Below are 55,294 nucleotides of genomic sequence, written 5' to 3' on the forward strand. Positions count from 1 at the left end.
TCTCCTGGATGTTGGAGACGATCTTGTCGTGCAGGATCGAGCGGCCGCGCGGCGAGGGGACGACCACCACGACCGGCAGCCCCTCCTCGATCAGCGCGATCGGCCCGTGCTTGAGCTCGCCCGCCGCGAAGCCCTCGGCGTGCATGTACGCCAGCTCCTTGAGCTTGAGCGCACCCTCCAGCGCGACCGGGAAGCCGACGTGCCGGCCCAGGAACAGCACCGACCGGGCGTCCGCCAGGGAGCGGGCCAGCTCGCGCACCGGCTCCATGGTCTCCAGCACCTGCTCCACCTGCTTCGGCGCGTCGCCGAGCTCGCGGATGATGGTGAAGATCTCGTCGCCCCACTTGGTGCCGCGCACCTGGCCGAGGTAGAGCGCGACCAGGTAGCAGGCCACCAGCTGGGTCAGGAACGCCTTGGTGGAGGCGACGGCGACCTCGGGCCCGGCGTGCGTGTACAGCACCGCGTCCGACTCGCGCGGGATGGTGGAGCCGTTGGTGTTGCAGATCGCCAGCACCTTGGCGCCCTGCTCGCGCGCGTGCCGCAGCGCCATCAGGGTGTCCATGGTCTCGCCGGACTGCGAGATCGCGATGACCAGCGTGCCCGGGCCCATGATCGGGTCGCGGTAGCGGAACTCGGAGGCGACCTCGACCTCGCAGGGGATGCGGGTCCAGTGCTCGATCGCGTACTTGGCGATCATGCCGGCGTGGAACGCGGTGCCACAGGCGACGATGACGACCTTGTCGACCGAGCGCAGGTCGGCGTCGGAGATCCGCAGCTCGTCCAGGGTGAGCCGGCCGTCGGTGCCGATCCGGCCGAGCAGGGTGTCGGCGACGGCCTTCGGCTGCTCGGCGATCTCCTTGAGCATGAAGTAGTCGTAGCCGCCCTTCTCGGCGGCCGAGGCGTCCCAGTCCACGTGGTACTCGCGGACGTCGGCCGGGGTGCCGTCGAAGTTGGTCACCGTGACGCCCTCGCGGCGCAGCTCGACGACCTGGTCCTGGCCGAGCTCGATCGCCTCGCGGGTGTGCGCGATGAACGCGGCGACGTCGGAGGCGAGGAAGTTCTCGCCCTCGCCGCGCCCGACCACCAGCGGCGAGTTGCGGCGGGCACCGACCACCACGTCCGGCGCGTCGGCGTGCACGGCGACGAGGGTGAAGGCGCCGTCCAGACGGCGGCAGACCACCCGCATGGCCTCCGCCAGGTCGCCCTCGTACACCTCGCCCAGCAGGTGCGCGACGACCTCGGTGTCGGTCTCGGAGCGCAGCGTGTGGCCCCGCTCGGCCAGCTCCGCCCGCAGCTGGGCGAAGTTCTCGATGATGCCGTTGTGCACCACGGCGACCCGGGCGGCGTCGTCCAGGTGGGGGTGGGCATTGGCGTCCGTCGGGCCGCCGTGGGTGGCCCAGCGGGTGTGGCCGATGCCGGTGGTGCCGCCGGGAAGAGGGGTCTCGGCGAGCGACTTCTCCAGGTTGGCGAGCTTGCCGGCCCGCTTGTCGGTGGCCAGGCTCCACTGCCCGTCGGAGCCCTTCACCTGCACCGCGACACCGGCCGAGTCGTAGCCCCGGTACTCCAGTCGCTGCAGGCCTGCGATTACTACATCAAGAGCGGGCTGAGCGCCCACGTATCCAACGATTCCGCACATGCGTGCCAGCATAAGGGCGGCCAGGATGCCCTTTTCGCACGCTTCACCCCGTGCGCGTGACCGACACCACAGCCACCGTGAACGCCGCTACGGCCCACAATGGAGCATGTGCTGACCGAACTCTGTACGCGGGGCGCCGCCACGCCCGGCCCGTCCCCGTCCCCCTACGTGGACCTCAGCCGGGCCGAGTGGAGCGCGCTGCGCGAGCGTACGCCGCTGCCGCTGACCGCCGAGGAGGTGGAACGGCTGCGCGGTCTGGGCACCGCCCTCGACCTGGACGAGGTCCGCGACGTCTATCTGCCGTTGTCCCGGCTGCTGAACCTCTACATCCACGCCACGCACGAGCTGCGCGGCGCGGTGGGCACCTTCCTGGACACCCCGGACACCGAGCGCACCCGGACCCCGTTCATCATCGGCGTGGCCGGTTCGGTCGCCGTCGGCAAGTCCACCACCGCCCGTCTGCTCCAGGCGCTGCTGGCCCGCTGGCCCGAGCACCCCCGGGTCGAGCTGGTCACCACCGACGGCTTCCTGCTGCCCAACGCCGAGCTGCGCCGACGCGGTCTGATGGCGCGCAAGGGGTTCCCCGAGTCGTACGACCGGCGCGCGCTGATGCGCTTCGTGGCGGACGTGAAGGCCGGCAAGGAGCAGGTGACCGCCCCGGTCTACTCGCACCTGGTGTACGACATCGTGCAGGGCGAGCGGCTCACCGTGGAGCGCCCGGACATCCTGATCGTCGAGGGCCTGAACGTCCTCCAGCCGGCCCTGCCCGGCACCGACGGCCGCACCAGGCTCGCGGTGGCCGACTACTTCGACTTCTCGATCTACGTCGACGCCCGCACCGACGACATCGAGAGCTGGTACCTCTCCCGCTTCAAGAAGCTGCGGGACACCGCCTTCCAGGACCCGAACTCCTACTTCCGCCGCTTCACCGAGGTGCCGGAGGAGGAGGCGATGGAGTACGGCCGGCAGGTCTGGCGCACCATCAACAAGCCCAACCTGCTGGAGAACGTGCTGCCCACCCGCGGCCGCGCCACCCTGATCCTGCAGAAGGGCGCGGACCACAAGGTCCGCCGCGCCCTGCTGCGCAAGCTCTGACCGCAGCCCCAGCCCCGCCTCCGCAATCCGCAATCCGGAGCCCCGCGGCGTGACGGTCCGAAGGATCGACGGCCCGACAGCCTCGGCCCCGGGCAAGCCGGAAAGGCCCCCGCCGTACGAACCGGCGGGGGCCTTCGTCACGAACGGGCCGTCAGCCCAGGTGCGTCCGGACCGCCTCGGCCAGCCGCTCGGCGACGGCCTTGGCCTGCACCTGGTCGGCGGCCTCGACCATCACCCGGACCAGCGGCTCGGTGCCGGACGGGCGCAGCAGCACCCGGCCGGTGGTGCCCAGCTCGGCCTCCGCCTCGGCGACCGCGGCCGCCAGCTCCTCGCTGGTCTTCACCCGGCTCTTGTCGACGCCCTTGACGTTGATCAGCAGCTGCGGCAGCCGGGTCATCACGGTGGCCAGGTCGGCCAGCGGCTGCTTGGTCGCGGCCAGCCGGGCACCCAGCATCAGGCCGGTGAGGGTGCCGTCGCCGGTGGTGGCGTGGTCGAGCAGGATGACGTGGCCGGACTGCTCGCCGCCCAGCGCGAAGCCGTGCTCCTTCATGGCCTCCAGCACGTAGCGGTCGCCGACGGCGGTCTGCACCAGCTCGATGCCCTCGCGCTCCATCGCCAGCTTGAAGCCCAGGTTGGACATCACGGTGGCGACGGCGGTGTTGCGCCGCAGCGTGCCGGCCTCCTTCATGGCGACGGCCAGGATCGCGATGATCTGGTCGCCGTCGACCTCGTTGCCGTCCGCGTCGGCCGCCAGGCAGCGGTCGGCGTCGCCGTCGAGCGCGATGCCGAGGTCGGCCCGGTACTCCTTCATGGTGGCGCGCAGCCGGTCCAGGTGGGTGGAGCCGACGCCGTCGTTGATGTTGAGGCCCGTGGGCTCCGCCCCCAGGGTGTGGACGACCTCGGCGCCGGCCCGGGCGAAGGCCTCGGGGGCGACGTAGGCGGCCGCGCCGTGGGCGCCGTCGATGACGACCCGGACGCCGTCCAGGCGGTTCGGCAGCACGCCGATCAGGTGGGCGACGTACTTGTCGAAGCCCTCGGTGTACTCACGGACCCGGCCGACGGCGGCGCCGGTCGGGCGCTTCCACTCGTCACTGCCGACGGAGTACGTCCGGTAGTGGGTCTCGATGGCGTCCTCGATGCGGTCGTCCAGCTTGTGGCCGCCGCGGGCGAGGAACTTGATGCCGTTGTCCGGCATGGCGTTGTGGCTCGCGGAGAGCATCACGCCGAAGTCGGCGCCGAGCGCGCCGGTGAGGTACGCCACCGCCGGGGTGGGCAGCACGCCGACCCGCAGTACGTCGACGCCCGCGCTGGCCAGGCCGGCGATGACCGCGGCCTCCAGGAACTCGCCCGAGGCGCGCGGGTCGCGGCCGACCACCGCGACCGGCCGGTGGCCGTCGAAGGCCCCCGCCTCGCCGAGTACATGCGCCGCCGCGACCGACAGCCCGAGCGCCAGCTCGGCCGTCAGCCCCTCGTTGGCGACACCGCGTACGCCGTCCGTACCGAAGAGTCGTCCCACAGTCCCGTCCTCCATCGCCGCTGCCGGCAGTGATCCGGCAGTAAATCCGATCGAACCCCGGCCTCCGCACCGTGGCAGGGGAGCACGACGCCCCGGAGTACACGGGGTACTCCGGGGCGTGAGAGCGCAACCAGGGGTGTGCACCACCAGGGCGGCACACACCCCTCGGGCGCGACTAGCGCTTGCTGTACTGCGGCGCCTTGCGGGCCTTCTTGAGACCGGCCTTCTTGCGCTCGACGGCACGCGCGTCACGCATCAGGAAACCGGCCTTCTTGAGGGCGGCGCGGTTGTTGTCCACGTCGGCCTCGTTCAGGGCACGGGCGACGCCGAGGCGCAGCGCGTAGGCCTGGCCGGAGGTGCCGCCACCCGAGATGCGGGCGACGACGTCGTAACGACCGTCGAGCTCCAGCAGCTTGAAGGGCTCGTTCACGGTCTGCTGGTGCACCTTGTTGGGGAAGTAGTTCTCCAGGGTGCGACCGTTGATCTTCCAGACGCCGGTGCCGGGAACGATGCGCACGCGGGCGATCGCCTCCTTGCGACGGCCAAGGCCGGCGCCGGGGACGGCCTCGCCGAAGCGACCGGCCAGCGACTCGGAGGTGTAGCTCTCCTCGGAGGTGTACTCGCCCTCGACGACGGTCTCGTCGAAGTCGACCTCAAGGGTTTCAGTGGTCTCGGCCACGGTGTTCCTCAGCTCTTTTCAGTGTTGGGGGGCTAGGTGGCCGGAGTTACTGCGCGACCTGGGTGATCTCGAACGGCACCGGCTGCTGGGCAGCGTGCGGGTGCTGGTCGCCCGAGTAGACCTTCAGCTTCGAGAGCATCTGGCGGCCCAGGGAGTTCTTGGGGACCATGCCCTTGATGGCCTTCTCGACGGCCTTCTCCGGGTTGTTCGCCAGGAGGTCGTCGTAACGGACCGAGCGGAGACCGCCCGGGAAACCGCTGTGGCGGTACGCCAGCTTCTGGGTCTTCTTGTTACCCGACAGGTGCACCTTGTCCGCGTTGATGATGATGACGAAGTCACCGGTGTCAACGTGCGGCGCGTAGATCGCCTTGTGCTTACCCCGGAGGAGGTTGGCGGCCTGGGAGGCCAGGCGGCCGAGCACGACGTCGGTCGCGTCGATGACGTGCCACTGACGCTGGACGTCGCCGGGCTTGGGGCTGTACGTACGCACGGTCGTAGCCTCTGCTTTTCAGTGAGTGAGTCCTGACAGGAGCACCTGGTCGAGCGCATCAGCCTGGCCGCCTTGGACGCAATTCAAGGGGGGCCGCTGGGTGGTCGACCTGGTATCTCCGGCGTACCGACCTCTCACGTGAGATAGAGCGAGCCAATACGCACAACAAGCACCCAGCCTACCGGCCCGCCCCGGGTGGGTCAAAAACGGTCAGCGATCGCGCTCGACCCGGGTGACGTCCCACACCGGCTCGGAGGACTCGTAGACCCGGCCGTCGGCGCCGAACACCAGGAATCGGTCGAAGGTCCTGGCGAACCAGCGGTCGTGCGTGACGCAGAGCACCGTGCCGTCGAAGGCCTCCAGCCCGGCCTGCAGCGCCTCGGCGCTCTCCAGGTCCAGGTTGTCGGTCGGCTCGTCGAGCAGGAGGGCCGTCACACCGGAGAGTTCGAGCTTGAGGATCATCAGCCGGGCCTGCTGCCCGCCGGACAGCGACTCGAACTTCTGCTCCTCCTGCCGGTCCAGCTCGTAACGGCGCAGCGCGCCCATGGCGGCGCCGCGGCTGAGGGCGTGCTCCTCCTCGACGATCGAGCGGACCGTCCGGCCGAACAGCTCGGGGTGGGCGTGGGTCTGCCGGAAGTGGCCCGGCACGACCCGGGCGCCGGTCTTCCACGTACCGGTGTGCGCGACCGTCTCGTCCCCGGCGAGCAGCCGCAGGAAGTGCGACTTGCCGGAGCCGTTGGAGCCCAGCACGCCGACCCGCTCGCCGTAGAAGACCTCCAGGTCGAACGGCTTCATCAGCCCGGTGAGCTCCAGCTGCTCCATGGTGAAGGAGCGCACGCCGGTGCGCCCGCCCTTGAGCCGCATGGTGATGCTCTGCTCGCGCGGGGGCTCCTCCGGGCGGCCGGCCTCCTCGAACTTCTTCAGCCGCGTCTGCGCGGCGGCGTAGCGGGTGGCGAGCGCGTGGCTGACGGAGGCCGCCTGGCGCAGCGTGACGACCAGCTTCTTGAGCTTGGCGTGCTCCTCGTCCCAGCGCCGGCCCAGCTCCTCGAACCGCGCGAAGCGGTCCTTCCGGGCCTCGTGGAAGGAGTCGAACCCGCCGCCGTGCACCCAGACGCTGCTGCCGGCCGCGCCGGACTCGACGCTGATGATCTTCTCGGCGGTGTGCGAGAGCAGCTCGCGGTCGTGCGAGATGTACAGCACGGTCTTCGAGGTGGCCTTGATGGCCTCCTCCAGCCAGCGCTTGCCCGGCACGTCCAGGTAGTTGTCCGGCTCGTCCAGCAGCAGCACCTCTTCGGGGCCGCGCAGCAGCGCCTCCAGGACCAGGCGCTTCTGCTCCCCGCCGGAGAGGGTGTTCAGGCCGCGCCACTGGGCCTTGTCGAAGGGCATGCCGAGGGCCGCCATGGTGCAGACGTCCCAGTCGGTCTCGTAGTCGTAGCCGCCGACGTCGGCCCAGTCGGAGAGCGCCTGGGCGTAGGCCATCTGCGTCTTCTCGTCGTCCTGGGCGATCATCGCCAGCTCGGCGGCGTCGACCGCGCGGGCCGCGAGCGCGATCCGCTCGGGGGCGACGGAGACCAGCAGGTCACGGACGGAGGCGTCCGCGGGCAGCGCGCCCGGCGTCTGCGACTGGTCCTCGCGGCCGGTGGTGCCGACGAACTGGCGCATCACGCCGAGTCCGCCGCTGATCGTCACCGTGCCGCCGTGCGGCTGGATGTCGCCCGCGATCATGCGCAGCAGCGTGGTCTTGCCGGCGCCGTTGGCGCCCACCAGGGCGACCGCGGCGCCCTCGCCGACCCGGAAGGACGCGTCGTCGAACAGCACCCGCCCGTCCGGCAGGTAGTACTCCAGGTGCGAAATCTCGACGTGTCCCATGAGGGAGATTGTCCCAAGTCGCGGCCGTGGGCCAAAACGGATTACGGCTGCCCCGGCAGCGTGCGGATCCGGCGGGCCAGCCGGCTGCGCTCGGCGAGCTGGTCGTCGGCCGGGTATCCGACCTCCTCCAGCGTCAGCCCGTACGGCCGGATCACGTTGACGGCGGAGTTGCGCACCCCGCCGGCCAGCACCTCGCCGGGGAACTCCACCGGCCGGTGGCCGTCGCCGACCAGCAGCATCGCGCCGACCAGCGCCCGCACCATGTTGTGGCAGAAGGCGTCGGCCCGGACGGTGGCGACCGCCAGCGAGCCCTCCTGCGAGGCGTAGGCGTCCACCGGGACGCGGTCCCAGTGGAGCTCCAGCAGGGTGCGGATGGTGGTCGCGCCCTCGCGCTTCTTGCAGTACGCGGCGAAGTCGTGCTCGCCCAGCAGCAGCTCGGCCGCGGCGTTCATCCTGCCGACGTCCAGCGGCCGGTCGTGCCAGAGCACGTGCCCGCGCAGCAGCGGGTCCACCCCGCCGGGGTGGTCGGCGACCCGGTAGGCGTACCGGCGCCAGATGGCGGAGAAGCGGGCGTCGAAGCCGGCCGGGGCCTCGCCGAGCCGGTAGATCCGGACGTCCCCGGGCAGCCGCCCTGCCAGCCGCCGCAGCAGCTTCTCCCGGTGTTCGGCCCACAGCCCGGCCGGCAGGTCGACGTGCGCGACCTGGCCGCGGGCGTGCACTCCGGCGTCGGTGCGGCCGGCGACGGTCAGCGGGTACAGCTCGGTGCTGCGGGTGACGATCTGCAGCGCGGTCTCGATCTCCTCCTGCACCGTCCGCCGGCCGCCGCGCTGGCGGGCCCAGCCGGAGAACTCGGCGCCTTGGTAGGCGAGGTCGAGCCGGATCCGGACGTACCCGTCCGCCGGACCGTCCTTCACCGGCGGCCGCTCGGCGCAATCGTTGACCACTGCTTCTCTCCCCGGACTGCTTCTTCTACCCAAAGACGAGGAACGGGCCCGCTCCCCCACGGATGGGAGAACGGGCCCGCAACACCTGGAGGTGTCAGGCCTGCTCGGCGGCCTCGGCCTCGTCGGCCTTGGTCTCGACGGCAGCGGCGGCCTCGTCGGCCTCCTTGACGGCGCGCTTGGTGGCGCCCTCGGCCTCGCCGACGGCGGTCTGCGCGACGGTCAGCGCCTCGACCAGCTCGATCACGGCCATCGGGGCGTTGTCGCCACGACGGGGACCGATCTTGGTGATACGGGTGTAACCACCCGGGCGGTTCTCGTAGCGCGGCGCGATCTCGGTGAAGAGGGTGTGCAGCACGGCGATGTCGGTGATCGTCTTGCGAACCAGGCGACGGTTGTGGATGTCGCCCTTCTTCGCCTTGGTGATCAGCTTCTCCGCCAGCGGGCGCATCCGACGGGCCTTGGCCTCGGTCGTGGTGATGCGGCCGTACTGGAAGAGCTCCCGGCACAGACCGGCGAGCAGCAGCGGCTCGTGGTGCGGGCCGCCGCCGAGGCGGGCACCCTTGGTGGGACGCGGCATGGATTACTCCTTGAATCTCCGACTACGGCCGTATCAGGTACCGCAGCGGGCGTACGGGCACTGTTGCCCGTACGACTTTCGCGACGACGGGGGCGGCTCCGTGGAACCGCCCCCGCGGCCAAATCTCTTAGTACTGCTCGGTCTCCGCGTAACCCGCGTCGTCCAGGTCGTCGGCGCCGAAGGCGTCGGCGGCGGCGGTCGGGTCGAACCCGGGCGGGCTGTCCTTGAGGGCCAGGCCCATGCCGGCCAGCTTCGCCTTGACCTCGTCGATCGACTTCGCACCGAAGTTGCGGATGTCGAGCAGGTCGGCCTCGGAGCGGGCGACGAGCTCACCCACGGTGTGGATGCCCTCGCGCTTGAGGCAGTTGTACGACCGAACGGTGAGCTCCAGCTCCTCGATCGGCAGCGCCAGGTCGGCGGCCAGGGCGGCGTCCGTCGGGGACGGGCCCATGTCGATGCCCTCGGCGTCGATGTTCAGCTCGCGGGCGAGACCGAACAGCTCCACCAGGGTCTTGCCGGCCGAGGCCATGGCGTCACGCGGGCGCATGGCGGGCTTGGTCTCGACGTCGACGATCAGCTTGTCGAAGTCGGTCCGCTGCTCGACACGGGTGGCCTCGACCTTGTAGGTGACCTTCAGCACGGGGCTGTAGATCGAGTCGACCGGGATGCGGCCGATCTCCTGGCCGGAAGCCTTGTTCTGGACGGCGGAGACGTAGCCGCGACCGCGCTCGACGGTCAGCTCCATCTCCAGCTTGCCCTTGCCGTTCAGCGTGGCGAGGACCAGCTCGGGGTTGTGCACCTCGACACCGGCCGGCGGGGCGATGTCGGCGGCGGTGACCACACCCGGGCCCTGCTTGCGCAGGTACATCACGACCGGCTCGTCGTGCTCCGAGGAGACGACCAGCTGCTTGATGTTGAGGATGAGGTCGGTCACGTCCTCCTTGACGCCCGGCACGGTGGTGAACTCGTGCAGGACACCGTCGATGCGGATGCTGGTGACAGCAGCGCCGGGGATCGACGAGAGGAGGGTGCGGCGCAGGGAGTTGCCGAGGGTGTAGCCGAAGCCCGGCTCCAGCGGCTCGATCACGAACCGCGAGCGGAATTCGTCGACGACCTCTTCGGTCAGCGAGGGACGCTGAGCGATCAGCATGTTTTCAGATCCTCCAGTTGTCTTCGGCACCCACTATTTGATGCCGAACAGAACCAGCGTACGGGCTCCCGTCCAAAACGGGAGCCCGTACGAGGTTTAAAGCAGTACCCGCGTGCCCGAAGGCGCTGCGTCAGACGCGGCGGCGCTTCGGCGGACGGCAGCCGTTGTGCGGGGTGGGGGTGACGTCCTGGATCGAGCCGACCTCCAGGCCGGTGGCCTGGAGCGAACGGATCGCGGTCTCGCGGCCGGAGCCCGGACCCTTCACGAAGACGTCAACCTTGCGCATGCCGTGCTCCTGCGCGCGACGGGCAGCGGCCTCGGCGGCCATCTGCGCGGCGAACGGGGTGGACTTGCGCGAGCCCTTGAAGCCGACGTGGCCGGCAGAGGCCCAGGAGATCACGTTGCCCGCGGGGTCGGTGATCGAAACGATGGTGTTGTTGAACGTGCTCTTGATGTGCGCGTGGCCGTGAGCGACGTTCTTCTTTTCCTTGCGGCGGATCTTCTTCGCGCCGGCAGCCTGACGACCCTTGGGGGGCATAAGTCTGTTCTCCTACTGAGGTGGTCGGTCCGCTGACCCGCGGGCCGGAGGGATGTCCGGTTACGGGACGGACTACTTCTTGCCCGGCTTCTTCTTGCCGGCAATCGCGCGACGCGGGCCCTTGCGGGTACGCGCGTTGGTGTGGGTGCGCTGACCGCGGACCGGCAGGCCACGGCGGTGACGCAGACCCTCGTAGCAGCCGATCTCGACCTTGCGGCGGATGTCGGCGGCCACCTCACGGCGGAGGTCACCCTCGACCGTGTAGTTGGCGTCGATGTACTGGCCCAGCTTGACGAGGTCTTCCTCGGAGATGTCGCGAACGCGGACATCCGGGTTGACACCGGTCTCGGCCAGGGTCTGCTGGGCGCGGGTACGGCCGATGCCGTACACGTACGTAAGGGCGATCTCGATCCGCTTCTCACGGGGGAGATCAACGCCGGCGAGGCGTGCCATTCAAGGCTCCTGTGGTTCTTCAGAGGTCTTGCGTGCTACCTACTCCGACACCTCACGGTGAGGGAGCCCCGGCCTCTGACCGGGGGCGGCAGTCCGCCCTGCGAAGGGCGGATCGGGTAGCCCGCTTATGACGTTTTCGCGTCGCGCGAAGTACTACGAGAAATGCTGGGGGAGAGCAATCAGCCCTGGCGCTGCTTGTGGCGCAGGTTGTCGCAGATCACCATGACCCGGCCGTGACGGCGGATCACCTTGCACTTGTCGCAGATCTTCTTGACGCTCGGCTTGACCTTCATGTCTCAGGTTCTCCGGGTCTAGATCTGACGTTGTTACTTGTAGCGGTAGACGATCCGGCCGCGCGTGAGGTCGTAGGGGCTGAGCTCCACGACGACCCGGTCGTCCGGCAGGATGCGGATGTAGTGCATGCGCATCTTGCCGCTGATGTGCGCGAGGACCTTGTGACCGTTCTGCAGCTCGACCTTGAACATCGCGTTCGGAAGAGACTCGATCACGGTGCCCTCGATCTCAATGGCGCCTTGCTTCTTAGCCATGAACTGCGAGATCCACCTTCCGGGACCGGCTACCGTATGCGGCACGCTCGTGCGAACCTGGGTTCACCCCGACCCGCTAGGGAAGAGGGCGTGCTGAAGCACGCTACGAGTGAGCCGACGGTCCATCCTACGCCAGCCCGTGGGATGCGCCAAAACCGGGGCCGGGTCGTCGGCGCACGACGTCAGCGCGGGGCGACGACCATCAGCGGCTCGACGTGCGCGGTGCAGGCGGAGCAGCGGCGGGCGGCCTCGGGGATCTCGGTCAGGCACTCGGGGCAGGGGCGCTTCGGGGTCTTCGGCTTCTTCGGCATGTACCGGGCGGTGGCCTTGGTGACCGGCAGCACGACGCAGAAGTACAGCACCGCGGCGGTCATGAAGAACGCGATCAGCACGTTGAGGAACTGGCCGTACGGGAACGTGACGCCGGCCACCACGGCCTTGTAGGAGCTGAAGTCGCCGGCCGCGCCGACCACCACGCCCACCAGCGGGGTGAGGAACGCCGACACGAAGCCGGTCACCACCCCGGTGAAGGCGGCACCGATGACGACACCGACCGCCATGTCGACCACGTTGCCGCGCATCATGAAGTCGCGGAATCCCTTGAGCACTGCTCTCTCCTGCCGTTCGAAGCCGCTGAAGCCACTGCCAGCCGATAAAAATAGGACGAAAGCCCTGGAGGTCCAAACCTCCAGGGCTCTGATCCTTTGTCAGACGCGGCAGTCGACCGCCTCGGCCACTACGCCAACGGGTCCGGAGCTGCGGTGATGCCCAGCTTCGCCAGCTCGGCCCGGCCGCCGTCGAAGGCGGTCAGCACCAGCGGACCCTGCTCCGTCACGGCCACCGAGTGCTCCCAGTGCGAGGCCCAGGTGCCGTCGTTGGTCACGACGGTCCACTCGTCCTCCAGCACGGTGGTGTGCGGGGTGCCGAGCGAGACCATGGGCTCGATCGCCAGCACGGTGCCGGGGACCAGCTTGGGGCCCTTGCCGCGGCCGCGCTCGACGTAGTTCAGCACGTGCGGCTCCATGTGCATCGCGGTGCCGATGCCGTGGCCGCCGTAGCCCTCGGTGATGCCCCACTTGCCCTTGGGGGGAAGCGGCTGGCGGCGGATGAAGCCCTCGATCGCCTTGGAGACGTCGACCAGGCGGTTGCCCTTCTTCATCTGGGCGATGCCGGCCCACATCGAGCCCTCGGTCACCCTGCTCAGCATCTCCACCTCGGGCCGGACCTCGCCGACCGCCACGGTGATCGCCGCGTCGCCGTGCCAGCCGTCCAGGATGGCGCCGCAGTCGATCGAGATGACGTCGCCCTCCTGCAGCACCCGGTCGCCGGGGATGCCGTGGACGACCTCGTTGTTCACCGAGGCGCAGATCACCCCGGGGAACCAGAGCCCGCCGTGGTGGGCGCGGAAGTTCGAGGTGGCGCCGTGGTCGGTGATGACCTTGTCGGCGACGTCGTTGAGCTCCTGGGTGGTCACCCCCGGAGCGACCGCCTCGCGGCAGGCCTTGAGCGCCTCGGCGACGACCAGCCCGGCCGCTCGCATCTTCGCGATCTGCTCGGGGGTCTTGATCTCCACCATCTGGTCACGCCTTCCTTGGGTTCCCGCCCGGTCCTTGCCGGGCGGCCGTGCACTCGTTCCACCGTACGACGCCGTACGGCCGCGCTGCCCCGGGGAAGGGGAGCGCGGCCGTACGTACGTGTCCGGAAACTCAGCTGTCCTGCTTCAGCGCCCCGATCGCGCGCTGGGTGACCTCGTCCACCTTGCCGAGGGCCGGGATCGTCGCCACCAGGCCCTGCTGGGCGTAGTAGTCGATGATCGGCTCGGTCTCCGTGTGGTAGACCTCCAGGCGCGTGCGCACCTTCTCCTCGGTGTCGTCCGAGCGCTGGTACAGCTCGCCGCCGCACTCGTCGCAGACGCCCGCGGTCTTCGGCGGGTTGTAGTCCACGTGGAACACGTGGCCGCCGTCGTTGCGGCAGAGCCGACGGCCGGCGATGCGCCGGACGACCTCGTCCTCGGGGACCTCGAGGTCCAGCACGCCGTCCAGCGCGATGCCCTGCTCCGCGAGGAACTCGTCCAGCGCCTTGGCCTGGCCGAGGTTGCGGGGGAAGCCGTCGAGCAGGAAGCCCTTGGCGGCGTCGGGCTGGAGCATGCGGTCCTTGGCCATCCCGATGGTGACCTCATCCGGCACCAGGCGACCCGCGTCCATGTAGCTCTTGGCCTCGAGCCCCAGCGGGGTGCCCTGACCGATGTTGGCGCGGAACAGGTCGCCGGTGGAGATGTGGGGGATGGACAGGGTCTTGGCGAGCAGGTGCGCCTGAGTACCCTTCCCGGCCCCGGGAGGCCCGACGAGGACGATACGCATCAGCGGAGGAACCCTTCGTAATTGCGCTGCTGGAGCTGGCTCTCGATCTGCTTCACAGTTTCGAGTCCGACGCCGACGACGATGAGAACACTGGTGCCGCCGAACGGGAAGTTGGTCTGCTGTCCGAAGGCGACCAGGGCGATCATCGGGATCAACGCGATCAGGCCCAGGTAGAGCGAACCCGGCCACGTGATGCGGGTGAGCACGTAGTTCAGGTACTCGGCCGTCGGTCGGCCGGCCCGGATGCCCGGGATGAACCCACCATACTTCTTCATATTGTCGGCAACTTCTTCGGGGTTGAAGGAGATCGCGACGTAGAAGAAGGCGAAGAAGACGATCAGCAGGAAGTAGGTCGCCATGTAGATCGGGTGGTCACCCTTGACGAAGTTCGTCCTGATCCAGACCGCCCAGCTCGCCTGGCTGTTGGTCAGCTGGACCACCAGCGCGGGGATGTACAGCAGGGACGAGGCGAAGATGACCGGGATGACACCGGCCTGGTTCACCTTGAGCGGGATGTAGGTCGAGGTGCCGCCGAAGGCCCGCCGCCCGATCATCCGCTTCGCGTACTGGACGGGGATCCGGCGCTGGGCCTGCTCCACGAAGATGACCAGCATCACAACGATGACGCCGACCGCGACCACGGAGAGGAACTCGACCCAGCCGCCGCCGATGGTGCCGGACGTCTTGATCGCCCACATCGAGGACGGGAACTGCGCCGCGATCGAGGTGAAGATCAGCAGCGACATGCCGTTGCCGATGCCGCGGTCGGTGATCAGCTCGCCGAGCCACATGATGAACGTGGTGCCGGCGGTCATCGTGAGGACCATGACGGCGATCCGGAACACCCCGGTGTCCGGCACGACCTGGTTGCCCACGGGGCAGTTCGAGAACAGCGCGCCGCTGGAGGCCGTCGCCACGATGCCGGTGCCCTGGAGCACGGCGAGCGCGATGGTCAGGTACCGGGTGTACTGGGTGATCTTCGCGGTGCCGGCCTGCCCCTCCTTCTTCAGCGCCTCGAGCCGCGGGATCACGACGGTGAGGAGCTGGAGGATGATGCTGGCGGTGATGTACGGCATGATGCCGAGCGCGAAGATCGTCAGCTGGAGGAGCGCGCCACCGCTGAACAGGTTGACGAGCCCGAACAGACCGCTGTTCTTGGACGCCTTCACACAGGCGTTGACGGCCTGGAAGTCCACCCCGGGTACCGGGATGTGCGAACCCAGCCGGAACAGCACCATGATGCCCAGCGTGAACAGCAGCTTCTTGCGCAGGTCGGGCGTCTGGAACGCCCGCGCGAACGCACTGAGCACGGTGCCTCCTGCGCCTCCCGCGCGTCGTCGGCGGGAGGGTCGGTCCTGAATGGGGAGTTTTCGGTTCGGGCCCCCGTACAGACGGCACAGGCGAGCCTACGCGCAGCCTACAAGGGAACTCCACGGACTCTAACAGTGCGCGGCCACTCGAAAGAAGCGCGTACGGCCCCTCCCCCACTCACGGGGTACGGGATGCCCGGGTTTGCCACACAAAAGAACGAGGCCCGCACCTACCGGGGAGCGGGCCGGGCGGCGGCGGGAAAAGCACGAGCCCCGCACCTCCCGGAGGAGGTGCGGGGCTCGTGGGAAGTCAGCGGGCTCAGACGAGCTCGGTGACGGTACCGCCGGCGGCGGTGATCTTCTCGGCGGCGGAGCCGGAGACGGCGTCCACCGTCACCTGCAGGGCAACCGAGATCTCGCCGGTGCCGAGCACCTTGACGAGGGAGTTCTTGCGAACCGCGCCCTTGGCGACCAGGCCCTCGACGGTGACCTCGCCACCCTGCGGGTAGAGCTCGGCCAGCTTGTCGAGGTTGACAACCTGGAACGTGATCTTGAACGGGTTCTTGAAGCCCTTCAGCTTCGGCAGGCGCATGTGGAGCGGCATCTGGCCACCCTCGAAGCGCTGCGGAACCTGGTAGCGGGCCTTGGTGCCCTTGGTACCACGACCGGCGGTCTTACCCTTGGAGCCTTCACCACGACCGACACGGGTCTTGGCGGTCTTGGCACCCGGGGCGGGACGCAGGTTGTGCACCTTGATCGGCGAGTCAGCCATCTCAGTCCACCTCCTCGACCGTGACGAGGTGACGCACGGTCTGGGCCATCCCGCGGATCTCGGGACGGTCCTCCTTGACGACCACATCGTGCATGCGCTTCAGACCCAGCGAGCGCAGCGTCTCGCGGTGGTTCTGCTTGCTGCCGATGTAGGACTTGGTCTGCGTGATCTTCAGGCGAGCCATCAGGCGCTCACCCCTGCAGCACGAGCCCGCAGCAGAGCGGCGGGAGCCACGTCCTCCAGCGGCAGGCCACGACGGGCGGCGATCTCCTCGGGGCGCACGAGGCCCTTCAGAGCGGCCACGGTGGCGTGCACGATGTTGATCGCGTTGTCGGAGCCGAGCGACTTCGACAGGATGTCGTGGATACCGGCGCACTCCAGCACGGCACGCACCGGGCCACCGGCGATAACACCGGTACCGGGGGCAGCCGGCTTCAGGAGCACGACGCCGGCAGCCTTCTCGCCCTGGATCGGGTGCGGGATGGTGCCCTGGATACGGGGGACCTTGAAGAAGTTCTTCTTGGCCTCCTCAACACCCTTGGCGATGGCGGCCGGAACCTCCTTCGCCTTCCCGTAACCGACACCCACGGTGCCGTCACCGTCGCCCACCACGACCAGCGCGGTGAAGCTGAAACGACGACCACCCTTGACAACCTTGGCGACACGGTTGATCGCAACGACACGCTCGACGTAAGCGGTCTTCTCGACGGCGGGGGCGTTACCCCGGTCGTCACGCTTACGGTCGCGCCGCTCGCCACCGCCGGTGCCGCCGCCGGCGCCGCTACCGCGGCGCTGGGGTCCAGCCATTGGAATTACCTCTCTCGATTACGTCCGTCGACTGAGCCGACGAGCGGCTTAGAAGTCGAGCCCGGCCTCACGGGCAGCATCGGCCAGAGCGGCGATGCGGCCTGCGTACCGGTTGCCCGCGCGGTCGAAGACGACCGACTCGATGCCGGCGGCCTTGGCGCGCTCGGCGACCAGGCTCCCGACCTTCTTGGCCAGCTCGGTCTTGTCGCCCTCGACGCCCTTGATGGACACGTCGAGAGTGGACGCCGACGCCAGGGTGTGACCCTTGGCGTCGTCGATGACCTGGGCGACCATGTGACGGTTCGAGCGCGTCACGACGAGGCGCGGACGCACCTCGGTGCCGACGACGCGCTTGCGAACGCGGATCGCGCGGCGCTTGCGAGCGGCGCTCTTGTAGGCGTTGCCCTTGCCGATCTTGACAGAGACGCTCATCGCTTACTTACCACTCTTTCCGACCTTGCGGCGGATGACCTCGCCCGCGTACTTGACGCCCTTGGCCTTGTACGGGTCGGGCTTGCGCAGCTTGCGGATCTTTGCGGCGACCTCGCCGACCTTCTGCTTGTCGATACCGTCCACGTGGAACTTGGTGGCCGACTCGACGACGAAGGTGATGCCCTCAGGGGCCTCGACCAGGATCGGGTGGCTGTAGCCCAGCTGGAACTCCATGTTGGAGCCCTTCGCCAGAACTCGGTAGCCGACGCCGCTGATCTCCAGCGACTTGCGGTAGCCCGCGGTCACGCCGGTGATCATGTTCGCCACCAGCGTGCGGGAAAGGCCGTGCAGGGCCTTCGACAGACGCTCGTCGTTGGGGCGGGTGACGAGCAGCGTGCCGTCCTCGCCCTTGCCGATCTCGATCGGCGCGGCGACGTGGTGGGTGAGGGAGCCCTTCGGGCCCTTCACCGAGACCGCCTGGCCATCGATGGTGACGTCCACGCCGGCGGGAACCGGGATGGGCAGCCGTCCAATGCGCGACATTGCTGTACCTCCGTTTCCCGAATTACCAGACGTAGGCGAGAACTTCTCCGCCTACGCCCTTCTTGGCAGCCTGCTTGTCGGTGAGGAGACCGGAGGACGTGGAGATGATCGCCACGCCCAGGCCGCCGAGAACCTTCGGCAGGTTAGTGGACTTTGCGTAGACCCGCAGGCCCGGCTTGCTGATCCGCTTGATGCCAGCGATCGAGCGCTCACGGTTGGGGCCGAACTTGAGCTCGATGGTCAGCTTCTTGCCGACCTCGCCCTCAACGGGCTCCTCAACCTTGTAGGAGGAGATGTACCCCTCCTGCTGCAGGATCTGGGCGACGTGCGCCTTGATCTTGCTGGCCGGCATCGCCACGGTGTCGTGGTACGCCGAGTTCGCGTTACGCAGACGCGTGAGCATGTCTGCGATGGGGTCGGTCATGGTCATGATGGCCTCAGGCCTCTCTCGCCGTGGTTTCTCCGCGCCAGGTCCCCCTGCCGCACTCCGAGGAGTGCGGCAGGGGCACAGACGCAGGGGACCTGCGGCGTCGTAAGACTGGGTGCGAGCCCTCCGAAGAGGGTCGACGGCAGCTATGGAGCTCCCGCGACAGGGGGCCCGACCTCACTACCTTACGGGATTCCGTACGTAGCCCCAAAAAGGGGCGCTGTGGGATCGGGCACACCTGCTTCGCTATGGCGTTACCGCGAGGTCCTGACTACCAGGAGCTCTTGGTCACGCCCGGCAGCTCGCCGCGGTGGGCCATCTCACGGAGGCACACACGGCAGAGGCCGAACTTGCGGTACACCGAGTGCGGACGGCCGCAGCGCTGGCACCGGGTGTAGGCCCGGACGCCGAACTTCGGCTTCCGCTCGGCCTTCGCGATGAGGGACTTCTTCGCCATTGGCTCACGCCTCCTTGAACGGGAAGCCCAGAGCACGCAGGAGCGCCCGGCCCTCGTCGTCGGTCTGAGCGGTGGTCACGACGGTGATGTCCATACCGCGCTGACGGTCGACCTTGTCCTGGTCGATCTCGTGGAACATAACCTGCTCGGTCAGACCGAAGGTGTAGTTGCCACGGCCGTCGAACTGCTTGGGGGAGAGACCACGGAAGTCACGGATACGCGGCAGGGCCAGCGTCACCAGACGGTCCAGGAACTCCCACATGCGGTCACCACGGAGGGTGACGTGGGTGCCGATCGGCTGGCCCTCGCGCAGCTTGAACTGCGCGATGGACTTGCGAGCCTTGGTCACGGCCGGCTTCTGACCGGTGATCGCGGTCAGGTCGCGGATCGCGCCCTCGATCAGCTTGCTGTCACGGGCGGCCTCGCCGACACCCATGTTGACGACGACCTTGACCAGGCCGGGCGTCAGCATGACGTTCTCGTACGAGAACTGCTCCTGCAGCTGACCCTTGATCTCGGAGTTGTAACGCTCCTTGAGGCGGGGGGTCACCTTCTCAACAGACGTCTCAGACATCAGATGTCCTCACCGGTTCGCTTGGCAACGCGGATCTTGTTGCCCTCGTCATCGAAGCGGTAGCCAACGCGGGTGACGACCTTCTTGCCGTCCTTCTCCACGACCAGCTGGACGTTGGAGACGTGCACCGGGGCCTCGACGGTGACAATGCCACCCTGAGTGCCCGGGCCCGGCTTGGTGTGCTTCTTGACCCGGTTCACACCCTCGACCAGGACCTTGTTCTCGGCGGGCATGGCCTGGATGACCTTGCCCTGCTTGCCGCGGTCCTTGCCGGTGATGACCTGGACCAGGTCACCCTTCTTGATCTTCATGCTGTTCGCCATGGGTTAGAGCACCTCCGGCGCAAGCGAGATGATCTTCATGAACTTCTTGTCGCGCAGCTCGCGGCCCACCGGGCCGAAGATGCGGGTACCGCGGGGGTCACCGTCGGTGTTCTTGAGAACGACAGCGGCGTTCTCGTCGAACCGGATGTACGAACCGTCGGGACGACGGCGCGACTTCACGGTACGGACGACGACGCACTTGACGACGTCACCCTTCTTCACCGAACCGCCGGGGATCGCGTCCTTGACGGTGGCGACGATGACGTCCCCGATACCGGCGTAGCGGCGACCGGAGCCACCGAGAACGCGGATGCAAAGGATTTCCTTCGCGCCCGTGTTGTCGGCGACACGCAGTCGCGACTCCTGCTGGATCACAGCTTTCTCCTGATCGTCAACGAGAGCTGACGGGCCGGCCGCTGCTCACACCAGCGCCCGCAAGGGGCCTGGTGCACATACGGCCGTACCGCATCAACTTCGTTACTTGGCCTTCTCGAGGATCTCGACGACGCGCCAGCGCTTCGTCGCGGACAGCGGGCGGGTCTCCGCGAGGAGGACCCGGTCGCCGATGCCGCAGGCGTTCGCCTCGTCGTGCGCCTTCAGCTTGTTCGTACGGCGGATGACCTTGCCGTACAGCGCGTGCTTGACGCGGTCCTCGACGGCGACGACGACGGTCTTGTCCATCTTGTCGCTGACGACGAGGCCCTCACGGGTCTTGCGGAAACCGCGCGTCTCGTTGGTGTTCTCAGTCATCAGGCGTTCTCCACCGTCTCGATGCCCAGCTCGCGCTCGCGCATCAGGGTGTAGATCCGCGCGATGTCCTTACGGACGAGCTTGAGCCGTCCGTGGTTGTCGAGCTGCCCGGTCGCCGCCTGGAAGCGGAGGTTGAACAGCTCCTCCTTGGCCTCACGGAGCTTGGCAACGAGACCCTCGTTGTCCAGCTCGCGGAGGTCAGCAGCCTTGGTGCCGGCCGACATCAGCTCTCACCTGCCTCGCGCCGGATGATCCGGCACTTCATCGGGAGCTTGTGAGCTGCGCGGGTCAGCGCCTCACGAGCCACCTTCTCGTTGGGGTACGACAGCTCGAACATGACCCGACCCGGGTGCACGTTCGCGATCCACCACTCGGGCGAACCCTTACCGGAACCCATGCGGGTCTCGGCCGGCTTCTTGGTGAGCGGACGGTCCGGGTAGATGTTGATCCAGACCTTGCCGCCACGCTTGATGTGACGGGTGACGGCGATACGAGCGGACTCGATCTGCCGGTTCGTCACGTAGGCCGGGGTGACGGCCTGGATGCCGTACTCGCCGAAGGCGAGCTCGGTGCCACCCTTGGAGGCGCCACGGCGCTTCGGGTGGTGCTGCTTGCGGTGCTTGACCCGACGGGGGATCAGCATTGGGTCAGGCCTCCGTTCCGGTGTTCTCGGCAGCCGGCGTGTCGACCGTCGCCGGGGCCCCCTGAGACGCGGGGGCCTCGGTGGCGGGACGACGGCCACGGCCACCACGCTCGCCACCACGGCGCTCGCCACCGCGGGCGGGACGACCACCCTCGGGACGGGCCGGACGGTTGCCCGAGCGGGCAGCGGCGTTCTCAGCGCGGACCTCGGCGATGTTCTTGACGTCGCCCTTGTAGATCCAGACCTTCACGCCGATGCGGCCGAAGGTCGTCTTGGCCTCGAAGAAGCCGTAGTCGACGTTCGCGCGCAGGGTGTGCAGCGGCACACGGCCCTCGCGGTAGAACTCCGAACGGCTCATCTCGGCGCCGCCGAGACGACCGGAGCACTGGACCTTGATGCCCTTGGCGCCGGACTTCATGGTGCCCTGCATCGACTTGCGCATGGCGCGGCGGAAGGAGACGCGGGAGGACAGCTGCTCCGCGACGCCCTGAGCCACGAGCTGGGCGTCCAGCTCGGGGTTCTTGACCTCGAGGATGTTCAGCTGGACCTGCTTGCCGGTCAGCTTCTCGAGGTCGCCGCGGATGCGGTCGGCCTCGGTGCCACGGCGGCCGATGACGATGCCGGGGCGAGCGGTGTGGATGTCAACGCGGACGCGGTCGCGGGTGCGCTCGATCTCGACCTTGGAGATGCCGGCGCGCTCCATGCCCTTCGTCATCATGCGACGAATGGCGACGTCTTCCTTGACGTAGTCCTTGTACAGCTTGTCGGCGTACCAGCGGGACTTGAAGTCCGTGCTGATGCCGAGGCGGAACCCGTGCGGGTTAACCTTCTGGCCCATTACCGGGTCCCTTCCTTGCTGCTGACGACCACGGTGATGTGGCTGGTCCGCTTGCGGATCCGGTAGGCACGGCCCTGGGCGCGCGGACGGAACCGCTTCAGGGTCGGGCCCTCGTCAACGTACGCCTCGCTGATGACGAGGTCGTCCACGTTGGAGTGGTTGTAGTTGTGCGCGGCGTTGGCAATGGCGCTGTCGAGCACCTTGCCGACCGGCACGGTCGCGGCCTGCGGAGCGAAACGCAGGACCGCCTGGGCCTCCGTGGCGTTCAGGCCACGGATGAGGTCCACCACGCGGCGGGCCTTCATGGGCGTGACGCGGATGTACCGCGCCTGGGCCCTGGCTTCCATGGTTGTCCCCTTGCTGGTGTCAGTCATTGAGTCGGTAATCTCGCCGGCGACTAGCGACGCTTCGACTTGCGGTCGTCCTTGACGTGACCGCGGAAGGTACGCGTCGGCGCGAACTCGCCGAGCTTGTGGCCGACCATCGACTCGGTGACGAACACCGGGACGTGCTTACGGCCATCGTGCACCGCGATCGTGTGGCCGAGCATGGCCGGGAAGATCACGGAGCGACGGGACCAGGTCTTGATGACGTTCTGGGTACCCGCCTCGTTCTGCGCGTCCACCTTCTTGAGAAGGTGGCCGTCAATGAAGGGGCCCTTCTTGAGACTGCGCGGCATCTGACCTGCTCCTAGCGCTTCTTGTTGGTCTTGCGGCGGCGCACGATGAGGGCGTTCGAAGCCTTCTTCGGGCTACGAGTGCGACCCTCCTTCTGGCCCCACGGCGAGACCGGGTGGCGACCACCGGAGGTCTTACCCTCACCACCACCGTGCGGGTGGTCGATCGGGTTCATGGCCACACCACGCACGGTCGGGCGGACGCCCTTCCAGCGCATACGGCCGGCCTTGCCCCAGTTGATGTTCGACTGCTCGGCGTTGCCGACCTCGCCGACGGTCGCGCGGCAGCGCGCGTCGACCAGGCGGATCTCACCGGAGGGCATGCGCAGGTGCGCCATCTTGCCCTCACGCGCCAGCAGCTGAATGCCGGCACCGGCGGAGCGGGCCATCTTGGCACCGCCACCGGGACGCAGCTCCACCGCGTGGATGGTCGTACCGACCGGGATGTTGCGAAGCGGCAGGTTGTTACCGGGCTTGATGTCGGCGCCAGCGCCGTTCTCGATCCGGTCACCCTGCGCGATGCCGCGCGGCGCGATGATGTAGCGCTTCTCGCCGTCCGCGTAGTGCAGGAGCGCGATGCGCGCGGTGCGGTTCGGGTCGTACTCGATGTGCGCGACCTTGGCCGGCACGCCGTCCTTGTCGTGACGACGGAAGTCGATCACGCGGTAGGCGCGCTTGTGTCCGCCACCCTGGTGGCGAACGGTGATCCGACCGGCGTTGTTACGGCCGCCCTTGCTGTGCAGGGGGCGAACCAGCGACTTCTCCGGCGTGGACCGCGTGATCTCTACGAAGTCGGCCACGCTGGAGCCACGACGGCCCGGCGTAGTCGGCTTGTACTTGCGGATGCCCATTTGGCTCTCTCGTCCTCGTCCTTATCGACGATCACGATCTCCGTTAGGAGACCGGACCACCGAAGATGTCGATGCGGTTGCCCTCGGCCAGCGTCACGATGGCGCGCTTGGTGTCCTTGCGCTTGCCAAAGCCCGTCTTGGAGCGCTTGCGCTTGCCCTGACGGTTGATCGTGTTGACAGCCTCGACCTTGACCGAGAAGACCGCCTCGACGGCCTGCTTGATCTGGGTCTTGTTGGCGCCCGGCGACACGATGAACGTGTACTTGTTCTCGTCGAGAAGGCTGTAGCTCTTCTCGGAGATGACCGGCTTCACCAGGACGTCACGGGGGTCCGTGAACGTCTTGCTCGTAACGTCGCTCATCAGGCGGCGCTCCCTTCGAGCTCGCCCTCAGCGGCAACGGCCTTGGCGGACGCGGCCGGACCGGCCACGAAACGCTCGAAGGCGGCCTGGGTGAAGACCACATCGTCGGAGACGAGCACGTCGTAGGTGTTCAGCTGACCGGCGTCCAGGATGTGCACGTTCGGCAGGTTACGAGCGGACTTGAGGCCCAGCTCGTCCGCACGCTCGACGACCAGGAGGACGTTCTTGCGCTCGGTGATCTTGCCGAACAGGCTCTTGGCGGCCTTGGTCGACGGCGCCTCGGTCGCGGTCACGTCGGTGATGACGTGGATGCGGTTGTGGCGGGCCCGGTCGGTGAGCGCACCGCGCAGGGCGGCGGCGATCATCTTCTTCGGGGTCCGCTGCGAGTAGTCGCGCGGCACGGGACCGTGCACAACGCCACCGCCGGCGAACTGCGGCGCACGGGTCGAGCCCTGACGGGCGCGGCCGGTGCCCTTCTGGCGGTACGGCTTCTTGCCGCCGCCGCGGACCTCGCCACGAGTCTTGGTCTTGTGGGTGCCCTGACGGGCCGCAGCGAGCTGCGCCACGACGACCTGGTGCATCAGCGGAACGCTGACCTTCGCGTCGAAGATCTCGGCCGGCAGCTCGAGGCTGCCGGTCTTGTCGCCCGAGGGCGACAGGATGTCAATGGTGCTCATATCCTCACAGCCCCTTCGCCGCGGTGCGGACGAGGACGAGGCCGCCGTTCGGGCCCGGGATTGCGCCCTTGATCAGGAGCAGCCCCTTCTCCGCGTCAACGGCATGGATGGTCAGGTTCTGGGTGGTCACACGCTCGTGGCCCATCCGGCCGGCCATCCGTACGCCCTTGAACACGCGACCCGGGGTGGCGCAGCCACCGATCGAGCCGGGCGAGCGGTGCTTGCGCTGCACACCGTGACCGGCGCCGAGGCCCCGGAAGTTGTGGCGCTTCATGACACCGGCGAAGCCCTTGCCCTTGGAGGTGCCGGTCACGTCGACCTTGACACCCGCCTCGAACAGCTCCGCGGTGATCTCCTGGCCCAGGGTGTACTCGGACGCGTCCGCGGTACGGAGCTCGACCAGGTGGCGACGCGGGGTGACACCGGCCTTGGCGAAGTGACCCGCGAGGGGCTTGTTCACCTTGCGGGGGTCGATCTCGCCGAAGCCGATCTGGACGGCGTCGTAGCCGGCCGGGCTGTCGGCGGTGTGGACCTGGGTCACGACATTGGGCCCAGCCTTGACGACGGTCACCGGAACGATCCGGTTGTTCTCGTCCCAGACCTGGGTCATGCCGAGCTTCTCGCCCAGGATGCCCTTAATCTGCTTAGCCATCTTCGGTGTGCCTCTCAGAGCTTGATCTCGATGTCGACACCAGCCGGCAGGTCGAGACGCATCAGCGAGTCAACCGTCTTCGGCGTGGGGTCGAGGATGTCGATCAGACGCTTGTGAGTGCGCATCTCGAAGTGCTCGCGCGAGTCCTTGTACTTGTGCGGCGAGCGGATGACGCAGTACACGTTCTTCTCAGTGGGCAGCGGCACCGGGCCCGCGACCTGCGCACCAGTGCGAATGACGGTCTCGACGATCTTCTTCGCCGAGGAGTCAATCACCTCGTGGTCGTAGGCCTTGAGCCGGATGCGGATCTTCTGTCCCGCCATGGCTACTCAGTAGTCCTTTGTGTCGTCTGCTGCTTCTACGGCCGGATTCATCCAGGTGGACTGTGTCCGGTGGTGCCCCTGGGTGGTTACCTCCGACCCCCGCGCTCGGGCGTGTCGCCCTGTCGCTTGCAAAAAATCCGGCACGAGGTTTCCCTCTGCGGATTTCCCACGGGATCGGTGAGGTCTTGCACCCACCAGGCGCCGGATCGAGGCCCCGCCCACGCTTCCCGGAAGATTCCCGTACGTCCGCCCCGCAGCTGCCGCGGTGTCGACTTCACACCACTGCGTTCACACATTTCACGTGAACACATGAACGGCCATCACGGGAACGACGAGTACTTGGGACTCGCTTCCAGTCCTCCCGGCGGGAGGCGCGCAGCATCGGCACTCAACCGAGCAACTTGGACATACTGCCACATGGAGCAGCAACAAAGCCAATCGGGGCCGGTGAGGTCTCCCTCACCGGCCCCGGTCCCGCACGTGCGGACTACTTCTTCTGTTCCTTCAGCCAGGGGGCCTCCCGGCCGCAGACCGCCGGCCAGTCCTCGGTGCTCACGTTGGCGCACCAGATGAAGCCCTTGTCCGTCTCCGGCTTCCAGTCCTTGGTGATGATGTCCGCGCACTTCGCCACCGGGGAGAACTTCGGGCAGGTGCCGTCCTTCTTCTTGATGGTGTGAGCCCGCCAGGCGTCCAGGCCCATGCTGTTGGTGGACTCCGCCTGCGGCATGTAGCGGTCCACCGACCAGGAGGCGCCCATCGTCGCGAACAGCGCCATCGCGCAGATCAGGCCGGCGGCCAGCTGCCGGGTGACCCGGACCGGGATGGCCGGCCCCTCGGCGGTGCGGCCGCTGGAGCGCAGAGTCCGCTCCAGCCAGCCGGCGCCACGCTCCAGGCCGGTCATCAGGCCCACCACGGCGAGGATCAGCAGGCAGTACATGATGATCCAGGTGGTCCGCGGGTACAGCTGGATCATCTGCGAGTGCGCCATGTGCGAGGCGAACCAGAACCGCAGCAGCCAGGCACCGGCCAGCACCGCCGCCGCCACCCGGACCACCATGCTGCGCAGGCCCAGGCCCACCCCGATGCCGACCGCCGTGATCAGCATGATCGCGAAGCCGGTCTGGCCGGCCAGCTCGCCCGACTGCGGCCAGTTGTGGTAGGTCAGCTGGCCGTTGCGGTCCGACATCCAGCCGAGCACGTACGCCGGGTCGACGTAGTTGACGATGTAGGCGTACCGGTCCGGGGTGTCGGCGCCGAGCTTCACGATCTGGTACAGCAGCGGGGAGCCGATGGCCCCGGCGGTCACCACGGTCGTGGCCAGGAACACCAGGCCCCGGCGGACGGTCTGCCGGCCGCGCCGCCACGGGAAGACGAAGAGGGTCAGCAGGAAGACGCCCGGCGCCGACCACAGGTACCAGCCCGAGTACCAGAGGAAGAGCACGCCGAAGACGATGCCGAAGCCCGCGCCGCGCAGCAGCAGCGACCGGGTCGACTGCTCCCCCGCCCGGCGCAGCTCACGCAGGCAGGCCGCCAGCAGCGGCAGCAGGACGATCATCGTCACGTGGCTGTACGGGCGGATCGGGTCCAGGAACACCAGCGCGGACGGAACGGCGATGGCCAGCGCCCAGAACGGCCGCAGCATGAGCCGCCAGGCCAGGTAGCTCATCGGTCCGACCAGGGCGCTGCAGACGATCTGCAGGTCGTGCAGGGCGAAGCCGGCGCCGCCGACCCCGCCGTAACGGATCTCCGACCAGAGCGCCACCGCGGCCGGGAAGAGCGGCGGGTAGACGCCGGAGAGGCCCTTGTCGTGCATCATCGACGTCGCCATGTCGACGAGCACGCTCGGGTCGCCCTCCTGGCCGCCGAGGGGCCAGGGGGTGCCGCGCAGGGCGACGACCACGCCGCCGGCGACGACGCCGGTCGCCAGGCCCGCCAGGGCCGCGCAGACCAGCCGCTGGACCAGCGCGTGCCGACGCAGTCCGCCCCGGTAGGCGGTATAGACCAGCACCCCCAGAATCGGCAGGCCGACCATCGCCGCGTACTGCTGGATCTTGGCCAGGCCACTGACCTGTCCGATCCGGTTCATCGGGTTCACGCTGATGTGCCGGCAGAGAAGGGTGAAGCCCAGGGCCGCCACCACGCTGACCAGGACCTCACCGGCCACCAGCACCCAGCGGCGGTCGATCCACCGGTCGCCGGGCGAGCCGGCCGCCGCGCCGTCGGAGCGGGTCGTGCCGCTCCCGTCGGGGGAAAGCTCCGATCCGCTGGGCCGGTCGGTTGCCAGATCGGTCATGTCGCTTCACTTCCATAGGGCTGCGGACGTCTGCTGAGCGGTGCCGGGCGGGGTTCGGCCCCTGTGGACAGTACCGCCCGGTGAAAGCGTGCCGGGACACCACTACCAGTACCGGCGCCCCGGGTGCTTCGGCCGGCGGGGGCGGAACACTCCTGAGCCGGGGCCGGGGAGGCGTATCGCACAGGTATACCCCACCAGCCAGCGAAAAGCATATACAGTTCACCGTCATATCGAGCGGGCGGCCGGGCCTCATCACCGGCCGCGCCGCACCGCGGGCCCGGGCGACTACGACGCGGCCGGGCCCGACCCGCGGGAGAAGTCGGTACGGATTGTGGACATGTCACCACCATCCCTCCGGATCGCCACCGAAGTCTGCCATGCACCCCTGGCCCGGGCCAGCGTGACCAAGCGGCCGTCAGACCGCGTTCTGCGCAGAAATCGCGTGCTGGACAGGGGCCCTGACGGCTTTCCGCCATTTTGCGCGCACTTTGCCATCGGCCGGTCGCGGACCGCCCGCCCAGCAGCCGAACCGGCGGGAGGTGGCGTGATCACCCCCTGGCAGAATCAATCGAGCAAGTGAGTGACCAGCCCCGGATGCTCCTGTCGGTCCGTCTCCAACCGGACCCACCCCGGCCACTAAGGACCCAGCAGTGACGAGCCTCCAGACCGCGTCCGTCGCGGCCGATCACCAGCGGAGCCCCCTGCCGCACAGGGGCGGGACGCGAGACGGGCACGTCGGCGTCCGTCTCCTGGTAGCCGAGGGCCTGGTCGCCGTCGCGGCGTCACTGCTGATCACCTACCTCGCCCGGTTCATCGAACTGGACCCGATGACCCGGATCGGGCAGGTCAGCGGCCTCGCCGCACTGCAGCTCCAGCTGCTGGTGCTGCTCGGCGTCATCCTGCTGGTCTGCATCCCGGCCATGCGCCGGTGGCCCGAAGCGCCGCTGCGGTTCGCGGCGGCGGGCGTCGCCGGGCTCGCATCCGGCGTCACCGCGTCCGGCATCTCGCTCGCGCTGCGCGACACCACCTGGCCGCTCAACGGGCAGGGCGGTGACGCGGGCGCGCTGCAGGCCTGGGCCGGCGCCCTGATGGACGGCAAGCCGCTCGACGGCGCCTACCCCCCGATGTTCCCGCACCTGGTGGCCTGGACGGCCGAGTACTTCACCGGCGGCGACGCCGGCCACGCCATGAAGCTGGTCTGCCTCCTCTTCACGGCCCTGCTCGGCCCGGTCGCCTACCTGTCCTGGCGGCTGTTGCTCCCGCCGCTGTGGGCGCTGGGCATCGGCGTCACCGCGTCGCTGCCGATGATGCAGCCCTACAAGCCGTACACCAACCTCGTCCTGGTCGCCCTCGTACCGCTGCTCGGCAAGCTGATACAGGTGCTCCAGCGTTCCGCCGAACTCCCGCGCAGGCGCGCCGCGTTCCAGGGCGGCGCGCTGGGCCTGGCGATCGGCCTGCTGTTCATCCTCTACTCGGGCTGGTTCGTCTGGTCCGCGCTCGGCATCGTCGTGCTGACGGTCGCGGTGGTGCTCCGGGTCCGGCGGGACGCCGGGACCCAGGCCCTGGTGACGGCGGGCACCACCATCCTCACCGCCTCCGCGGTCTTCCTCGCGGTCGCGGGCACCTATCTGGTGCGCCTGCTCTCCTCGGCCGGCTCGACCGTCGACCGGTACTGCTACTTCGACACCTACGTCGAACCCACCTACTTCGCCATGTGGCGCGACGACCTTCCGGGCTCGGAAGCCTGGAGCACCTGGCCGCTGCCGGGCGAGCTCGGCGGGGTCGGGCTCTTCTCGATCGTCCTGCTCGCCGGCCTCGGCATCGCCCTGGCCCTCGGTATCGACCGCCCGTCGGTCCTCGTCGCCGCCGCGTGCGCGGCCAGCGCCCTGGTCATGCGCTACTGGTTCGCCTCCCACATGGAGCGGGACCAGGCGGTCATGCTGTACCCGCGCACCAGCGCCCAGCTGCTCCACTGCACGCTCCTGCTCACCGGCCTCGCCTGTTACCTGGCCGCCCGCCGGTGGGGCGCCGGCCGCGACCGGGCCGCGCCGGCCGGTACGGCCCGGGTGCTCCCCCGGTTCACCCCGCGCGCGGTCGCCGTCGGCGCGCTCTGCAGCCTCGGCCTGCTGTTCGGGATGGCCGGCTCGGCCACCGTCGACAAGTTCATGCCGAACCACCGGGGCGGCGAGTCGGCCACCGCCGACGCGGCCGTGCCGCACCCCCAGGGCGGCGACTCGGCCACCGCCGACAAGTCCACGCCGAACCAGCAGGGCAGCTCTCCCAGCGACCTCGCCTGGTACGCCCAGACCACCGCCGGCCCCGACGGACACTGCTCGAAGTACGCGCCGAACAACCACTGCCAGAAGCCGGTCGACCTCTCCTCCCAGCTCGTCAGCCCGCCCGACCAGGGCACGCTGGGCTGCCCCACGTCCAACCCCTTCCCGGTCCGGCCCAAGGCCGCCGGCGTGGTCGGCACCGTGATGACCCTGCTGGCCGACTGACCCGCCACCGGGGAACGCGAAGAGCCCGGCCCCGCTGCCTGAGCAGCGGGGCCGGGCTCTTCTCCGTTCGACGCCCTGCTCCGGAGGCCGGAGCGGCGGTTCGGTCCCCGGTCAGCCCTCGTGGCGCTGGCCGCCGGTGAAGGCGTGCCGCGCCAGGACCTTCACGCCGGCGCTCTGGCCCCGGCGCAGGGCGCCCGGGAGCATCGTGATGGCGTGGAAGCGCGAGGCACTGCGCACCCGGGCCGCACGTGCCGCCTTGGGCCAGCCACGGGCGTCCATCCGCTCGGCCACCGCGTTGAAGTAGCGCTCCGCCTCGGTGAAGCGGGTACCCGAGAAGGCCTGCACCGACGACTCGCTGACCGCGTGCCGGCGGTACTGGAAGACGGTGGTGGTGTTGTCCACCATCATCGACTCGCCGCGCTCCAGCAGGTCGACCACCAGCGCCAGGTCCTGGATCACCGAGTACTCGTCACGGAAGTTGACCGCGCGCAGGGCCTCGCCCCGCCAGCAGATCGACGGGAAGTACAGCCAGTTGCCGCGCAGCACGCTGGCCGCCAGCTCCTCGCCGCCCATCAGGCGCCGGCCCTTGACGTTCGGGGCGTACAGCTTCCCCTTCACGTTGTCGGCCAGGCCGTAGGTGACCACACCGTCGCCGTCGATCACCTCGACGCCCGGCTGCACCATGCCCAGGTCCGGGTTGTCCTTGAGGATCGCCCGGACGGTCTCCAGGTAGTGCGGGTGCAGCAGGTCGTCGCAGCCCATGATGACCACGTGGTCGGCCGTGGAGAGCTCCACGCACTTCTGGAAGTTCTTGGTGATCCCGAGGTTCTGCTCGTTGCGCAGGTACCGCACCCGGTCGTCACCGAGCTCGGCGAACCAGCCCGGGACGTCCGGCTCCTTGCCGTCGTCGACGACGGTGAGCCGGAGGTCCGGGTCGCTCTGGCCCAGGATGCTGCGTACCGCGGCCTGCATCAGGGCCACGTCGCCGTAGTACGGCAGCATGAACTCGAAGGTGGCCATGACGGTCAGACTCCGCTGCGGTCGGCCGGGGCCGAGACCGGGAGGTCCAGGTCGAACCGCTCCTCGTTCAGCCGGGCGCCCTCGTTGATCGCCACGGTGCGGGCGAGGTCGGTGAGCTTCTTCTCCAGCGAGCGGAAACGCAGGAAGGTGTTCAGCGTCAGGAAGCCCATGGCCAGGACCATCACGTACAGCACCAGGTCGGTGCCGCGGCCGACGCCCATCTTGTGCGCGATCCAGGTCACGTCGCCGGGGCGCAGGATCGCGTAGATGTTCGCGATCACGAAGACGGAGAAGGCGATGCGCTTCCAGGCCCGGGTGTTCGCTGCGTCCCAGCGCCGGATGAACATGAACGCAAGGGAGACCGCGCCCAAGATCAGAACCAGCTGGATCCAGAAGTAGTTCATCGGCGGCCACGCTCCCGAAGCGAAATGTCGAAGATGATGTTGACGCCGTTGATCAGGGACTGACCCTTGGCGCGTGAGTAGTCGGTGTAGAGGATGTCGACCGGGAGCTCCGCCACCCGGAGGTCGGCTCCGGCCAGGAAGCTGACGATCTCCGAGGCGTGGGCCATGCCGTTCATGGTGATCCGCAGCCGGCTGGCCGCCTCACGGTTGAGGACCCGCAGGCCGTTGTGCGAGTCGGTGAGCTTGAGCTTGCGCGCGGTGGGGCTGACCGTCGCGGCGGTCCGCAGGACGACCCGCTTGATCCACGGCACCTGGCCGTTCTGCTCGATGAAGCGCGAGCCGAGGACCACGTCGGCCTCGCCCGCACGGAGCACCGCGACCATCTTCTCGACGTCGGCGGTCTGGTGCTGGCCGTCCGCGTCGAAGGTGGCGAAGTACTTGGCGTCGGGCTGGGCGAGCGCGTAGGCGAGGCCGGTCTGCAGCGCCGCGCCCTGGCCGAGGTTGACCGGGTGCCGCACCAGGTGCGCACCGGTGGTCATGATGTGCTTGGCGGAGTCGTCCGCACTGCCGTCATCGACCACAACGATGTTGGGGAACGTCTTGCGCGCTCCCTCCACAACGTCAGCGATCACCTGGCCTTCGTTGTAGGCCGGGATCACCAGCCAGACATCGTCGTACTGGGACACGGGGGCTCCATGTTCGGGGTGTCGCCCGCGCTCGTGCGCGGCAATCTGTATATCGGGGGCCGATGCGGTCATTCGCCGACCACCCCGGCACTCAGGGTAGACACAGCCTGACCCGACGTGCTCTGCGCGGAACCGGCCTGGCTCGCCGTCGAACCGGGGAAGCTGCGCCTGAGCGCCGCCAGCATACCGAGCACGGTGGCCACCGATCCGGCCGCGTAGGCCAGGATCACGCGGGTGGACACCTCGCCCGGCAGGAAGGTGACCCCGGCGAGGACCACGGTGCCGACCGCCCAGCAGAGCAGCTGGAGGTTGTGCCGTTTGAATACCATCAGCGCCTGGCCGAGCACCATCGCGAACATGTACGCCACGGTTCCGGCGGACATCCAGAAGAAGTCGAGGCAGCCGAGCACCGGCTTGGCGCCGAACAGCACCTGGATCAGCCAGGGGCCGAGAGCCACCGCCGGGATCCCGCCGAGCAGGCCCAGCAGGCCGACCACGGCGCCGATCCGGCGGAGCATGCCGGTGAAGGCCGCGCGGTCGCCGACCGCGATCGCCGCGGACAGCCCGTTGAGCAGCGAGGCCTGCAGCGAGCCGAACACGAACAGCGGGACCCGGGCCAGCACCAGCGCGTTGAGCAGCGCCGCGATCAGGGCCGAGTCCGACGGGGCGAGCAGCTTGGTGCTCACCACGGCGGCGTTCACCACGACCTGGGAGAGCAGGGTCGAGCAGATCAGCAGGCCGAGCCCGGAGCAGAGCTCGGACCAGGGGATCCGGGGCCCGGGCTTGACCACCCGCAGCAGCGCGGGCAGCGTCACCAGGGTGGCGGCGATCGGCGCGACGGCGAGGATCAGGCTGAACGCCAGGGCGGAGTGCACGCCGGCGAGGCCGCAGGCGAAGGCGAGCCCGATCCGCAGACCGCCGTCGATGCCGAGCTGCGTGCCGTAGGCGCCGAAGCGGCCGAGGCCGGCCAGCACGCCGCGGGTGAGGTAGCAGACCGCCATGCCGGCGAACGCTCCGCCCAGCGCGAGCACCAGCGAGCGGTCGCCGTGGAACATCACGTCGGCGATCTTCCCGGAGCCGGCGCCCAGCGCGAGCAGGACGGTGCCGAGGATCGCCCCCGTCAGCAGGGTGGCCCGGCGCAGGACCGGGGTGGCGCCGTGGCCGAGGGCGGCCCGGGCCGCGACGATCCGGGTGAGCTCCTGCTCGATCGGGAAGAACACGCCGATGCCGACGGACATCACGATCGTCCAGAGCAGTGAGACGTTCGCCATGTCGTCGACCGACAGGCTGTGGCCCGCCACACCGAGGTGGATGTACGAGGCGGCGCCGAGCACGACGGTGCCGCCGGCCACCGCCAGGGTTCCCGGCGGTAGCGCGGCGGCCACCTTCGTCAGCGGATTCTTCACTGAGATCTGTCGCTCTCGGTCGTCCGGGCCGCGGTGGCCAGTTCGGTGAAGACGGGCGTGCCGAGCGCCTCGGCGAGTTGGTCACGCCAGTCGGGCAGCGGGCTCAGGCCCGCGGCCGCCCAGCGCTCGTGGCCCAGCACGCTGAACGCGGGCCGGACGGCCGGGGTGACGAAGGCCGCGGAGGTGGTCGGGCGGATCCGCTCCGGGTCCAGCCCGCTCAGCCGGTACGTCTCACGGGCCAGCCCGAACCAGGTGGTCCGGCCGCTGCCGGTGCCGTGGTAGACCCCGGCCGGGGCCCGTCCGGCGAGCGCGGCCAGGCCGAGCGCGACGAGGTGCCGCGCGAGGGCGAGCGACCAGGTCGGCTGGCCCTGCTGGTCCTCGACCACGTCGAGGGTGTCGCGCTGGGTGGCGAGCCTGAGCATGGTGGCGACGAAGTTCTTGCCGTGCTCGCCGTACAGCCACGCGGTGCGCACGACGTAGCCGTGCTCCGGGAGGAGCTCGGCCACGGCCTGCTCCCCCACCAGCTTGCTGCGGCCGTAGGCGTTGACCGGGCCGGTCGGCGCGGTCTCGGCGTACGGCTCGGTGGCGTCGCCGGGCAGCACGTAGTCGGTGGAGACGTGCAGCAGCCGGGCACCGGTCTTGGCGCAGGCGGCGGCCAGGTGGCGCACGCCGGTTCCGTTGACGGCGGTGGCGGCCTCCTCGGCGCTCTCGGCGCCGTCGACGTTGGTCCAGGCCGCGCAGTTGACGACGACGTCGTGGCCCTCGACGGCGGCCAGCACGGCCGCCGCGTCGGTGATGTCGAGGTCGGCCCGGCCCACGGCGGTGACCTCGGCGGACCCGTCGGCGGCCAGGACCGCGAGCAGGTCCTGGCCGAGCATGCCGCCCGCGCCGGTGACGAGCCAGCGGACCTGGCCGGAGGCGTTGGCGGTCACTTCTCCAGAGCCGCCTTCGTCTTCAGCGGCTCCCACCAGGCGCGGTTCTCGCGGTACCAGGCGATGGTGGCGGCGAGGCCGTCCTCGAAGCGGACCTGCGGCTCGTAGCCGAGCTCCTCGCGGATCTTGCTGATGTCGATCGAGTAGCGCAGGTCGTGGCCCTTGCGGTCGGCGACGTGCTCGACCATGTCCCAGCCGGCGCCGGCGGCCTCGAGCAGCAGGCCGGTGAGCTCCTTGTTGGTGGCCTCGGTGCCGCCGCCGATGTTGTAGACCTCACCGGCGCGGCCGCCGCGCATGACCAGCTCGATGCCCCGGCAGTGGTCCGAGACGTGCAGCCAGTCGCGGACGTTGCCGCCGTCGCCGTACAGCGGCACCTTCTTGCCGTCGATCAGGTTGGTGGTGAACAGCGGGATGACCTTCTCCGGGAACTGGTAGTGCCCGTAGTTGTTGGAGCAGCGGGTCACCACGACGTCCATGCCGTGCGTGCGGTGGTATGCCAGCGCCAGCAGGTCCGAGGAGGCCTTGGAGGCCGAGTACGGGGAGTTCGGCACCAGCGGCCACTCCTCCGTCCAGGAGCCCTCGTTGATCGAGCCGTACACCTCGTCGGTGGAGATGTGCACGAAGCGGCCGACGCCGTGCTTGCGGGCGGCGTCCAGCAGGACCTGGGTGCCGACGACGTTGGTCAGCACGAAGGGGCCGGCACCCGCGATCGAGCGGTCCACGTGGGACTCGGCCGCGAAGTGGACGACGACGTCATGGCCGGGCATGACCTGGTCGACGGCGTCGACGTCGCAGATGTCACCCCGGACGAAGGAGTAGCCGCTGTGGCCCGCCACCGGCGCCAGGTTGGCCTCGACGCCCGAGTACGTGAGCTTGTCGAAGACAGTGATCTGGTCAGTGGTGTCGGCGCCCAGGAGCTGGCGGACGAATTCAGAACCGATGAAGCCGGCACCGCCGGTCACGAGGATGCGCATAGTGCGGCGTAGTCTACCGTCGCGCCGGCGCCCCCACCGACCCGGGCCTCACCCGCCGCTCGGGACTCGAATAAGGTGCACGCATGCGTGGAATCCTTCTGGCCGGCGGCACCGGCTCGCGGCTCTGGCCGCTGACCCGGGCGGTGTCGAAGCAGCTCCTCCCGGTCTTCGACAAGCCGATGATCTACTACCCCCTCTCGACCCTTGTGATGGCGGGGATCAGCGAGATCCTGATCATCACCACCCCGAACGACAGGGAGCAGTTCGAGCGCCTGCTGGGCGACGGCTCCCAGTTCGGTCTCCGCCTGGAGTACGCCGTCCAGGAACGCCCCGAGGGCATCGCCCAGGCCTTCGTGCTGGGCGCGGACTTCATCGGCGACGAGCCCGTCGCGCTGATCCTCGGCGACAACATCTTCCACGGCAGCGGCCTCGGCACCCGGCTCGCCGAGCACACCGACGCCAAGGGCGGCCGGGTCTTCGCCTACCCGGTGGCCGACCCGACCGCGTACGGCGTGGTGGAGTTCGACGAGGACGGCCAGGTCATCTCCATCGAGGAGAAGCCGACCGAGCCCAAGTCCCGTTACGCCGTTCCCGGCCTGTACTTCTACGACAACCGCGTGGTCGAGATCGCCCGCGGCCTGAAGCCCAGCGCCCGCGGCGAGCTGGAGATCACCGCCGTCAACGAGGCCTACCTCCAGGCCGGCGACCTCCACGTGACGATCCTCGACCGGGGCACCGCCTGGCTGGACACCGGCACGTTCGTCTCGATGGTGCAGGCCTCGGAGTTCGTCCGGGTCATCGAGGAGCGCCAGGGCTTCAAGATCGGCTGCATCGAGGAGGCGGTCTGGCGGGCCGGCCTGATCGACGACGCGCAGCTGCGTGAGCTCGCCGAGCCGCTGCTCAAGAGCGGCTACGGCCAGTACCTGGTGGCACTGCTGGACGAGGAGAGCGCGCGGTGAAGTTCAACGAGCTGTCCATCGAGGGCGCCTGGGAGATCACGCCCCAGCTGCACGGCGATCCCCGTGGTCTGTTCACCGAGTGGTTCCGATTCGACAAGCTGGCCGAGGTGGTCGGCCACCCGCTGCGGCTGGCCCAGGCCAACCTCTCGGTCTCCAGCCGCGGTGTCGTGCGCGGCATCCACTTCGCCGACGTCCCGCCCGGCCAGGCCAAGTACGTGACCTGCGTGCGCGGCGCGGTGCTGGACGTCATCGTGGACCTGCGGGTCGGCTCGCCGACCTTCGGCCGCTGGGAGGGCGTGCGGCTCGACGAGGACGAGCGCAAGGCCGTCTACATCTCCGAGGGCCTGGGCCACGGATTCTGCGCGCTCAGCGACGACGCGACGCTCAGCTACCTGTGCTCCGAGACGTTCAACCCGACCGGTGAGCACGGCGTGCACCCGCTCGACCCGGACCTCGGCATCGAGTGGCCGGCCGACGCCCCGCAGCTCTCCGCGAAGGACGCCCAGGCGCCTTCGCTGGCCGAGGCCCTGGCCGGCGGCCTGCTGCCGGACTACAAGGCCGTCAAGGAGTTCACCGCGGGCCTGAGCAAGGCCTACCAGGCCTGATCCGGGACTGCCGACAAGGGCCCGGCCGCATCGACTGCGGCCGGGCCCTTGGGCTTGGGGCGTCGGACCGGCGCCGCGGCGGGCTCAGCGGCCGCGGAACACCCAGACCTTCAGCAGCAGGAACCTGGCGACCGTGGCGAGCCCGTTGGCCACCACCAGCCCGGCCACCTCGACCGGCCGGGAGGCGTCCGGTACCAGCGCGTCGAGCAGGGCGAGCGCGCCACTGCTGAGCCCGAGCCCGATCAGGAAGGCCACCGCGCCCTGGAGCTGGTGGCGCAGGGCGCCCTCGTTGCCGGTGATCCCGAAGGTGAAACGGCGGTTGGCGGCGGTGTTGGCGACCGCGCTCACGGCGAGCGCGATCAGGTTGGCCGCCTGCGCGCCGGTGAACCAGCGCGCGGCCACGTAGAGCAGCAGGTAGAAGAGGGTGCTCAGAACGCCGATGACCAGGAAGGACGGCAGCTGGCGCCGGGTGGTCCGGCCCGCCTCGGGCGGCCGGACCGGTTCGCCGGTGAAGGTCATCGGGAGTTTCCGTCCCGTTCTTCCTCGGCCGAGTCGTAGCCGATGAAGTACGCCGGGCGGGCCTGGACGGCCGAGTAGATCCGCCCGACGTACTCGCCGAGCATGCCGACGCAGCTGAGCTGGACGGCGCCGATGAAGAGCATCCCGATGAACAGCGAGGACCAGCCGGGCACCGTGGAGCCGATCGCCCACGCGACGGTCGTGTAGATCGCCAGGCAGATGCAGACCAGGAAGCTCAGCAGCCCGAGCCAGGTGGCCAGCCGCAGCGGGGTGGCCGAGAAGTTGGTGATGCTGTCGAGGGCGAGCCGCACCATCTTGGCCAGCGGGTAGTGGGTGGCGCCGGCGACCCGCTCCTCGCGGACGTAGACCACCTCCCCGCTGGGGAAGCCCAGCCACGGCACCAGCAGCCGGTAGACCGGCTGGTGCTCGGGCAGCGCCTTCAGCGCGTCCACCGCCGCCCGGCTGAGCAGCCGGTAGTCGCCGGCCTGGCTGGGCATCCGCTTGCCGACGAGCTTGCGCATCAGCCAGTAGTAGGCGCCGGCCGTGCGCCGCTTGAAGAAGCTGTCCGTCCCGCGGTCCCCGCGCACCCCGTAGACGATGTCGAGGTTCTCCTCGCGGGCGAGCGCGAGCATCTCCGGGATCTTCTCCGGCGGGTCCTGGAGGTCCGCGTCGATGCTCACCACGTAGTCGCCGAACGCCCGGTGGAGGCCGGCCTTGAGCGCGGCCTGGTGCCCGGAGTTGCGGGAGAACCGGATGATCCGGAACTCGGGCCAGTCCTGCCGGATCTTCTGCATCAGCACCGGGGTGGCGTCGGTGCTGCCGTCGTCGACACCGACCACCTCGTAGTCGACCCCGAGCCCGTCCAGGATGGGACGCAGGCGCGCAACAGTCAGCGGAAGCGCCTCCTGCTCGTTGTAGATCGGCATGACGACCGACAACTGCGGCGCCCTCGACATGAGTTGGTCCCGCTTTCCACTGGTGGGGCTGGATTACGGCCGACAATAGCAGTTGGTCGTGAGCCCCCTATGAGATCGATGAGCAGGGCTTGAGGGCCCTGCGGCCCCCTCGGCGGGGCCCGTCCGCACCGGCCGGGACGACGACGGGGCGCCGCCCGTCGGACGGGCGGCGCCCCGCGCTCGCGGTCATCGGCCCGGCGCTCGCGGGCCGGGCGTCGGGCTCACTGTCAGTCCCCGGGGAAGCTGCGGTTCCACGGGTGGATCCAGTTGTTGCCGGGCTTGACCACCACGGTGATCCGCGGCGCCGAACCGGTGAGGTCCTTGCGCATCCGGTCACCGGTGGCCTGGTCGGCGACCACGACGGTCATCGGCTCGCCCAGCTTCTCGGCGGCCTTCCTCACGTGGACCAGGGCGGCCTGGTACTCCGCCTCCGGACGCTCGGCCGCGCCGATGTTGACCCAGTGGGTCTCGTACAGCGGCAGCATGTCACCGCCGCGGTCCCGCAGCAGCGTGGCGATCCAGGTCGACTTGAGGTTCTTGTAGTCGTCGTTGGAGTACAGGACCATCATCGGCCCGGAGATGCCGTCGAGGTCCTCCATGACGGTGGCACCGTCGCGGGGGCCGATGTCGCTCCAGGCATCTCCCCGGCTCCAGGCCATCAGCGAGTTGTTGTGCCAGGCCGTGGGCGCGGCCTTGAACGACTCCATGCCCCACTGGACCCCGGCGAAGAGGCTGAACGCGGTCGCCACCGAGAGCACCGAGAGGACGGCGTCGCTCGCCCTGCGCCTCGGCACGCTCACCCGGGCCGGCGGCGTGGTCCGCAGCAGCGGGCCGACCGCGCCGAGCGAGACCAGGGCGATCACCACGCCGGTGCCCGCGAGCTTCTCGAAGTAGTACGACACATGGCCGATCGTGTGCATCTGCCACCAGGCGAAGCCGCCGATGACCAGGCCGGAGCCGAGCACCAGCGCCAGGTGCGCCTGGCCGGTCCCGGTCCGCCGGTTGGTCGGCGCGGCCGCGGCCAGCAGCCCCAGCAGGAGGCCTCCGACCAGGATCGTCCGGTCCGCCCCGACGCTCGGGCCGCCCAGGTTGGAGGTGCTGGCCACGTCGAGCTTGGAGAGCACGGAGACCACGCTGGGCAGGCCGGCCAGGCCCAGCGTGACCACGGCGGCCAGGCCGTAGAGCAGCCAGGCCTTGCGGCGGAACCTCCGGCGGTGGGCGACGAGGGCCGCCAGGACGGCGACGCCCGCGACGGCGCCGAAGAGGTTGTAGACGTAGGTGACGGTGATCAGGCCGAGCGCGGCGACCACCACGAACTCGGGCGTCCGCATGGCGGGCCGCACCAGGAAGGCGACGGTCACGGCCACCATCAGCAGGCCGATGATCGTCGAGTCGAAGCCGTGCGTGACGAGGTCGGTGTAGTTGCTCGAGAACACCAGCGCCGCGACCGACCCGCACACCGCCGCGGTGCGCCAGCCGCGCAGTCGCGGTCCGCCGATCCAGCGGGCCGCCCACACCAGGGCCGTGCCCAGCAGGGCGTAGGCGGCCAGGACGTAGAGCAGGTAGCGGTTCATGGTGTCGAGCGTCGACCCGAGGTCCGTGGACGACCGGACCAGTGCGTCGACCCAGGCCAGCAGGAAGTGCGAACCCTGCGGGTACACCGCCTCGGCCGGCGACATCATGTACGCCTTGGCGGCCTCCTGGTGAAGGAAGTTGTAACCGCCGACGTGCTCGATCCCGACGAAGTAGGAGAAGTGGTTCAGCCGGTCCTCGGCCGTGGTCAGGAATTCGAGGCGCCAGCCCGGGCCCTTGCCGACCAGCGGACGGTGCAGGTAGTGCCAGAGCCCGTAGGTGGTGCCGAGTACCAGGAGGTCCGAGGGCCGCACCCGCAGCGACAGCCGCGGCGCCCGGCGGCTCAGCCAGCCGGTCAGCGTCACGGCGGTGAAGAGGACACCCGAGGTGGGGATCGGGGAGAGACCCCACGGCCAGAGCGAGAACAGCAGGCCGGAGACCAGCACCCCGCCGACGACGATCAGGGCCGCCGCCACCAGCCGGTCGAGCAGCACACCGCCCACCCGGATCACGCAGGCGACCGCCACCACCAGCAGCGGCAGCACCAGAATGCCCAGGCCGGTGGCGATCAGCGCGGCCGGAAGGAGCCAGGAGGCCAGCAGGCCGCCGGCCAGAACGGGGAGGCTGCGGGCCGGCTCGGCGGAGGGGTCCACGGGCCCGGACGCGCTGCCCCGTTCAGGTTGCTCGGGCAAGGGAACCGTGGCCGCCATGGTACGGAGTCTTTCCATCGAGACCCTGAGTCCCCATCCCTTTATCGGGCACACGCGGGCGCCCATCTTTACTCCGGCTAATCCAAAAGATCATAGAGCAAGAATTTTTCGCCCAAAGACAGAGGGCTTGGCGGAGATCAAGTGATCTCCGCCAAGCCCTCCTTGACCAGGGGTCAAGTGTCAGATCGTCAATTACTTGAGGATCTTGGTGACCTGGCCGGCGCCGACGGTACGACCACCCTCACGGATGGCGAACTTGAGGCCCTCCTCCATGGCGATCGGCTGGATCAGCACGACCGTCATGGCGGTGTTGTCGCCCGGCATGACCATCTCGGTGCCCTCGGGGAGGGTCACGACGCCGGTCACGTCCGTGGTACGGAAGTAGAACTGCGGGCGGTAGTTGTTGAAGAACGGGGTGTGACGACCACCCTCGTCCTTCGACAGGATGTAGGACTGGGCCTCGAACTCGGTGTGCGGGGTGACCGAACCGGGCTTGATGATGACCTGGCCGCGCTCGACGTCCTCGCGCTTGATGCCACGGAGGAGCAGACCGACGTTCTCACCGGCCTGGCCCTCGTCGAGCAGCTTGCGGAACATCTCGATGCCGGTGACCGTGGTGGTGGTCTTGGTCTCCTTGATGCCGATGATGTCGACAGTCTCGTTGACCTTGAGGATGCCACGCTCGATACGACCGGTGACGACGGTGCCACGACCGGTGATCGTGAAGACGTCCTCGATCGGCATCAGGAACGGCTGGTCCACGGCGCGGGCCGGGGTCGGGATGCTCTCGTCGACCGCGTGCATCAGGCCGAGGAGCTTCTCGCCCCACTCCTTGTCGCCCTCCAGCGCCTTCAGCGCGGAGACGCGGACGACCGGCAGGTCGTCGCCCGGGAACTCGTACTCGGAGAGGAGCTCACGGACCTCGAGCTCGACGAGCTCCAGGATCTCCTCGTCGTCCACCATGTCGGCCTTGTTCAGGGCGACGACGATGTAGGGGACGCCGACCTGGCGGGCCAGGAGGACGTGCTCCTTGGTCTGCGGCATCGGGCCGTCGGTGGCGGCGACGACGAGGATCGCACCGTCCATCTGGGCCGCACCGGTGATCATGTTCTTGATGTAGTCCGCGTGACCCGGGCAGTCAACGTGGGCGTAGTGACGCGCCTCGGTCTGGTACTCGACGTGCGCGATCGAGATGGTGATACCGCGCTGCCGCTCCTCCGGCGCCTTGTCGATCTGGTCGAACGGCGTGAAGGGGTTGATCTCCGGGTACGCGTCGTGCAGCACCTTGGTGATGGCCGCGGTAAGGGTCGTCTTACCGTGGTCAATGTGACCGATGGTGCCGATGTTGACGTGGGGCTTCGTCCGCTCGAACTTCGCCTTCGCCACTGCAGTCCTCCTGAGGACAGTTCTGTACGCCGTGCTGACGTCAGTTGGTCTTTGATCGGGTTTGGGTACGGGGTGCCGCAGCACTCCATGCCGTCCCGCGGGTGGGGGCCGGAGGCACCCGGGAGAATCCGACCGGATTCTCCCGGGTTGCCTCCTAATAGCCTAAGGGTTCGCAATCGTCCCGAATGTCGGGACGTACTGCGGCCTCGGGTAAGGGGCCGGCTGGCGCCGGTCCTTACTCGCCCTTGGCCTTGGCGATGATGTCGTCCGCCACGTTCCGCGGAACCTCGGCGTACGAGTCGAACTGCATCGAGTAGCTCGCGCGACCGGAGGTCTTGCTGCGCAGGTCACCGACGTAGCCGAACATCTCGGAGAGCGGCACCAGCGCCGAAACGACGCGGGCACCGTAACGCTCGTCCATGGACCGGATCTGGCCACGGCGAGAGTTGATGTCGCCGATCACGTCGCCCATGTAGTCCTCGGGCGTGGTGACCTCGACGGCCATCATCGGCTCCAGCAGAGCCGGGGACGCCTTGCGAGCGCCCTCCTTGAAGGCCATCGAACCAGCGATCTTGAACGCGAGCTCGGAGGAGTCGACGTCGTGCGAGGCACCGTCGAGCAGCGTCACGCGGACACCCTGGAGCGGGTAGCCGGCGAGGACACCGAACTCCATGGCCTCCTGGCAACCGGCGTCGACCGAGGGGATGTACTCCTTCGGAACGCGGCCACCGGTGACCTTGTTCACGAACTCGTAGCCCTCGCCGGACTCGATCGGCTCGATCGCGATCTGGATCTTCGCGAACTGGCCGGAGCCACCGGTCTGCTTCTTGTGCGTGAAGTCGATGCGCTCGACGGCCTTGCGGATCGTCTCGCGGTACGCGACCTGCGGCTTGCCGACGTTGGCCTCGACCTTGAACTCACGCTTCATACGGTCGACCAGCACCTCGAGGTGCAGCTCGCCCATACCCGCGATGATGGTCTGGCCGGTCTCCTCGTCGGTGTTGACCTGGAAGGACGGGTCCTCCTCGGCCAGCCGCTGAATCGCGGTGCCCAGACGCTCCTGGTCACCCTTCGACTTCGGCTCGATCGCGACGCGGATGACCGGGGCCGGGAAGTCCATGGACTCCAGGATGACCGGGTGCTTCTCGTCGCTCAGGGTCTCGCCGGTGGTGGTCTGCTTGAGACCCATGACGGCGACGATGTCGCCGGCGCCCACCGACTCGATCTCCTCACGCTTGTTCGCGTGCATGCGGTAGATCTTGCCGATGCGCTCCTTGCGGCCCTTCACCGCGTTGAGGACGGCGGTGCCGGCCTCAAGGCGCCCGGAGTAGATCCGGACGAAGGTGAGCTTGCCGAGGTGCGGGTCGGACATGATCTTGAACGCCAGAGCCGCGAGCGGCTCGTCGTCCGACGCCTTGCGGGAGATCTTGACCGTGTCGTCGCCGGGCTTGGTGCCCTCGATGGACTCGATGTCCAGCGGCGACGGGAGGTAGTTGACGACCGCGTCGAGCAGGGGCTGAACGCCCTTGTTCTTGAAGGCGGTGCCGCAGAAGATCGGCGTGAAGTCCGAGTTCAGCGTGCCCTTGCGGATCGCGGCGATCAGCAGCTCCTGGGGGACGTCCTCGCCCTCCATGGCGAGCTCCATCACCTCGTCGCTGACGTTCGACACGGTGTCCAGCAGCTTCTCGCGGTACTCCGCGGCCTGGTCGGCCAGCTCGGCCGGGATGTCGACGATGTCGTACATCTCGCCCTTGGCGGCCTCGGCCGTCCAGACCAGCGCCTTCATGCGGACCAGGTCGACAACGCCCTGGAAGTCCGACTCGGCACCGATCGGGAGCTGCATCACCAGCGGGGTCGCGCCGAGGCGCTCCACGATGGTGTCGACGCAGAAGAAGAAGTTCGCGCCCGTGCGGTCCAGCTTGTTGATGAAGCAGATGCGCGGGACGCCGTAGCGGTCAGCCTGCCGCCACACGGTCTCGGACTGGGGCTCGACACCGGCGACACCGTCGAACACCGTCACGGCACCGTCGAGGACGCGCAGCGAACGCTCCACCTCGACGGTGAAGTCGACGTGACCCGGGGTGTCGATGATGTTGATCGTGTTGTCAACGCCGTCGAGCGTCCAGTGACAGGTCGTCGCGGCCGACGTGATCGTGATGCCGCGCTCCTGCTCCTGCTCCATCCAGTCCATGGTGGCAGCGCCATCGTGGACCTCACCGATCTTGTACGAGACACCGGTGTAGAACAGGATCCGCTCGGTGGTGGTGGTCTTGCCCGCGTCGATGTGCGCCATGATCCCGATGTTGCGGACCCTGGCGAGGTCAAGGGAGGTTGCAGCCATGGTGGCTCGTTCTCTCTCTGTCTAGTGACGGGGTTGGGACTACCAGCGGTAGTGCGCGAAGGCCTTGTTGGACTCGGCCATCTTGTGGGTGTCCTCGCGACGCTTCACGGAAGCGCCCAGGCCGTTGCTGGCGTCGAGGATCTCGTTCATCAGGCGCTCGGTCATGGTCTTCTCGCGACGGGCGCGGGAGTAACCGACCATCCAGCGCAGCGCCAGGGTGCTGGCGCGGCCCGGACGGACCTCGACCGGAACCTGGTAGGTCGCGCCACCGACACGGCGGGACTTGACCTCGAGGGCCGGCTTGACGTTCTCCAGCGCGCGCTTCAGCGTCACGACGGGGTCGGAGCCGGTCTTCTCACGGACGCCCTCGAGGGCGCCGTAGACGATCCGCTCGGCGGTGGAGCGCTTGCCGTGCAGCAGGATCTTGTTGACCAGCTGGGTGACGACCGGGGAGCCGTAAACCGGGTCGATGATGACCGGGCGCTTCGGGGCGGGGCCCTTACGAGGCATTCTTACTTCTCCTTCTTGGCGCCGTAGCGGCTGCGAGCCTGCTTGCGGTTCTTGACACCCTGGGTGTCAAGCGAACCGCGGATGATCTTGTAGCGGACACCAGGAAGGTCCTTCACACGACCACCGCGCACCAGCACGATGGAGTGCTCCTGCAGGTTGTGGCCCTCGCCCGGAATGTAAGCGGTGACCTCGATCCCGCTGGTGAGGCGCACACGGGCGACCTTGCGAAGCGCCGAGTTCGGCTTCTTCGGGGTGGTCGTGTACACACGCGTGCAGACCCCACGACGCTGCGGGGAACCCTTCAGCGCGGGAGTCTTGTTCTTCTCGACCTTGTCCTGCCGGCCCTTTCGGACCAGCTGCTGGATCGTAGGCACCGTTTCTCCGTTTTCTGTGTGCCAAGGCTTGGTGGAACTAACCTGCGGTGTTCCCGTCGCACACGGCCCCGTGGTCGACCCACGCGGTCGGGTGTGTTGGGCTTATTCCGGTACGGAATCCCATGGGCTGCTGTACAGCGACGGCGCTCACGCGCGGCGCGCCGAAAAGGCGCTCCGGCTTGGCGCGGCGACCGGTGTGCATGCACGCACAAGGACCCGGGGACACCCCAGGCACAAGGTCAGAGCGTACCTAGCGCATCGGGCTCGGTCAAAACAAATGCAACGCCGCAGGTCGCGGCCGTCGGGACGGAGGTGCGGCCAAGGTGCCGGGGGCTCCCGTTCCCTCTACCACACATCCGGGACGTCCGCACTCCCGACCCTACGCGTCCGCCGGTATCGCCGCGAGCGGACGGTGCCGCCCGCGCCCGGCCCGGTCACCGCGCGCGCCCGCCCCCGCCGCGGCCTGCTGCGACGGTTCCTCCCGGTCGGTCACCACCACCAGCAGGGCCAGGACCAGGGCCGCCGCCGTGTAGACGACCACCCAGAGCGGCCAGCCGCCGGGCGGCGCCCACATCGCCGGGTGGAGGAAGAACGATCCGGTGGTGCCGACGGTGTTGCGGCGCAGCGCCCAGACGAAGGCCGCCGCGTTCGCGAGCGCGAGGGCGAAGGAGGAGAGCAGCAGCAGCCGGCGCCACGGCATCCCAGGCCGCCACGACTGCCGGGCCAGGATCACGGTGGCCATGATCGGCAGACCCACCGCGAAGGGCAGCAGGTAGCGGCCCTGCCAGATCAGGCCCAGCGTGCTCGCCTGCATGGCCTGGGCGGCCACCGGGATCACGACGATGCCGGCCAGCCCGCCCACGAGCGCGAGCGCCTCGCGGAAGCGGGCGAAGCAGAGCGCCAGCAGTCCCAGCATCACCACGATCCCGGTCCAGAGCAGCAGCGTCGCGGCCGGCGACGGGGCGTCCAGCCAGCCGAACTGGCCGATCATCTGGTGGACCCAGATGAGGGTGCTGTCGAAGGTCCACCGGGCCGCCTTCAACGCGGTGAGGCTGTCCGGCGTCTCGATGACGGAGCGGTCGGGATGCTGGGAGGACCAGGCCATCGCGCCGACCGTGGCGGCGGCGATGGCAGTGGCCCAGAGCCAGGCCGAGCGGCGGCGCAGCACCTGGCGCAGGGCTCCGCGCTCCTGCAGCAGCAGGGCGAAGAACAGCGCGCCGGCGAACCAGATCAGGCCCAGCGGCCGGATGCTGATCAGCACGATCGCGCCGATGCCCAGCCGGCCCAGCCGGCGGGTCAGCAGGGCCGGGTCCGGCACCATGAGTATCGGCAGTCCGGCGCTCCAGGCCAGGATGCCGGCCGCGATCTCCGGGCCGCTGGGGTTGACCATGCCGGACATGAACAGGGCCATCGGAGTGGCGGACGCCATCACGCCGAGCAGCGGGACGGAGCGGCGGCGCCACTCCGCGGCCGAGACCACCGCGCTGGCCAGCAGCCCGGCGCAGACCAGCGCCGACATCAGCCGCATCAGGTAGATCCCGCCCTCGCCGGACACCAGGAGGCCGGGCCAGCCGACGGCCAGGTAGTAGGCCGGGTTGTAGCGGCCCGCCGCGGTGGTCACCTGCGTCTCGGTCCCCGTGTCCCTCAGCTTCGGGGCGCAGTCGGCCGGGACCTCCGGCTGGAAGACGTAGCAGGCGTTGACGTCCTTGAGGTCCTGGTAGAACTTCGGGAGCATCACCCCGGTCTCGGCGAACTTGCCCTCGATGCCGGCGACCGCGTGCGGGACCATCACCTCGCGGCCCTCGATCTGGCCGCGGGCGACGGCGGCGGCCCTGATGATGTGCGCGTGCTCGTCCGGCGAGGCCCCGATCGGGGTGGACATCGACCAGGACGCGCCGAGCGCGAAGAACAGGGCGAAGGACACGGCCCAGAGCCGTCTCGGCGTCGTGGCGAGCCGGTCGGCAAGCCGCTTCAGGGCGTTCATCATCGGGTGCTGGGTCTCCGGGAGTTCAGGTCGGTCGGGACAAGCCGGGAGCCGGTCACCGGACCATGGTGGACCAAGACTGGTCGCCGTCCTTCGAGCACGTGCCGCCGGGGGCGAACTTCGGGCAGCCGCCGTCCAGCTTCTGCACGGTATGCGACACCCACGGCAGGATGCGGTAGGAGTTCTCCTTGGCCGGCATGTAGCGGTCCGCCATCGACGAAGAGACGGTACCGAACAGGAACAGCAGGGCGAACAGCGCGCCGACCACTGCGGCGCGCGGGTTCGGCAGAGCGTCACCGGAGGCCGGGCCCCCGACGGGCCCCGCGAGCCCGCCGGCCTGCGCGCGGCGCCAGGCCGGCCTCAGGGACACCAGGTGCGCCACCAGGGCACAGATGACCAGACCGCAGTAAAGCAGCTGGTTGTCGGTGCGGGTGTAGAGCTGGACGGTGTGTGTCTCGTACGTGCGCGAGGCGATGTACATCCGCGTCAGCCAGGCGCTGGCGAACATGCAGCAGACGGTGACCACCAGCGGCCTGCCCAGGCCGAGCCAGAGCGCGGCACCCAGGCAGAGGAACATCACCACGGCGAACAGTCCCAGGCCGCCGAACTCGCCCGGCGGCGGCCATTCGCCCACCGTGCCCGGCATGTCGGTACGCCACATCAGGAAGTACGCCGGGTCGGTGAAGTTGTCGAAGCGGAAGCTGGAGTCCCTGGCGTCCTGCCCCTCCGTCAGCAGGGTGAACAGGTAGCGGCCCGCGACGGCCAGGAAGGCCGCGGCGGTGACACCGACGAAGGCCAGGCCCCTGGCCCGGCCGCTCCGCCACGGGAAGTGGACCAGCGCCGCGACCGCCACGCCCGCCGCGCTCCACAGGAACCAGCCCGAGTAGGTGAGGAACAACACGCCCAGGGCCGCACCGAAGCCGGCCGCCTTGAGCAGTACCGGCCGCCGGGCCGCCGTCCCGCTGCGGTGCAGCTCGACCACCACCGCGACCAGCACCGGGACCAGCAGGACCAGCACGGTCGGGCTGTACGGCTTGTAGGCGTCGATCAGCGCGAAGGCCGGCAGCACGCCGAAGGCCAGCGCGCGCACCGGGCTGAGCAGCATCCGCCAGGCCAGGTACACCAGCGGGCCGAACGCGGCCGTGCCCAGGATCTGCAGGTCCTTGAAGGCGTACGCGGTGTTGCCGCCGTGGAACCACTCGGCGTAGTAGCCCAGGGTGTAGAGCGGCAGCGGCGGATACACCGGCGAGCCGGAGGGCTGCCCGTTCGCGACCGCGTGGGCCCACTCGACGATCCGTCCGCTGTCGCCGTTGAGGCCGAACATCGGCCACGGGGTGCCGAGCAGGGCGACGACGGCGCCCGCCGCGACGAAGCCGCTCGCGAGGCCGGCCACCGCGGCGGCGGTGAAGCGGGTGACCAGGTCGAAGTGGCGGCCGGCCCGCAGTCGCAGCGCGAGGACGGTCAGCGCGAGCAGGGCCAGGCCGATCAGGGCGAACCGGAACTGGAGCGCCGCGAGGCCGCTCACCTGGGCGATCCGGTCGAGCGGGTCGAGGTCGAAGCCGCCCGCCATCAGCGGCAGCACCAGCGCCGCCAGGAAGGCGACGGCCGCCTCTGCGGCCGGCAGGAACGGTGACGCGGCCGGCGGTAAGCCGTCCGTCCGGTGCCGCCGGGCCGGCACCGCCGTCCGGGCACGCGCAGCGGTCAGGGAGAGCCCGCTGGCGCCCTCGTCACTGACTGTCACTGGACTGGTCCCTCGGCTGGTCGATACCCCGGCCGGCTCTCCCGGCCACCACCTCTCCGGCCGACCGCGGAAGGCGGGGGTCCCGGTGCGGGCTCCGGGGCAGTTGCTCCGGGAATCCTATGGCCCGACTGCCCAGGGGTTCACGTGTGGCTCGTCCATTCGGCCGGTCGCTCCCCCGCCTGCCGGGGGGCGATCCGGCCGTCGGCACGGCGGCGGGGAAGGGACCCGCTGCCGGGAGCGGCCCGGGATCGTGCACTCCCGGTAGCCGGTCCCGGGTCACCCCGCGGCGAGCACGACCAGCATCAGCAGGGTCCAGGCCAGCGATCCGAGATAGCCGAAGATCAGGCCGACCGTGGCCATCCCGTCGCCGTCCTCGTTGCGCTCGCGGATCTGGCTCTTGGCGATGTGGCCGGTGATCACGGCGGGCAGCCCCAGCCCGAGCACGCCGAGCACCAGGGACGTCACGGCCATGCTGTTGGTCGGCCGCGCCGGGGGCAGGACGGGCGGCGGCAGGAAGGTGGGCGGCACCTGGCCGGTCAGCGACATCGGCGTCACCATCGGGCCGGACGGCAGGTCGGCCACCAGCCGGGTGAGCTCGCCGTACGTCTGTGCGGCGCTCGCCGCCTCGAAGCGCTGGCCGTACTCGTCGGCCGTGAGGCGGCCCTCGGCGTACGCGGCCTTCAGCACGTCGACCGTGCGGTCCCGGTCGGTGTGCGCCGCCCGCATCTGGGACTGGTGCATCTGCGGCTGCTGCACCTGAGCGGGCGGCCACGACCTGGCGTACGGGCCGGACGGCGCCTGCGGCGGCGGGCCCCCGTACCCGGGGGTCTTCTCGCCCCACGGCTGAACCGCCATCCGCCACCTCCGACACCCGGCGCACGCTGCGCTCACTGTCTCTCATACTGCAGGACGAACCGGGGCGCTGAGTAGTTGCCGGTTTCTTCGTTGCCATTTTTCGCGACGGGCTCCGGCCCGCCTCCGTGTTCTCGCGACGGGCTCCGGCCGCCTCCGCGGACTCACCCGTCCGGCCTAGACACGCCGAAGATCACCCGCGGCGCGACAGCCCCGTCCGGGCAGTGGCAGGCTGTCGCCCGGACCACCCCTACCACCGCAGAGAAGGCCATCATGCAGGCGTCAGCGCCGCCACCGTCCCCCGCCCCCGCGTCCGGCGCCCCCGCGGCGGTGAGCATCCAGGGGCTGTGGAAGCGCTTCGGTGACCAGGCCGCGGTGGCCGGGCTGAGCCTGGAGCTGCCGGCCGGCGCGTTCATCGGGCTGGTCGGCCCGAACGGTGCCGGCAAGACCACCACCCTGTCGATGGTCACCGGGCTGCTCCGGCCCGACCAGGGCACCGTGCTGATCCACGGCGCCGACGTCTGGGGCGACCCGGTCGCGGTCAAGGCCCGGATCGGCATCCTGCCCGAGGGCCTGCGGATGTTCGAGCGGCTGAGCGGCCGCGAGCTGCTGCAGTACAACGGACGGCTGCGCGGCCTGCCCGGCGCCGAGGTGGACCGCCGGGCCGAGGAGCTGCTGGCCGTCCTCGACCTGGCCGGCGACGCCGACAAGCTGGTCGCCGACTACTCCACCGGCATGCGCAAGAAGATCGGCCTGGCCGCCGCGCTGCTGCACAACCCGGACGTGCTCTTCCTCGACGAGCCCTTCGAGGGCGTCGACCCGGTGTCCGCCCAGACCATCCGCGGGGTGCTCAAGCGGTACGCCGCGGCCGGCTCCACCGTCGTGTTCTCCAGCCACGTCATGGAGCTGGTCGAGCAGCTCTGCGACTGGGTCGCCGTGGTCAACGCCGGCCGGGTGATCGCCCAGGGTCCGCTGGACGCCGTCCGCGGCGAGCACAGCCTGCACGAGGCGTTCCTCGCGCTGATCGGCGTCCGCGAGGACGACGGCCAGGCGCTCGGCTGGCTCGGGGGCGGGCAGTGACCTCCCAGGCCACCGGCCTCCGCGCGGCCCGCACCGCGGTGCCCGACGGGCGGACGGTCGTCCGCGCGCTCGTCGCGCTCAAGCTCCGGCTGCTCCGCAACGGGCTGCGGCGCAGCCGCGGCCGGGCCGCCCTCTACGTCATCGGCACGGTGGTCGGCCTGCTGTTCGCCACCGGGCTGGCGGTGGCCCTCGCCTTCCTGGGCCGCTTCGACGGCGCCGGTGACGCGGCGGTGATGCTCGCCGGCGTGCTCACCCTCAGCTGGGCCGCACTGCCGCTCTTCCTGTTCTCCAGCGACGAGAGCTCCGACCCCACCCGGCTCACCATGCTGCCGCTGCGCCCCGGGCCGCTGCTGCGCGGCTCGGTGCTGGCCGCGCTGATCGGGCCCGGGCCGCTGATCGCGCTGGTGCTGCTCACCGGCGCGGCGATCGCCGGCGCCGACGGGCCCGCCTCGGCCGTGGTCGCCGTGGTCGGGGTCCCGCTGACCGTGCTCAGCCTGGTGACGCTCTCCCGCTCGGTCGCGGCGGGCAACGCCCGGCTGCTCTCCAGCCGGCGCGGCAAGGACTTCGCGATCTTCGGCGGTCTGCTCTTCGCACTGCTGGGCCAGGCCGCCAACGTCGGCTTTCAGAGCGTCTTCGGCCGGCCCGGCGACCGACTCGACCTCAGCCCGCTGAAGCCGATCGCCTCGGTACTGCGCTGGGTGCCGCCGGTCAGCGCACTGGACGCCTCCCGCACCGCCGGCGAGGGCCGCTACGGCCTCGCGGTGCTCCAGCTGGCGGCGGCGGCCGCGCTGCTGGCGCTGCTGCTGCGCTGGTGGCGTGGCAGCCTCCAGCAGCTGATGGTCACCGCGGACGCCTCCACCCTGGAGGTGGCGCGCGGCGTGCAGTCCTCGCGCGGCTGGGGCTTCCTGCCCGGGGGCCGGACCGGCGCGGTGATGCAGCGCCACCTCCGGTACGCCTGGCGGGAGCCGCGGGCCAAGGCCGCCGTCTTCACCAGCATCGGGATGACCCTGGTGATCTGCGTGCTGTCGGTGGTCCAGGGCTGGGCGAGCGTCTACCTGGTGTCGGCCACCGGGATGTTCCTCGGCCTGCAGATGCTCAACCTGTTCGGCATGGACGGCTCGGCGTTCTGGATGGTCGCCGCCACCCTGCTCACCCCCGCCGACGCCCGGGAGGAGCTCCGCGGGCGGGCGTTCGCGGTGCTCGCGTACGCGGTGCCGGTCACCCTCGTGCTGGGGCTGGTGCTGGCCGTCGTCACCGGCGACTGGGCCGGCCTGCCGGCGGCGCTCGGCCTGGCCTTCGGCCTGCTCGGCAGCGGCATCGCGATCGGCGCGGTGCTCAGCGTGCTGGCGCCGTACACCATGCCGGCCGACAACAACCCGATGCGCAACGCGGCCCCCGGCCAGGGTGGCCTGGTGCTGCTGAACAGCTTCGGCTCGATGTTCGGCGCCGTGCTGGTCAGCGCCCCGGTCGCCGGCTACCTCGGCTGGGCCCTGGCCACCGACGGCCCGGCCTGGCCGGTCGTCCTGCTCGGTCCGCTCTACGGCGCGCTGGTCGCCTTCCTCGGTGTCCGCCTCGCCGCCGGCCGCCTGCTGGAGCGCATCCCGGAGATCCTCGCCAAGACGGTCGAACGCTGACGGCAGCCCGCGCGGGCTGCCACGGAGCGCCCGGTCCCCGTCGTGGGGCCGGGCGCTCCGGCATCATGGGCGGGAGGCTGTCCTGACCGCAGGGCGGGTACGAGGAGAGCGGGCTACACCGTGGGCAAGGGCAGGCAGCAGGGGCAGGCCGGGGCGGACGGGGGCGCCGGACCGCTGCTGGCGCAGGCGGTGGCCGCGGTGCTGACGGCGCCGCAGGAGCGGCTGGACCTGGCGCTGGACACCGGGGCCTCGCTGCTGGCCGCCTCGCCGGGCCAGTGGCCGGCGGTGAGCCGGGCGCTGCTGGGGTACGCGGACACCGCGGTCGGACGGTGCTGGTCGGCGGGGTGGCGGCCGGCCGACCTGGCCCGGGTGGTGCGGCGGGAGCTGAAGCCGGTGCACCTGGCGCTCGCGCTCGACCTGATCGCCGCCGAGGGGCGGCGCCACCCGGCGGCCGCGCCGGACCGGCGCTGGCAGGAGCAGCTGCGCGAGCTGGAGGCCCAGGTCTGGTGGCAGGGCGACGAGGCCTACCTCGCCGCCTTCGCGCACCGGCACCGGCTGGACCGCTTCGCGCTGGCCACGGCGGTGCTGGAGCTGCTGCGGTCCTGGGGCCGGCTGCCCCCGATCGCGCCGGTCGGCCCGGCGCCCGGCCAGGGGGTGCCTCCCGGCCGGGCCGGGGGCGGGCCCGGGACGCACCGGTCGTCGTCCGGCCCGGTGCCGGGTGAACCGCGGATGCTCTCCCGGATCCGGGCGCTGCTGGCGAAGGCCGAGTCCACCGAGTACCCGGAGGAGGCCGAGGCACTGACCGCCAAGGCCCAGCAGCTGATGGCGCAGCACAGCATCGACGATGCCCTGCTCGCCGTCGCGGCCGCCGACCGCAACGCCCCGGCGTCGCTGCGGATCGGTGTGGACAACCCGTACGAGGGCCCGAAGACGATGCTGCTGGACGCGGTGGCGGCGGCCAACCGGTGCCGGGTGGTCTGGGCGAAGGAGTTCGGCTTCTGCACCATCATCGGCTTCGACGGGGACCTCGACGGCGTCGAGCTGCTCTACACCTCGCTGCTGGTGCAGGCGACGCACGCGATGAACAAGGCCGGCTCGCGCCAGCACCTGGACGGTGCCTCGCGCACCAAGGCGTTCCGGCACTCCTTCCTGGTGGCGTACGCGGCCCGGATCCGCGAGCGGCTGATCGCCGCCACCGAGCAGGCGACCAGCGACGCGGCGGCCGGCCGGCACCTGCGCGAGGACGGCACCGCGGAGCAGCTGGTACCGGACGAGCGGCTGCTGCCGGCGCTCGCGGCCCGGACCGAGGCGGTGGACCAGCAGGGCGGGCGGATGTTCCCGAAGCTGGTCTCGCAGCGGGTCCGGGTGAGCGACGGAGAGGGCTGGGCGGCGGGCCGCGCGGCCGCCGACCGGGCCGCCCTGCACGGCCGGGCCGGCGAGATCCGGTCGTAGGGCGTCCCGCCACTGGCGGGGACGGGCGGGGCGGGAGCGGCCGGGCCTGATAGAACGGACTCCGGTAGACGCGAGGGGGAACGGTGGCGGTGACGGAGTCGGGGTACCCGGACCGGGTGCGCGGGGCGCTGCTCGGCGGAGCGGTCGGGGACGCCCTGGGCTGGCCGGTGGAGTTCCAGCAGCTGTACCAGATCCGTGAGCAGCACGGCCCGGCCGGCGTGACCGGACTGCCGTCCGGCGGCCGGATCGCCGAGGTCACCGACGACACCCAGATGACGCTGTTCACCGCCGAGGGCCTGATCCGCGGCTTCGTCCGGGGCTGGTCGGGCGGCGGCGGCTCCGTCCCGGAGGCCGTCCACGGCGCCTACCGGCGCTGGCTGCTCACCCAGAGCCAGGGCGCGCCGGACCAGCATCCGCTCCCCCGCCCGTACGACGGCTGGCTGCTGCGCCAGCCGTTCCTGTACGCACGGCGGGCGCCGGGCAACGCCTGCCTGAGCGGGATGTCGTACCACCCGGAGTTCCAGGCGCCGGCACCGTTCGGGCAGCCGGGGCCGATCAACGCGCACTCCAAGGGCTGCGGCACGGTGATGCGTTCGGCGCCGTTCGGGCTGGCCCGGCTGGGCGCCGAGCAGTCCTTCGGGCTGGCCGCGCAGTGCGCGCAGCTCACCCACGGGCACCCGACCGGCTACCTGGCGGCGGGCGCGTTCGCGGCGCTGGTGGAGCGGCTGGCGGACGGGGTGGAGCCGTGGGCGGCGGTCGGGCAGACCGTCGACCAGACCCGGGAGTGGCCGGCGTCCAAGGAGACCGTCCAGGCGCTGGCCCGGGCGGTCCGGGTGGCCGAGGAGTCCGAGCCGTCGGCGGAGGCGGTGGAGCGGGTCGGGCTCGGCTGGATCGCCGAGGAGTGCCTGGCCATCGCGGTGTACTGCCTGCTGGCCGCCGGCTCCGAGCCCGACCCGGCCCGGACGGCGCTGCTGCTCTCGGTGAACCACTCCGGGGACAGCGACTCCACGGGCGCGGTCTGCGGCAACCTGGTCGGCGCGGCCTACGGCGCCGCCGCCCTGCCGGCCGCCTGGACCGAGGCGGTGGAGGGCAACGAGACGCTGCTGCGGGTGGCGGACGACCTGCTGGTGCT

Annotated in this window: 62 protein-coding genes (2 of these 62 running past the window's edge); 8 read left to right on the top strand and 54 right to left on the bottom strand. The window is 69.8% G+C overall.

The genetic code is table 11. From position 1 onward, the window contains the following. Positions 1 to 1,636, bottom strand: the 5' portion of a protein-coding gene (glmS, locus tag ACZ5WK_RS20920) for a glutamine--fructose-6-phosphate transaminase (isomerizing) (protein WP_465548863.1). 221 nt of this gene lie to the left of the window's left edge; only the first 1,636 of its 1,857 coding nucleotides appear in the window; it begins with the start codon at positions 1,634 to 1,636; the stop codon falls past the left edge of the window. A gap of 99 nt (positions 1,637 to 1,735) precedes the next feature. On the opposite strand from glmS, the gene coaA reads away from it, so the two are divergent. After that, positions 1,736 to 2,731, top strand: a complete 996-nt coding sequence (coaA, locus tag ACZ5WK_RS20925) for a type I pantothenate kinase (protein ID WP_465548865.1) — start codon at positions 1,736 to 1,738, stop codon at positions 2,729 to 2,731. Between the two features lie 151 nt (positions 2,732 to 2,882). Here coaA and glmM read toward each other — a convergent pair whose 3' ends face one another. From glmM to ACZ5WK_RS21110, 37 genes are all read right to left on the bottom strand, one after another. Further along, a complete protein-coding gene (glmM, locus tag ACZ5WK_RS20930; RefSeq protein WP_465548867.1) occupies positions 2,883 to 4,247 on the bottom strand; it encodes a phosphoglucosamine mutase in 1,365 nt (454 codons plus the stop codon). Between the two features lie 175 nt (positions 4,248 to 4,422). Then, positions 4,423 to 4,926 carry a 30S ribosomal protein S9 gene (gene rpsI / locus ACZ5WK_RS20935; RefSeq protein WP_148644401.1) on the bottom strand — a complete coding sequence of 168 codons (504 nt, stop codon included), beginning with the start codon at positions 4,924 to 4,926 and terminating at the stop codon, positions 4,423 to 4,425. Between the two features lie 46 nt (positions 4,927 to 4,972). Then, positions 4,973 to 5,416, bottom strand: a complete 444-nt coding sequence (gene rplM, locus ACZ5WK_RS20940; RefSeq protein ID WP_014136251.1) for a 50S ribosomal protein L13 — start codon at positions 5,414 to 5,416, stop codon at positions 4,973 to 4,975. Between the two features lie 210 nt (positions 5,417 to 5,626). Next, complete coding sequence (locus tag ACZ5WK_RS20945; RefSeq protein ID WP_396321452.1) at positions 5,627 to 7,285, bottom strand: ABC-F family ATP-binding cassette domain-containing protein; 1,659 nt, start codon at positions 7,283 to 7,285, stop codon at positions 5,627 to 5,629. Positions 7,286 to 7,326: 41 nt separating this feature from the next. Continuing rightward, positions 7,327 to 8,229, bottom strand: coding sequence for a tRNA pseudouridine(38-40) synthase TruA (truA, locus tag ACZ5WK_RS20950; protein ID WP_465548870.1), 903 nt, complete (start codon positions 8,227 to 8,229; stop codon positions 7,327 to 7,329). Between the two features lie 94 nt (positions 8,230 to 8,323). Continuing rightward, on the bottom strand, positions 8,324 to 8,806 hold the full coding sequence (rplQ, locus tag ACZ5WK_RS20955; protein WP_465548872.1) for a 50S ribosomal protein L17: 483 nt from the start codon (positions 8,804 to 8,806) through the stop codon (positions 8,324 to 8,326). A 127-nt stretch (positions 8,807 to 8,933) separates the two neighbouring features. Then, entirely contained in the window at positions 8,934 to 9,956 is a 1,023-nt protein-coding gene (locus ACZ5WK_RS20960; RefSeq protein WP_030055844.1) for a DNA-directed RNA polymerase subunit alpha, read from the bottom strand. A 130-nt stretch (positions 9,957 to 10,086) separates the two neighbouring features. Next, the gene (rpsK, locus tag ACZ5WK_RS20965; RefSeq protein ID WP_030232513.1) at positions 10,087 to 10,494 is read right to left on the bottom strand and encodes a 30S ribosomal protein S11; all 408 of its coding nucleotides are present in this window, start codon (positions 10,492 to 10,494) and stop codon (positions 10,087 to 10,089) included. Between the two features lie 72 nt (positions 10,495 to 10,566). Further along, entirely contained in the window at positions 10,567 to 10,947 is a 381-nt protein-coding gene (gene rpsM / locus ACZ5WK_RS20970; protein ID WP_030232510.1) for a 30S ribosomal protein S13, read from the bottom strand. Between the two features lie 179 nt (positions 10,948 to 11,126). After that, entirely contained in the window at positions 11,127 to 11,240 is a 114-nt protein-coding gene (rpmJ, locus tag ACZ5WK_RS20975) for a 50S ribosomal protein L36 (protein WP_003956441.1), read from the bottom strand. Between the two features lie 33 nt (positions 11,241 to 11,273). Next, a complete protein-coding gene (infA, locus tag ACZ5WK_RS20980) occupies positions 11,274 to 11,495 on the bottom strand; it encodes a translation initiation factor IF-1 (RefSeq protein ID WP_003956442.1) in 222 nt (73 codons plus the stop codon). A gap of 182 nt (positions 11,496 to 11,677) precedes the next feature. Next, positions 11,678 to 12,103 (bottom strand): large conductance mechanosensitive channel protein MscL, encoded by a 426-nt coding sequence (gene mscL / locus ACZ5WK_RS20985; protein WP_465548875.1) that lies wholly within the window; start codon positions 12,101 to 12,103, stop codon positions 11,678 to 11,680. 128 nt (positions 12,104 to 12,231) lie between these two features. Further along, positions 12,232 to 13,071, bottom strand: coding sequence for a type I methionyl aminopeptidase (gene map / locus ACZ5WK_RS20990; protein WP_396321456.1), 840 nt, complete (start codon positions 13,069 to 13,071; stop codon positions 12,232 to 12,234). Between the two features lie 130 nt (positions 13,072 to 13,201). After that, positions 13,202 to 13,855: an adenylate kinase gene (locus ACZ5WK_RS20995; protein WP_465548879.1), complete on the bottom strand. Its 654-nt coding sequence runs from the start codon at positions 13,853 to 13,855 to the stop codon at positions 13,202 to 13,204. Further along, a complete protein-coding gene (gene secY, locus ACZ5WK_RS21000; RefSeq protein WP_465548881.1) occupies positions 13,855 to 15,165 on the bottom strand; it encodes a preprotein translocase subunit SecY in 1,311 nt (436 codons plus the stop codon). The genes ACZ5WK_RS20995 and secY overlap by 1 nt, the downstream gene beginning before the upstream one ends. A gap of 319 nt (positions 15,166 to 15,484) precedes the next feature. Then, a complete protein-coding gene (gene rplO / locus ACZ5WK_RS21005) occupies positions 15,485 to 15,937 on the bottom strand; it encodes a 50S ribosomal protein L15 (protein ID WP_396321459.1) in 453 nt (150 codons plus the stop codon). 1 nt (position 15,938) lies between these two features. Then, positions 15,939 to 16,121: a 50S ribosomal protein L30 gene (rpmD, locus tag ACZ5WK_RS21010; protein ID WP_030300409.1), complete on the bottom strand. Its 183-nt coding sequence runs from the start codon at positions 16,119 to 16,121 to the stop codon at positions 15,939 to 15,941. Then, a complete protein-coding gene (gene rpsE, locus ACZ5WK_RS21015; protein ID WP_030055834.1) occupies positions 16,121 to 16,744 on the bottom strand; it encodes a 30S ribosomal protein S5 in 624 nt (207 codons plus the stop codon). The genes rpmD and rpsE overlap by 1 nt, the downstream gene beginning before the upstream one ends. 48 nt (positions 16,745 to 16,792) lie before the next feature. Beyond that, positions 16,793 to 17,176 (bottom strand): 50S ribosomal protein L18, encoded by a 384-nt coding sequence (rplR, locus tag ACZ5WK_RS21020; RefSeq protein ID WP_209414075.1) that lies wholly within the window; start codon positions 17,174 to 17,176, stop codon positions 16,793 to 16,795. Positions 17,177 to 17,179: 3 nt separating this feature from the next. Next, positions 17,180 to 17,719 (bottom strand): 50S ribosomal protein L6, encoded by a 540-nt coding sequence (rplF, locus tag ACZ5WK_RS21025; protein WP_329488120.1) that lies wholly within the window; start codon positions 17,717 to 17,719, stop codon positions 17,180 to 17,182. A gap of 22 nt (positions 17,720 to 17,741) precedes the next feature. After that, positions 17,742 to 18,149: a 30S ribosomal protein S8 gene (gene rpsH / locus ACZ5WK_RS21030; RefSeq protein ID WP_030232489.1), complete on the bottom strand. Its 408-nt coding sequence runs from the start codon at positions 18,147 to 18,149 to the stop codon at positions 17,742 to 17,744. Between the two features lie 268 nt (positions 18,150 to 18,417). Then, positions 18,418 to 18,603: a type Z 30S ribosomal protein S14 gene (locus ACZ5WK_RS21035; protein ID WP_030393303.1), complete on the bottom strand. Its 186-nt coding sequence runs from the start codon at positions 18,601 to 18,603 to the stop codon at positions 18,418 to 18,420. 4 nt (positions 18,604 to 18,607) lie between these two features. After that, positions 18,608 to 19,177 (bottom strand): 50S ribosomal protein L5, encoded by a 570-nt coding sequence (gene rplE / locus ACZ5WK_RS21040; RefSeq protein WP_209414071.1) that lies wholly within the window; start codon positions 19,175 to 19,177, stop codon positions 18,608 to 18,610. Beyond that, the gene (gene rplX, locus ACZ5WK_RS21045) at positions 19,177 to 19,488 is read right to left on the bottom strand and encodes a 50S ribosomal protein L24 (RefSeq protein WP_030055828.1); all 312 of its coding nucleotides are present in this window, start codon (positions 19,486 to 19,488) and stop codon (positions 19,177 to 19,179) included. Before rplX ends, rplE begins: the two co-directional genes overlap by 1 nt. 15 nt (positions 19,489 to 19,503) lie before the next feature. Beyond that, positions 19,504 to 19,875 carry a 50S ribosomal protein L14 gene (gene rplN, locus ACZ5WK_RS21050; protein ID WP_030393301.1) on the bottom strand — a complete coding sequence of 124 codons (372 nt, stop codon included), beginning with the start codon at positions 19,873 to 19,875 and terminating at the stop codon, positions 19,504 to 19,506. A gap of 102 nt (positions 19,876 to 19,977) precedes the next feature. After that, a complete protein-coding gene (gene rpsQ / locus ACZ5WK_RS21055; RefSeq protein ID WP_030055826.1) occupies positions 19,978 to 20,250 on the bottom strand; it encodes a 30S ribosomal protein S17 in 273 nt (90 codons plus the stop codon). After that, entirely contained in the window at positions 20,250 to 20,474 is a 225-nt protein-coding gene (gene rpmC / locus ACZ5WK_RS21060) for a 50S ribosomal protein L29 (RefSeq protein WP_063348970.1), read from the bottom strand. The genes rpsQ and rpmC overlap by 1 nt, the downstream gene beginning before the upstream one ends. Then, positions 20,474 to 20,893, bottom strand: a complete 420-nt coding sequence (rplP, locus tag ACZ5WK_RS21065; RefSeq protein WP_030393299.1) for a 50S ribosomal protein L16 — start codon at positions 20,891 to 20,893, stop codon at positions 20,474 to 20,476. Before rplP ends, rpmC begins: the two co-directional genes overlap by 1 nt. 4 nt (positions 20,894 to 20,897) lie before the next feature. Beyond that, positions 20,898 to 21,731 carry a 30S ribosomal protein S3 gene (gene rpsC, locus ACZ5WK_RS21070; protein ID WP_465548887.1) on the bottom strand — a complete coding sequence of 278 codons (834 nt, stop codon included), beginning with the start codon at positions 21,729 to 21,731 and terminating at the stop codon, positions 20,898 to 20,900. Next, entirely contained in the window at positions 21,731 to 22,078 is a 348-nt protein-coding gene (rplV, locus tag ACZ5WK_RS21075) for a 50S ribosomal protein L22 (RefSeq protein WP_045304593.1), read from the bottom strand. The genes rpsC and rplV overlap by 1 nt, the downstream gene beginning before the upstream one ends. A gap of 50 nt (positions 22,079 to 22,128) precedes the next feature. Further along, complete coding sequence (rpsS, locus tag ACZ5WK_RS21080; RefSeq protein ID WP_030055821.1) at positions 22,129 to 22,410, bottom strand: 30S ribosomal protein S19; 282 nt, start codon at positions 22,408 to 22,410, stop codon at positions 22,129 to 22,131. 11 nt (positions 22,411 to 22,421) lie between these two features. Then, positions 22,422 to 23,258 (bottom strand): 50S ribosomal protein L2, encoded by an 837-nt coding sequence (gene rplB / locus ACZ5WK_RS21085; protein ID WP_063348968.1) that lies wholly within the window; start codon positions 23,256 to 23,258, stop codon positions 22,422 to 22,424. A 43-nt stretch (positions 23,259 to 23,301) separates the two neighbouring features. After that, entirely contained in the window at positions 23,302 to 23,619 is a 318-nt protein-coding gene (gene rplW, locus ACZ5WK_RS21090) for a 50S ribosomal protein L23 (RefSeq protein WP_030280768.1), read from the bottom strand. Beyond that, positions 23,619 to 24,296: a 50S ribosomal protein L4 gene (rplD, locus tag ACZ5WK_RS21095; RefSeq protein ID WP_396321461.1), complete on the bottom strand. Its 678-nt coding sequence runs from the start codon at positions 24,294 to 24,296 to the stop codon at positions 23,619 to 23,621. The genes rplW and rplD overlap by 1 nt, the downstream gene beginning before the upstream one ends. A gap of 4 nt (positions 24,297 to 24,300) precedes the next feature. Then, entirely contained in the window at positions 24,301 to 24,948 is a 648-nt protein-coding gene (gene rplC, locus ACZ5WK_RS21100; protein WP_380435912.1) for a 50S ribosomal protein L3, read from the bottom strand. A 14-nt stretch (positions 24,949 to 24,962) separates the two neighbouring features. Beyond that, positions 24,963 to 25,271, bottom strand: a complete 309-nt coding sequence (gene rpsJ / locus ACZ5WK_RS21105) for a 30S ribosomal protein S10 (RefSeq protein WP_012785157.1) — start codon at positions 25,269 to 25,271, stop codon at positions 24,963 to 24,965. 487 nt (positions 25,272 to 25,758) lie between these two features. Then, entirely contained in the window at positions 25,759 to 27,564 is a 1,806-nt protein-coding gene (locus ACZ5WK_RS21110; protein ID WP_465548891.1) for a hypothetical protein, read from the bottom strand. 650 nt (positions 27,565 to 28,214) lie between these two features. On the opposite strand from ACZ5WK_RS21110, the gene ACZ5WK_RS21115 reads away from it, so the two are divergent. Further along, positions 28,215 to 30,065, top strand: coding sequence for a hypothetical protein (locus tag ACZ5WK_RS21115; RefSeq protein WP_465548893.1), 1,851 nt, complete (start codon positions 28,215 to 28,217; stop codon positions 30,063 to 30,065). 111 nt (positions 30,066 to 30,176) lie between these two features. On the opposite strand, the gene ACZ5WK_RS21120 is transcribed toward ACZ5WK_RS21115, so the two are convergent. From ACZ5WK_RS21120 to rfbB, 6 genes are all read right to left on the bottom strand, one after another. Next, positions 30,177 to 31,085 (bottom strand): glycosyltransferase family 2 protein, encoded by a 909-nt coding sequence (locus ACZ5WK_RS21120; protein ID WP_465548895.1) that lies wholly within the window; start codon positions 31,083 to 31,085, stop codon positions 30,177 to 30,179. 5 nt (positions 31,086 to 31,090) lie between these two features. After that, positions 31,091 to 31,489, bottom strand: a complete 399-nt coding sequence (locus ACZ5WK_RS21125; RefSeq protein WP_396321465.1) for a DUF2304 domain-containing protein — start codon at positions 31,487 to 31,489, stop codon at positions 31,091 to 31,093. Next, positions 31,486 to 32,175, bottom strand: a complete 690-nt coding sequence (locus ACZ5WK_RS21130; protein WP_209414059.1) for a glycosyltransferase family 2 protein — start codon at positions 32,173 to 32,175, stop codon at positions 31,486 to 31,488. Before ACZ5WK_RS21130 ends, ACZ5WK_RS21125 begins: the two co-directional genes overlap by 4 nt. 68 nt (positions 32,176 to 32,243) lie before the next feature. Further along, positions 32,244 to 33,581, bottom strand: coding sequence for a lipopolysaccharide biosynthesis protein (locus ACZ5WK_RS21135; RefSeq protein WP_465548898.1), 1,338 nt, complete (start codon positions 33,579 to 33,581; stop codon positions 32,244 to 32,246). Then, complete coding sequence (rfbD, locus tag ACZ5WK_RS21140; RefSeq protein ID WP_465548900.1) at positions 33,578 to 34,513, bottom strand: dTDP-4-dehydrorhamnose reductase; 936 nt, start codon at positions 34,511 to 34,513, stop codon at positions 33,578 to 33,580. Before rfbD ends, ACZ5WK_RS21135 begins: the two co-directional genes overlap by 4 nt. Further along, complete coding sequence (gene rfbB / locus ACZ5WK_RS21145; protein WP_396321468.1) at positions 34,510 to 35,487, bottom strand: dTDP-glucose 4,6-dehydratase; 978 nt, start codon at positions 35,485 to 35,487, stop codon at positions 34,510 to 34,512. The genes rfbD and rfbB overlap by 4 nt, the downstream gene beginning before the upstream one ends. Before the next feature lie 83 nt (positions 35,488 to 35,570). Here rfbB and rfbA point away from each other — a divergent pair, with 83 nt between their 5' ends. Further along, on the top strand, positions 35,571 to 36,446 hold the full coding sequence (gene rfbA / locus ACZ5WK_RS21150) for a glucose-1-phosphate thymidylyltransferase RfbA (protein ID WP_465548902.1): 876 nt from the start codon (positions 35,571 to 35,573) through the stop codon (positions 36,444 to 36,446). After that, positions 36,443 to 37,051 (top strand): dTDP-4-dehydrorhamnose 3,5-epimerase, encoded by a 609-nt coding sequence (gene rfbC, locus ACZ5WK_RS21155; protein WP_465548903.1) that lies wholly within the window; start codon positions 36,443 to 36,445, stop codon positions 37,049 to 37,051. Before rfbA ends, rfbC begins: the two co-directional genes overlap by 4 nt. Positions 37,052 to 37,135: 84 nt before the next feature. On the opposite strand, the gene ACZ5WK_RS21160 is transcribed toward rfbC, so the two are convergent. The 10 genes from ACZ5WK_RS21160 to ACZ5WK_RS21205 form a co-directional block, all read right to left on the bottom strand. Further along, positions 37,136 to 37,570, bottom strand: a complete 435-nt coding sequence (locus ACZ5WK_RS21160; RefSeq protein ID WP_465548905.1) for a GtrA family protein — start codon at positions 37,568 to 37,570, stop codon at positions 37,136 to 37,138. Beyond that, positions 37,567 to 38,526: a glycosyltransferase family 2 protein gene (locus ACZ5WK_RS21165; protein ID WP_465548907.1), complete on the bottom strand. Its 960-nt coding sequence runs from the start codon at positions 38,524 to 38,526 to the stop codon at positions 37,567 to 37,569. The genes ACZ5WK_RS21160 and ACZ5WK_RS21165 overlap by 4 nt, the downstream gene beginning before the upstream one ends. 227 nt (positions 38,527 to 38,753) lie before the next feature. Beyond that, the gene (locus tag ACZ5WK_RS21170) at positions 38,754 to 40,808 is read right to left on the bottom strand and encodes a hypothetical protein (protein ID WP_465548909.1); all 2,055 of its coding nucleotides are present in this window, start codon (positions 40,806 to 40,808) and stop codon (positions 38,754 to 38,756) included. 192 nt (positions 40,809 to 41,000) lie between these two features. After that, positions 41,001 to 42,194: an elongation factor Tu gene (tuf, locus tag ACZ5WK_RS21175; protein ID WP_313764195.1), complete on the bottom strand. Its 1,194-nt coding sequence runs from the start codon at positions 42,192 to 42,194 to the stop codon at positions 41,001 to 41,003. Between the two features lie 235 nt (positions 42,195 to 42,429). Continuing rightward, the gene (gene fusA, locus ACZ5WK_RS21180) at positions 42,430 to 44,535 is read right to left on the bottom strand and encodes an elongation factor G (protein ID WP_396321474.1); all 2,106 of its coding nucleotides are present in this window, start codon (positions 44,533 to 44,535) and stop codon (positions 42,430 to 42,432) included. Between the two features lie 39 nt (positions 44,536 to 44,574). Continuing rightward, entirely contained in the window at positions 44,575 to 45,045 is a 471-nt protein-coding gene (rpsG, locus tag ACZ5WK_RS21185; protein WP_030055803.1) for a 30S ribosomal protein S7, read from the bottom strand. Between the two features lie 2 nt (positions 45,046 to 45,047). Beyond that, positions 45,048 to 45,419 carry a 30S ribosomal protein S12 gene (gene rpsL, locus ACZ5WK_RS21190; protein WP_014144289.1) on the bottom strand — a complete coding sequence of 124 codons (372 nt, stop codon included), beginning with the start codon at positions 45,417 to 45,419 and terminating at the stop codon, positions 45,048 to 45,050. 379 nt (positions 45,420 to 45,798) lie between these two features. After that, positions 45,799 to 47,406 carry a DUF2142 domain-containing protein gene (locus ACZ5WK_RS21195; RefSeq protein ID WP_465548912.1) on the bottom strand — a complete coding sequence of 536 codons (1,608 nt, stop codon included), beginning with the start codon at positions 47,404 to 47,406 and terminating at the stop codon, positions 45,799 to 45,801. 52 nt (positions 47,407 to 47,458) lie between these two features. Beyond that, positions 47,459 to 49,144 (bottom strand): hypothetical protein, encoded by a 1,686-nt coding sequence (locus ACZ5WK_RS21200; protein WP_465548914.1) that lies wholly within the window; start codon positions 49,142 to 49,144, stop codon positions 47,459 to 47,461. 276 nt (positions 49,145 to 49,420) lie between these two features. Beyond that, on the bottom strand, positions 49,421 to 49,999 hold the full coding sequence (locus ACZ5WK_RS21205; protein ID WP_465548916.1) for a DUF1707 and DUF4190 domain-containing protein: 579 nt from the start codon (positions 49,997 to 49,999) through the stop codon (positions 49,421 to 49,423). Positions 50,000 to 50,269: 270 nt separating this feature from the next. On the opposite strand from ACZ5WK_RS21205, the gene ACZ5WK_RS21210 reads away from it, so the two are divergent. The 4 genes from ACZ5WK_RS21210 to ACZ5WK_RS21225 form a co-directional block, all read left to right on the top strand. Next, positions 50,270 to 51,076: an ABC transporter ATP-binding protein gene (locus ACZ5WK_RS21210; protein ID WP_465548918.1), complete on the top strand. Its 807-nt coding sequence runs from the start codon at positions 50,270 to 50,272 to the stop codon at positions 51,074 to 51,076. Then, positions 51,073 to 52,710, top strand: coding sequence for a transporter (locus tag ACZ5WK_RS21215; protein WP_465548920.1), 1,638 nt, complete (start codon positions 51,073 to 51,075; stop codon positions 52,708 to 52,710). The genes ACZ5WK_RS21210 and ACZ5WK_RS21215 overlap by 4 nt, the downstream gene beginning before the upstream one ends. Before the next feature lie 120 nt (positions 52,711 to 52,830). Beyond that, a complete protein-coding gene (locus tag ACZ5WK_RS21220) occupies positions 52,831 to 54,162 on the top strand; it encodes a DUF2786 domain-containing protein (protein WP_465548922.1) in 1,332 nt (443 codons plus the stop codon). An 89-nt stretch (positions 54,163 to 54,251) separates the two neighbouring features. Next, on the top strand, positions 54,252 to 55,294 hold the 5' portion of the coding sequence (locus tag ACZ5WK_RS21225; protein ID WP_465548924.1) for an ADP-ribosylglycohydrolase family protein. Its footprint extends 58 nt past the window's final position; the window shows 1,043 of its 1,101 coding nt (coding positions 1-1,043); the start codon lies at positions 54,252 to 54,254; its stop codon lies beyond the right edge, outside the window.

Source organism: Kitasatospora sp. NPDC032757, assembly GCF_055579305.1.

Bases quoted from the DNA above. Each gene is read 5' to 3' on its own strand.
- ACZ5WK_RS21165 (WP_465548907.1), bottom strand. From the start codon at position 38,526: ATGTCGAGGGCGCCGCAGTTGTCGGTCGTCATGCCGATCTACAACGAG.
- ACZ5WK_RS20945 (WP_396321452.1), bottom strand. From the start codon at position 7,285: ATGGGACACGTCGAGATTTCGCACCTGGAGTACTACCTGCCGGACGGG.
- rpsQ (WP_030055826.1), bottom strand. From the start codon at position 20,250: ATGACTGAGAACACCAACGAGACGCGCGGTTTCCGCAAGACCCGTGAG.
- map (WP_396321456.1), bottom strand. From the start codon at position 13,071: ATGGTGGAGATCAAGACCCCCGAGCAGATCGCGAAGATGCGAGCGGCC.
- rplP (WP_030393299.1), bottom strand. From the start codon at position 20,893: ATGCTGATCCCCCGTCGGGTCAAGCACCGCAAGCAGCACCACCCGAAG.
- rpmD (WP_030300409.1), bottom strand. From the start codon at position 16,121: ATGGCTCGCCTGAAGATCACGCAGACCAAGTCCTACATCGGCAGCAAG.
- rplB (WP_063348968.1), bottom strand. From the start codon at position 23,258: ATGGGCATCCGCAAGTACAAGCCGACTACGCCGGGCCGTCGTGGCTCC.
- rpsJ (WP_012785157.1), bottom strand. From the start codon at position 25,271: ATGGCGGGACAGAAGATCCGCATCCGGCTCAAGGCCTACGACCACGAG.
- rpmC (WP_063348970.1), bottom strand. From the start codon at position 20,474: ATGTCGGCCGGCACCAAGGCTGCTGACCTCCGCGAGCTGGACAACGAG.
- ACZ5WK_RS21125 (WP_396321465.1), bottom strand. From the start codon at position 31,489: ATGAACTACTTCTGGATCCAGCTGGTTCTGATCTTGGGCGCGGTCTCC.
- infA (WP_003956442.1), bottom strand. From the start codon at position 11,495: ATGGCTAAGAAGCAAGGCGCCATTGAGATCGAGGGCACCGTGATCGAG.
- rpmJ (WP_003956441.1), bottom strand. From the start codon at position 11,240: ATGAAGGTCAAGCCGAGCGTCAAGAAGATCTGCGACAAGTGCAAGGTG.
- ACZ5WK_RS21110 (WP_465548891.1), bottom strand. From the start codon at position 27,564: ATGACCGATCTGGCAACCGACCGGCCCAGCGGATCGGAGCTTTCCCCC.
- ACZ5WK_RS21035 (WP_030393303.1), bottom strand. From the start codon at position 18,603: ATGGCGAAGAAGTCCCTCATCGCGAAGGCCGAGCGGAAGCCGAAGTTC.
- rpsG (WP_030055803.1), bottom strand. From the start codon at position 45,045: ATGCCTCGTAAGGGCCCCGCCCCGAAGCGCCCGGTCATCATCGACCCG.
- rpsH (WP_030232489.1), bottom strand. From the start codon at position 18,149: ATGACCATGACCGACCCCATCGCAGACATGCTCACGCGTCTGCGTAAC.
- ACZ5WK_RS21170 (WP_465548909.1), bottom strand. From the start codon at position 40,808: ATGGCGGCCACGGTTCCCTTGCCCGAGCAACCTGAACGGGGCAGCGCG.
- rplQ (WP_465548872.1), bottom strand. From the start codon at position 8,806: ATGCCGCGTCCCACCAAGGGTGCCCGCCTCGGCGGCGGCCCGCACCAC.
- ACZ5WK_RS20995 (WP_465548879.1), bottom strand. From the start codon at position 13,855: ATGCGTATCGTCCTCGTCGGGCCTCCCGGGGCCGGGAAGGGTACTCAG.
- rpsM (WP_030232510.1), bottom strand. From the start codon at position 10,947: ATGGCACGCCTCGCCGGCGTTGATCTCCCCCGTGAGAAGCGGATCGAG.
- rplW (WP_030280768.1), bottom strand. From the start codon at position 23,619: ATGAGCGACGTTACGAGCAAGACGTTCACGGACCCCCGTGACGTCCTG.
- rplO (WP_396321459.1), bottom strand. From the start codon at position 15,937: ATGGCTGACTCGCCGATCAAGGTGCACAACCTGCGTCCCGCCCCGGGT.
- ACZ5WK_RS21160 (WP_465548905.1), bottom strand. From the start codon at position 37,570: ATGACCTTCACCGGCGAACCGGTCCGGCCGCCCGAGGCGGGCCGGACC.
- rplR (WP_209414075.1), bottom strand. From the start codon at position 17,176: ATGAGCGTCTCTGTCAAGATCGGCAAGGGCAACGCCTACAAGAGCGCC.
- rfbA (WP_465548902.1), top strand. From the start codon at position 35,571: ATGCGTGGAATCCTTCTGGCCGGCGGCACCGGCTCGCGGCTCTGGCCG.
- rpsE (WP_030055834.1), bottom strand. From the start codon at position 16,744: ATGGCTGGACCCCAGCGCCGCGGTAGCGGCGCCGGCGGCGGCACCGGC.
- ACZ5WK_RS21210 (WP_465548918.1), top strand. From the start codon at position 50,270: ATGCAGGCGTCAGCGCCGCCACCGTCCCCCGCCCCCGCGTCCGGCGCC.
- rplE (WP_209414071.1), bottom strand. From the start codon at position 19,177: ATGTCTGAGACGTCTGTTGAGAAGGTGACCCCCCGCCTCAAGGAGCGT.
- rplV (WP_045304593.1), bottom strand. From the start codon at position 22,078: ATGGAAGCCAGGGCCCAGGCGCGGTACATCCGCGTCACGCCCATGAAG.
- rpsS (WP_030055821.1), bottom strand. From the start codon at position 22,410: ATGCCGCGCAGTCTCAAGAAGGGCCCCTTCATTGACGGCCACCTTCTC.
- ACZ5WK_RS21195 (WP_465548912.1), bottom strand. From the start codon at position 47,406: ATGATGAACGCCCTGAAGCGGCTTGCCGACCGGCTCGCCACGACGCCG.
- ACZ5WK_RS21120 (WP_465548895.1), bottom strand. From the start codon at position 31,085: ATGGCCACCTTCGAGTTCATGCTGCCGTACTACGGCGACGTGGCCCTG.
- rplF (WP_329488120.1), bottom strand. From the start codon at position 17,719: ATGTCGCGCATTGGACGGCTGCCCATCCCGGTTCCCGCCGGCGTGGAC.
- rplD (WP_396321461.1), bottom strand. From the start codon at position 24,296: ATGAGCACCATTGACATCCTGTCGCCCTCGGGCGACAAGACCGGCAGC.
- ACZ5WK_RS21205 (WP_465548916.1), bottom strand. From the start codon at position 49,999: ATGGCGGTTCAGCCGTGGGGCGAGAAGACCCCCGGGTACGGGGGCCCG.
- rpsC (WP_465548887.1), bottom strand. From the start codon at position 21,731: ATGGGCCAGAAGGTTAACCCGCACGGGTTCCGCCTCGGCATCAGCACG.
- fusA (WP_396321474.1), bottom strand. From the start codon at position 44,535: ATGGCTGCAACCTCCCTTGACCTCGCCAGGGTCCGCAACATCGGGATC.
- rfbB (WP_396321468.1), bottom strand. From the start codon at position 35,487: ATGCGCATCCTCGTGACCGGCGGTGCCGGCTTCATCGGTTCTGAATTC.
- ACZ5WK_RS20960 (WP_030055844.1), bottom strand. From the start codon at position 9,956: ATGCTGATCGCTCAGCGTCCCTCGCTGACCGAAGAGGTCGTCGACGAA.
- rpsK (WP_030232513.1), bottom strand. From the start codon at position 10,494: ATGCCCCCCAAGGGTCGTCAGGCTGCCGGCGCGAAGAAGATCCGCCGC.
- rplX (WP_030055828.1), bottom strand. From the start codon at position 19,488: ATGAAGATCAAGAAGGGTGACCTGGTCCAGGTCATCACCGGCAAGGAC.
- rplC (WP_380435912.1), bottom strand. From the start codon at position 24,948: ATGGCTAAGCAGATTAAGGGCATCCTGGGCGAGAAGCTCGGCATGACC.
- coaA (WP_465548865.1), top strand. From the start codon at position 1,736: ATGGAGCATGTGCTGACCGAACTCTGTACGCGGGGCGCCGCCACGCCC.